This is a genomic window from Nonomuraea sp. IBHARD001, assembly GCF_056106265.1.
Map to the genome: position 1 here is coordinate 7676070 of NZ_JBWBBW010000002.1, position 57671 is coordinate 7733740.

Genomic DNA, 57671 nt, shown 5'->3' on the forward strand with positions numbered 1-57671 from the left:
AACCCCATCCTGAACGACGCCTACGCCGAGCAGGCCGTACAGCGGATCGACTACGACTTCGCCAGGACCGGTATGAAGGCGGCGAGCGCGGTGTCGGTGGCGCTGCGGGCCAGGCACCTGGACGTGTGGGCCGCCGCCTACCTGGGCGAGCACCCCGACGTCACCGTGCTGCACCTGGGCTGCGGCCTGGACAGCCGCGTCTTCAGGCTCGCGCCGGGCCCCGGCGTGCGGTGGTACGACGTCGACTATCCCGATGTCGTCGAGCTGCGCGGACGCCTGTACCCGCCGGTGAGCGGGCACTACGAGATGATCGGCTCGTCGGTCACCGACGACGGCTGGCTGGAGCGCGTGCCCGCCGACCTGCCGGTGCTCGTCGTGGCCGAGGGCCTGACGATGTACCTGCACGAGGACGAGGGCAGGCGGCTGATCCGGAGGATCGTCGAGCGCTTCCCCTCGGGGCAGTTCGTCTTCGACGCCTTCGGCAAGGGCGGCATCCGGCTGCAGAAGGGCAACAAGCCGGTCCGGATGGCGGGCGCCACCCTGCACTGGGCCGTCGGCGGCGGGCGCGACCTGGAGTCGATCAGCCCGAGGCTGCGCTGCCTCGACGAGGTCAGCGCCTTCGCCGTGCCCGGCGGGCACCGGCTGCCACCCGGCTACCGGCTGGCCGTCGCCCTGCTCTCACTCGTGCCCGCGGCGCGGCGGCTGGCCGCCTTCTACCGGCTGCGGTTCTAGAAGCCGCGGTTCCAGAAGCCGCGGTTCCAGAAGCTGCGGTTGCGGAGGCCGCGGTTCTAGTCGCGGCCGGCCGGGGCGCCGCCGTTGTCGCGCCGGTCCAGCGCGGTCTGCAGGGCCTGGGCGGCCTCCTGCTCGTCGTCCTCGACGGTGTTCCACGAATACATCTCATACATGGCGTGACTCATCTCGCTTACACGGGCGTGCAGGTATGGAAACCCGGATTCCGGTCACGAACCCGGATCGGGCCTGCCCGACCTGGTCCGGATCACGGACGTCAGGCGGAAGAGGGACTGACCGGCCGACACCACGCCACACACCGCGGCGAGTGGTCGACCTGCCCTAACAGGCCCCGCCGCGGCAGGTAAGGAGTACGAGAACCTGGCGCATCACCTGCCAGAATACCTCGCCGTCTCGCCAATCGCTCCGCACATCCCACATCCTGAGACGAACGCAAAAGGGCGCAGCCATCGGCCACGCCCTTCCCCGTCGCCAGGACCTCAGTCGGTCAGGTCCACCGAGCGCCCGCTGTCGGCGCCGATCTCGGCCACGATCTGGTCGACGACATCGGCCGGGATCGAGGTGTCGACGGTCAGCGCGATGAGCGCCTTGCCGCCCTTGACGTCACGGGCCACCTGCATCGAGGCGATGTTGATGCCCTGCTCGCCGAGGATGCGGCCGACGATGCCGACCACGCCGGGCCTGTCGCTGTAGGCGAAGAAGGACAGGTGGTCGGTCGGCTCGATCTCCATCTCGTAGCCGTTGACCTCGACGATCTTCGTCACCTGGCGGGAGCCGGACAGCGTGCCCGACACCGAGACCGTGCGGCCGTCGGCCAGCACGCCGCGCACGGTGACGACATTGCGCCAGTCGGGGCTCTCGGAGCTGGTGACCAGCTCGACCGTCACGCCGCGGTCCTTGGCCAGCAGCGGCGCGTTGACATAGGTGACGGCGTCCTCGACGACATCGGTGAAGACGCCCTTGAGCGCCGCGAGCTCCAGCACGCGCACGTCGAGCTCGGCGATCTCGCCGCGTACCTCGATGTCGAGCTTGGTCGCGGTCTCGCCCGCCAGCGCGGTGAAGACACGGCCCAGCTTCTCCGCCAGCGGCAGACCGGGCTTGACGGCCTCGGCCACCGAGCCGCCCTGCACGTTGACGGCGTCGGGCACGAACTCGCCCGCAAGGGCCAGCTTCACACTGCGCGCGACCTGGGTGCCCGCCTTCTCCTGCGCCTCGTGCGTGGAGGCGCCGAGATGCGGGGTGACGACGACCTGGTCGAGCTCGAACAGCGGGCTGTCGGTGACGGGCTCCTTGGAGAACACGTCGAGACCGGCGCCCGCCACACGGCCCTCCTTGATGGCGGAGTAGAGCGCGTTCTCGTCGACGATGCCGCCACGGGCCACATTGATGATCCGGACCGACGGCTTGACCTCGTGCAGCTCCTTGTCGCCGAGCAGACCGATGGTCTCCTTGGACTTGGGCAGGTGCACGGTGATGAAGTCGGCGCTCTTGACGACCTCTTCGAGGCTGACCAGCTTGACGCCCATCTGCGCGGCGCGCGCCGGCTGCAGGTAGGGGTCGTAGGCGATGAGCTCGACGCCGAAGGGCTGCAGGCGCTGGGCGACGAGCTGGCCGATCTTGCCGAGGCCGAGGATGCCGACGACCTTCTCGTCGAGCTCGACGCCGGTGTACTTCGAGCGCTTCCACTCGCCCTGCTTGAGCGCGGCGTGACCCTGGGCCACGTTGCGGGCGCTGGCCAGGATGAGCGCGAGCGTGTGCTCGGCGGCGCTGGTGATGTTGGAGGTGGGCGCGTTGACGACCATCACACCGGCCTTGGTGGCCGCCTCGACGTCGACGTTGTCCAGGCCGACTCCGGCCCGGGCGACGACACGCAGCTTGGGCGCGGCGGCGATGGCCTCCGCGTCTACCTGCGTGGCGCTGCGCACGATGAGCGCGTCCACATCGGCGAGCGCGGGCAGAAGCTGGGAGCGGTCGGCGCCGTCGGTGTGACGGACTTCGAAGTCCGCGCCGAGAACGGCCAGACCGGCCTCGGACAGCTCCTCTGCGACCAGGACGACGGGCTTGTTCACAGGTGGATCCTTAGGGGCATGCGGGCGGGCTCGCGGGGACGCCAGCGGCCCCACGGGGATCGGTCCGAGTCTATCCGCGCTTGTGAACGTGTTCACGAGGACCCCGGCATCCGAGACGTTTCTCATACGCCCAGGGCCTGTTCGACGTGCTCGGCGGGCGGGTGTGACGCCTGTGGCGGGTGGGCGCTCATACCCACCGAGGCAGAACTCATCCACACTGCACCCATCTTTGTCTTGATCGGGAGATTTATTCGCTATTAGCCTGATAAGCCGTGGGCCACTACCTATCGTTCGTCATATGAGCATCGGGAACCCCGCTCTCGCCGACGTGCTCGTCCAGCACGGCTCCCCGCACCGCCTGCTGGCAGCGCTCGCCGATGGGGGAATCCTGGTCGCCGTGCGACCCGACCGCTCGGTCGTGCTCGGCACGACGCAAGCCGGTGATCGCGTCCTGCTCGGCTACACCGGACCGCAGACCTATGCGCGGCACCGGGGCAGCCACTCGTTGTCGGTGTGCGACGCCGACACCATCCTCGACATCCAGCGCGTGACCGGTGTGCGAGAGATCGTCATCGACGCGGCCGGACCGGCGGCGGCAGCCGTACCCATCGAGGATCTGCAGAGGTTCCTGCTCTCGACGCGGACGGGGCCCACGCCGGTCCTGTCGGGCGCCGGGCCGACGGCGTACGCGACGGGTGCGATGGCCACGGTCTCGCGGCCCGGCACCGTGGTGCGCGGCGCGCCCGCCGCCCTGCCCGCGCCCGCCGTCGAGGCGCCGCCCTCGCACGCGTGGATCCCGGCGCCGAGGCCGCATCTGTCGGGGCCCATGCAGCAGGTCGATCCCGGGTACCGGCGGTGCGGTCATCCGATTCTTCCGGCGTTGCGGCAGGCGATCGCGCAGCTCCTCGTGGACTTCCCGCTGGTGCATCACGTGTGGATCTCCGAGGCGCGGACCGCTTCGGGCGCGCCCGGGATCATGCTGCACGTCAAGGTGCACATGTCGGCCGCCGAGGACGTCGTACGCGACCTGCATCGAGGGGTACGCGCCCGGCTGCCGCAACTGGCGGCCAGCGAGGCCCCGATCCTGATGGCCAGGGTCGCCGACGCCCGCAGCGAGCGCCGGATGATCGAACTCGGCGCCCACGTGGTGTGCGCCGACGTCACCGACTGACGCGGGACGGCCTTGGCGGACAGCTCCGCCAAGGCCCGCTCTCACGTGCCCGCCCTCCAGGCCGGTGCCGCGCCGGACCGCGTGAACAGGCCCGCGACGAGCGCCGCGAGCAGCGGCAGCCCGGCGACGAGCGCGAGCAGCAAGGGCCACGGCAGCGACCAGGGCACCTCGGGCCAGGAGACGGACCTCGCCCCCTGTCTCGTCAGCCCCCATGTGGACCCGGTGACGACCCCCGCGAGCGCACCGGCGAGCCCGCCAAGTCCGGCGATGAAGGCGGCCTGCCCGGCGACGATCCTCCTGCCGAGACCGGGCGCGGCGCCGACCGCCGCCATCGCGGCCAGGTCCGGCCGCAGGTCGGCGGCGGCGAGCCCGGTGGCCGCGAGCGTTCCGCCGAGCACGAGCACGAGCGCGGCCACCGCCAGCAGCCACAGGAACACGGCGGTGTTGTCGTCGTAGTCGCGGGCGACGTACACGTCGGCGCTGGGATGCACCACACGCAGGGCGGGCACCAGGCGCCTCTCCTGCTCCCTGCTGAGCACGCGCACTCCGCCGTCGACGTACAGCCTGCGGGTGTCGACCACGAGTCCGGCCGCCCTGATCGGGCCCGCGGGCAGCACGGCGACGGCGTTCCGGGACTGCGCGGGGGCCGCGGTGACGGCGGGCAGCCGGATCTCCCGCCGCGGGTGCGGGGTCATCTTGTAGGGGGTGGTGACGAGGGTGATGTACCCGTTCTGGACCAGACCTGGCTGCAGCACGACCGCCTTGCCCTCGGCCAGCGCCTTGGCCGCCCGGGGGTCGGACCTGCCCTGGACGAGGCGCAGCAGCCGCTCTCCGCCCACCGGAAGGTCGTCGGACAGGACCCCGAAGTAGCCTCGTTCGAGGTCGAACCCCAGGCCGAGTGTGTTTCCCGCCCGGTCGCGCGGCTGACCACCCTCCACGGTCGCGACGCCGGGCAGCTCCCGTGCCAGCATCGCGCGCAGCCGTGCCCACTGCTGCTCGTCGAGGCCGCGACCGCTGATCACCGAGGTGCCGATCGGCAGGCTCGTCCTGTGGCTCGCGGCCAGGCCCGTGTACTCGATGTTGAACGTGACCGCGAGCGTGACGACGGCGGCGGCCGAGGTCATCACCGCCGAGACCGCCAGCGCCGTACGCCCTCTGTGCCTGACGGCGTCCCGCACGGCCAGGCGCAGCGCCGGAGGCAACCTCCACGCGGGCCTGCCCGCCGCCTCGACCAGCCTGGGAGCGAGAGCGGCCAGCCCGATCTGCAGCAGCACCAGCGCGGCGAGCACCAGCGGCGCCGCCCCCGACCGCAACGCCGGCGCGCACATCAGCACCCCCGCGACGACCAGCAGCACCCCCACCGGCCCCGCCGCCCTCCCCACCGGCCCGCGCCGCGCCTCACGCCCGGGCGCCAGCGCGTCCAGAACCGGCTGCCCCGAAGCCTGTACGGCGGGCAGCACCGCGGCGAGCAGCCCGCTGAACACGCCGAGCGCGGCGACCCCGAGCACCGCGCCCCACGGCACCGCGAGCGGCCCGACCGTGTCGCTCAGCGACGACCCGACCGACTGCAGGGCGAGAACGGGGACGAGCAGTCCCACGGCCAGGCCGAGCACGGACGCGAGAACGCCGAGCACCAGCCCTTCGGCCAGCACGATCGTGCGCAGGTGCCACGGCGAGCCGCCCTGCACGGCGACGAGGGCCAGCTCGGCCCGCCTGCGCCGCAGCCCCACCGCGAAGGCAGGCCCGGCCATCAGCACCACCTGCAGCACGGCGATCACCGTGCCCAGCCAGACGAGAGCGGCCTCCTGCGACATGCCGTCCTCGTGCGACGGCACGGCCGGCGAAGGGTCGAGTACCACGGCCCTGGACAGCACGCTCAGACCGGCCGAGTTGAGCCGCCGCACGTCCTGCTGGGTGACGGGCGTCGCGGTGGCGGCGAGCCAGCCGGGCCTGAACACCTCGCTCCGGGCGGTCAGCACGGCCCCCGGCAGTGCGACGACCTCGGGCACGCGACGCCGGTAGTCGTGGGTGACCAGGCCGACCACGGCGTACGGCCTGGCCGCCCCCACGACCGTGAGGACGTCGCCCACGGCCAGCCCGGTGCGGCCCGCGACGACGACCTCGCCGGTCGAGGCGGGCAGGCGGCCCGCGTCCAGGCGGTAGGTGCCCCGGGTGAGCGGGTCGCGCAGGTCCTGCCCGTATGCGTTCCACCGGGCGTGACCCGAGGCCGTGCGCACGGCGATGTGCCCCTCGTCCGCCGGGATGAGCCTCGTGCCCGGCCCGAGCAGTGCCCGGATCTCCTGCGGGTCCACCCGTGCGGCCGGTCGGGCGTCGCCGCCCGACTCGGCAGGGTAGATCTTGGCCGAGGCCGTGCCCAGATCGCCGGTGAGCTGCTCCTGCGGCGTCGTGTCGATGCTGAAGGCCAGCGTCAGCATCGCGGCGAACACCGCCACGGGCAGCCCGATCATCGTCACGATGAGCGCACTGCGTCCTTTGGAGCGCAGGCTGTGCCGCGCGGCGATCCGCATCGCCGCGCGCAGGGCGCTCATGTCAGGCTCGCGGCCGGCGCGGAGGTCGAGTCGGCGATCAGGCCGTCGCGCAGGAACACCACGCGATCGGCCCACCCCGCGTACCTGGGCTCGTGGGTGACCAGCAGGACGACGGCGCCCTCGTCGCACCTGGCGCGTAACAGGCGCAGGATCTCGTCCCCGGTGGCCGAGTCGAGCGCCCCGGTGGGCTCGTCGGCCAGGATCAGGCGGCGCTCGCCGACCAGCGACCTGGCGATGGCCACCCGCTGGCGCTGCCCGCCCGACAGCTCGTCGGGGAAGCGCGCGGCGGCGTCGGCGAGGCCGACCTCGGCGAGCACCTTGACGGCCTCGGCCCTGGCCTGCCCGGCCCGCACGCCGTCGAGCTCGCGCGGCAGCATGACGTTCTCGACGGCGGTCAGCGAGGGGATCAGGTTGAGGTCCTGGAAGACGTAGCCGACGTGCCGCCTGCGCAGCGCGGCCAGGTCCTTCACACCCGCGAGGTCCACGCCCTCGACCTCCACCCGGCCCGACGTGGGCCGGTCCAGCCCGCCCGCGAGGTTGAGCAGGGTGGACTTGCCCGAGCCCGACGGGCCCATGACCGCCACCAGCTCGCCCGCCCCCGCTTCGAGGCTGACCCCCTTGAGCGCGCGCACCTCGGCCGCGCCTTCCCCGTGGACCCTGGCCACGTCAGTCAACCTCACCACGGTCATGGGTTCATCTCCTTGAGTACGGCTTCGCAGTGGTCCAGCCAGCGCTGCTCGGCCTCGGCCTGGAAGATCATGGAATCGAGCACGAGCCGCTGGGCGAGGCCGGTGCCGCTCGCGCGTTTGGCCCTCGTCAGCTCTTGCAGGGTGCGCATGGTGGCGGTCCGCTGCGCCTGGACGACGCCGGGCACGTCGACGTCGAGGGCCTCGACGGCCATCGCCAGCTTGATGACGAGTTCGTCCCGGGGCCGGTCGGACTGGGCGACGGGGGTGCCGAACCATCGCGCCAGCTCCTCCCGCCCGGCCCCGGTGATCGTGTAGGCGACCCTGCCCTGCTCGTCGGCCGTACCCGCGGCCACGAGTGCGTCGCGCTCCATGCGCGAGAGCGTCGTGTAGACCTGGCCGATGTTGAGCGGCCAGGTCGCCCCTGTGGACGCCTCGAACGCGGTGCGCAACTGATAGCCATAGCGTGGTCCGCGGCTCAGCAGGGCGAGCAGACCGTGGCGGATCGACATAGATACTGAGTATGCATACTCAGTATGCCCACGGCAAGCGCGACATCCCTCCCGAGTCGTTCCTGTGGACAGCGGGTCAGGTTCGGACCGATACTCGGGAACATGAGCTCGACGCATCCCCCCTTTCGCGCGTCCGACGGGGACCGCGATCGCGCGATCGACGAGCTCCGCGACCGCGTCGTCGAGGGGCGGATGTCGCACGACACCTTTCTCGGCCGCGTCGACCAGGCCCTGCGTGCCCGCAACCGCGAGGAGCTCGACGAACTCGTCGCCGACCTGCCGCCCCGGCGCACCCTTCGCCACCGGCTGACCGAGGCCGTGTCCTCGGTCTCCGACCTGACCACCCGGCTGCAGTCGGCCTGGCGCAAGCCGCGGCTGCCCCGCCTGGCCCTGCCCAACGACAGCAGGCTGCGTTATGTCGTCGGCAGGGGCTCGGCCTGCGACCTCGTCCTGTCCGACCTGACGGTCTCGCGGGTGCATGCCGAGCTGCGCCGCGAGGACGACGGCGGCTGGATGCTCGTCGACCTGGGCTCGCTCAACGGCACACGGCTCAACGGCTGGCGACTGGTCGGCCCGGCGAAGGTGCGCTCGGGCGACGAGATCTCCTTCGGCGACTGCGGCTTCCTCGTCAGCTCGCCGCAGCCGCCCGCCCTGGCCTGACCGCTCCCCGCCCTCAGCCGACCACCTCCCTGGTCAGCCGGTAGCGCAACGTCAGCACGACCGCCACCAGGGCGAACAGCGCCGGCATCAGCGTGCCGCCCAGCAGCATGGCCTGGATCGCGCCTTCGCTCTGCTCCACCCTGGTGCTCGCGTCCGACTCGACGAAGCCGGCTCCGCCCAGGATCCAGCTGAGGACCAGGGCGCCGAAAGCGAACACGATCGTCTCGGCGGCCGTCCACAGGCCCGTGAACACCCCGGCCCTGCGCTTGCCCGTCGAGGCCGCGTCGTGCGCGATGACATCGGCCATCATCGAGAACTGCAGCAGCTGGATCCCCGCGTACCCGATGCCGACCACGAGCAGGCACAGGTGCGCCCAGAGCGAGCCGAGCTGCACGGTGAAGGCCATGCCGACCGCGCCCGTCCCGAACAGCGCCGAGGCCAGCACCATCGCCCCGCGCTTGTCCAGCCGCCCGGCCAGCCACACCCACAGCGGCATCGTCGCCAGGATCGGCCCGACCAGGCAGGCGAACAGCGTGGTCGTCGCGGCCGGATCACCGATCGTGTAGGTCGCGAAGTACGGCGCTCCGGCGAGCATCGTGCCGGCGGCGAACATCTGCGCGCAGCTCAGGCCGAGCAGGACCAGGAAGTGGGGGTTGGTCCTGGCCACGGCGAGCTGCGCCCTGATCGAGGGCTCGGCCTCGGTCCTGCCGACCACGGGCGCGCGTGCGGTGCCGAAGAAGGTGCCCAGCATCGACAGCAGCAGCACCAGCGCGACGGCCACCCCCATCACCCGGTAGCCGTCGAGACGGCCGAGCGCCGGGCTGTTGGCGATCAGCGGGGCGACCGCGCCGGAGAGCAGGATGGCGCAGCCCAGGAAGATCATGCGCCACTGCAGCAACGAGGAGCGCTCGTGGTAGTCCTCGGTCATCTCCGGCGGCATCGCCTTATAGGGCACCTCGAAGAAGGCATAGGCGGTGGCGGTCAGGAAGAAGCAGAACCCGACGTACACGGCGGCGGGCACCCCGGTGAGCGGCGGTCCGGCGAACGTCGCGGCGAACGTCACCGGCAGCGTCAGCGCGCCCAGCAACAGCCACGGCCTGCGCGCCCCCCAGCGCGAGAGCGTGCGGTCGGAGCGCATCCCGACATACGGATTGATGAACAGGTCCCAGACCTTGGGCAGGAACACCACGAGCCCCGCCAGCCACGCGGGTACGGCCAGCACATTGGTCATGTAGAAGAGCAGCAGAAGGCCGGGGACGGTGTTGAAGGTGCCGGTGCAGAAGGAGCCGATCCCGTACCCGATGCGGACTCCGCGCGGCACGGTGGCGACGACGGAGGGGGACGCCGGTGTGACCATGGCCACAGTACAGCCGACCAACCGCCCGGTCGGTAGCCCCAAAGGACGACAAATCCCGATAAAGCATGCGCTTGCTCCTCCCGGCCCAAGCCACAAACGGCCAAAGATACGAAGATTTGCGGATTACAGGGAGCATGCAGCGATCTGATGATCATCGTCAGCATCCGGAACGCATCTTGGAGATGTCATGCGGCGCACCACCGCCTCCCTCGTCACGGGCGCACTCCTGGCGGCCCTCGCATGGGCCTCGAACCCGACCACGCCCGCCAACGCCGCCGACCCCGCGGCGGGCGTGGCCGATCTGACCAAGGACCTCGACCAGATCCTCGACGACCCCCGCCTCGACATCGCCAGGTCGGGCGTCGTCGTCAGGAGCGCGGCCACCGGCGAGCAGCTCTACGGCGCCGACGGGGCCAAGCTGTTCGTCCCCGCCTCCAACGCCAAGCTCTTCACCTCCACCGCCGCCGTCGAGACGCTCGGCCTCGACTACCGCTTCAGCACCACCGTGCTCGGCGCAGGCAAGAAGGCGGGCTCGGCCTACGCGGGCGACCTGGTGCTGCGCGGCACCGGCGACCCGACCCTGCTCGCCGCCGACTTCGACAGACTGGCCGCCGACGTCGCGACCAAGGGCGTCAAGGTCGTCACCGGCAGGCTGATCGCCGACGACACCTGGTTCGACGCGGTGCGGCTCGGCAACGACTGGGCGTGGGACGACGAGCCGTACTACTACTCGGCGCCGATCTCCGCCCTGACCGCCTCGCCCGACACCGACTACGACGCGGGCACGGTGATCGTCACCGTGACTCCCGGCGCCGCGCCCGGCAAGGCGCCCAAGGTCACGACGACTCCCGAGACCGACGTGCTGACGATCGTGAACAGGGCCACGACCGGCGCCGGGACCGACGTGCTCGTCGAACGGCAGCACGCCACCGACACGGTGCTCATCACCGGCACCGTGTCGGAGGAGTACAGCGAGTGGGTCACGGTGAGCGATCCGACGGCCTACGCCGCCTCGCTGCTGCGCAAGGCGCTCGCCAAGCGCGGCGTCAAGATCCTCGGGCCGACCACGCGCGGCGCGACGCCCTCCGGCGCGCAGGAGCTCGCGGTCAGGCGATCGATGCCGCTGAGCGAGCTGCTCATCCCGTTCATGAAGCTCAGCAACAACATGCATGCCGAGATCCTCACCAAGGCCATGGGCCGCAAGGTCGCGGGCGCGGGCACGTGGGCGGCCGGGCTCAAGGTCGTCGACGACTTCGCCAGGGCCAACGGCGTCAGGACGCTGAACATGCGCGACGGCTCCGGCCTGTCCCGGCGCGACGGCGTCACGGCCGGCGACACCACCCTGCTGCTGGGCGCCGTGCGCACCAAGCCGTGGTACCCGGCCTGGTACGCCTCGCTGCCGGTTGCCGGCCATCCGGACCGGCTGGTCGGCGGCACCCTGCGCAGCCGGATGACCGGCACGCCTGCGGCCGGCAATCTGCGGGCCAAGACCGGCTCGCTGACCGGGGTGAGCGCCATGTCCGGCTATGTCACCAGTGCCGATGGCGAGCCGCTGGTGTTCTCCATCCTGCTCAACTCCTATCTGTCCGGAGCGCCCAGGGATCTGGAGAACGCGATCGGCGTGCGGCTGGCGAGGTTCTCCCGGAGCACGCCCGTCGACGTCGCCCCGGTCGCGCCGCTGCGGTCGGCCGAGCCCGGCCGGGCAGGGGAGCTGGAGTGCTCCTGGCTGAAGCCGGTCTCCTGCTGACCCGGGGTCGCCGCCCCCTGACATCCGGGACGACAAACTGACAACCAACTCCACAAATGAGCGCCGCTTCCACTTGGGAGCGGCGCTCTTTTTTCGCGGGCACAGATCGGGAAGACGCGCAGGTAGGACGCCAGGTTTACCGGGAAATGTTACGAATGAGACACATGGTGCTCCAGATTTAGTCAGATTTTTCGTGACACGCCCGTTCTGCGCCCACCAGAATGCGGCTTCGAAACAGTGTCTAACCCCCATCGGAGGACATCGTGCGCAGACAGCTCCAGGCACTCGCCTGCCTCGGAAGTCTGGCGGCATTGAGCGCTCCGGTCTCCATCGCCCACGCGGAGACCTCCCTCTCCCGGCCCGTGCTCGCACAGGCCACCTCCGCACAGGCGGCATACGACACGTGCAAGGTCGTCGCCGCCAAGCCGTACCTCGACGCGAAGGGCATGATCCGCGGCGCGGGCACGCGGGCGGGCTGCGACGAGCAGGCCACGCTCAGGATCAGGATCCGCCACGCCAGGCCCGGACCGGACCGCACGCTCAAGAGCGCGGCGACCAGGCTGGTCAACGGCAATATCGCCGCCCGCGTCAAGTGCACCAACGTGCCGCGCGTCTACTACGTGCTCGCACTCGACTACGAGGGCAACTGGCAGACCTCCAGGACCGCCCGCCTGTCGTGCAAGTCGACGCCCACCCCGACACCGACCACCCCGACCCCGGCGCCCACCCCGAGCCCCACCGCGACCGGCACGCCCACCACGCCGCCCTCACCCGGCACGCCCGGCGCCCCGGGCTCGGCGATCGAGAACGAGGTCGTCAGGCTGACCAACGAGGCACGCCAGGGCAACGGCTGCCGCCCGCTCACCCACGACCCCAAGCTCCAGGTCGCCGCGCGGGGCCACTCGGCCGACATGGCCGCCAAGAGCTACTTCGACCACACCTCGAAGGACGGCCGCTCCCCCGGTGACCGCATCCGCACCGCCGGATTCGCCCCGATCAGCGCCTGGGGCGAGAACATCGCGATGGGCCAGCGCACCGCCGCCTCCGTCGTCCAGGGCTGGCTGAACAGCCCCGGCCACAAGGCCAACATCATGAACTGCGCCTTCACCCACATCGGCGTCGGCCAGGACCCCAAGGGCCCGCACTGGACCCAGGTCTTCGGCCGCCACTGACGCCCGCCCCTCAGACCCTCGATCCCGCCGTACCGGCGCGCCCCCCAGCGCCGGTACGGCGAAGAGCGGATCCTGTACGGCGGGCAGCCCGCGCCACGCGCTTCACCGGCACCCGGCACCGCCCTGCTCCACCGCATGACGGCGACCGGAGATGCCCGGCCGGAGCGGCGCGCCGGACTGGCCATGGCCGCACACCCACGGCGGCCGTCCCCGGCGCCGGCCGTACAGGATCGCAAGGCAGTGCCCGGCATGACAGAACCGCCGCCTGGGGAGGTCCCCAGGCGGCGGGCGGGTACAGCGTGGACGATCAGCCCTTGAGCCAGCTCATCATCGGGCGGAGCTTGGCGCCGGTCTTCTCGATCGGGTGCTCGGCGAGCTCCTCGCGGTAGGTGTTGAACTCCTTCTGGCCGCCGTCGAACTCCTCGACGAGCTGACGGGCGAAGGTGCCGTCCTGGATCTCGCCCAGGATGCGCTGCATCTCCTTCTTGGTCTCGGAGTTGACCACGCGCGGGCCGCGGGTGTAGCCGCCGTACTCGGCGGTGTCGGAGACCGACCAGTACATCTTGGAGATGCCGCCCTCGTACATGAGGTCGACGATGAGCTTCATCTCGTGCAGGCACTCGAAGTAGGCGACCTCGGGCTGGTAGCCGGCCTCGATGAGCGTCTCGAAGCCGGTCTTGATCAGCTCGGAGACGCCGCCGCACAGCACGGCCTGCTCGCCGAACAGGTCGGTCTCGGTCTCCTCGGTGAAGGTGGTCTTCAGCGCTCCGGCGCGGGTGCCGCCGATGCCCTTGGCGTAGGACAGGGCCAGCTCCAGGGCCTTGCCCGAGGCGTCCTTCTCCACCGCGACCAGACACGGCACACCGCGTCCGGCCTCGAACTGGCGGCGGACCAGGTGGCCGGGGCCCTTCGGGGCGACCATGGCGACGTCGACGCCCTCGGGCGCCTCGATGAGGCCGTAGCGGATGTTGAGGCCGTGGCCGAAGAAGAGGGCGTCGCCCTCCTGGAGGTTCGGCTGGATGTCGGCCGTGTACAGGTGGCGCTGCACGTGGTCGGGCGCGAGGATCATGATGAGGTCGGCCTCGGCGGCGGCCTCGGCGGGCGTGACGACGCGCAGGCCGTCCGCCTCGGCCTTCTCGCGGCTCTTGCTGCCTTCGGGCAGGCCGACGCGCACGTCGACACCGGAGTCACGCAGGGAGAGAGCGTGGGCGTGGCCCTGGCTGCCGTACCCGATGACGGCCACGACACGGCCCTGGATGATCGACAGGTCGGCCTGGTCGTCGTAGAAGATCTCAGTCACTTGCATGCCTTTCGGGGATTGATGTTAAGCGGTCCGGTCCAGGGCCCGGAGCGAGCGATCGGTGATGGAACGGGCGCCGCGGCCGATGGCCACCATGCCCGACTGGACGAGCTCCTTGATGCCGAAGGGCTCCAGCACCTTGACGAAAGCCTCCAGTTTGTCCGGCGTGCCGGTGACCTCGATGGTCACGGCGTCGGACGCGACGTCGACGCAGCGGGCACGGAAGAGCTGGACCAGCTCCAGCACGTGCGAGCGGCTTTCGGCGTCGGCCTTGACCTTGATCAGCATGAGCTCGCGCTGCACGGATTGCGTGGTGTCGAGCTCGACTATCTTCAGGACGTTGACCAGCTTGTTGAGCTGCTTCGTCACCTGTTCGAGCGGGAGCTCCTCGACGCTCACCACAATGGTCATGCGGGAGATGTCGGAGTGCTCGGTGGGGCCGACCGCGAGCGAGTCGATGTTGAACCCGCGGCGGGAGAACAACGCGGAGACACGGGCCAGGACGCCGGGCTTGTTCTCGACGAGAACCGAGAGTGTGTGCCTGCTCACAGCTGCTCCTCGCTGTCCCAGTTCGGCGCCATGTCCCTGGCGTACTTGATGTCGTCGTTGCTGGTGCCGGCGGCGACCATCGGCCAGACCATCGCGTCCTGGTGGACGACGAAGTCGATCACGACGGGCACGTCGTTGATCTCCATGGCCTTCTTGATCGTGGCGTCGACGTCCTCGGCACGCTCGCAGCGCAGGCCGACACAACCATAGGCTTCGGCGAGCTTCACGAAGTCGGGAATCCGCCGGGTGGTCTGCAGGTTCGTGTTGGAGTAGCGCTGGTCGTAGAAGAGGGTCTGCCACTGCCTGACCATGCCGAGGTTACCGTTGTTGATGACCGCGATCTTGATCGGCACGCCCTCGATGGCGCAGGTGGCGAGCTCCTGGTTGGTCATCTGGAAGCAACCGTCGCCGTCGATGGCCCAGACGGTGGCGTCGGGCCGTCCCATCTTCGCGCCCATCGCGGCCGGAACGGCGAAGCCCATCGTGCCGAGGCCGCCGGAGTTGATGAACGTCCCCGGCTTCTCGTAGTCGACGAACTGCGCGGCCCACATCTGGTGCTGGCCGACTCCCGCCACGTAGTAGGCGTCGGGCCCGGCGATGGCGCTGATGCGCTGCATGACGTACTGCGGCGCCAGCGTGCCGTCGTCGAACTCGTCGTAGCCCAGCGGGTAGGTCTGCTTGACGCCGTCGAGCAGGGCCGTCCACTCGCTGTAGTCGGCCTTGCCGTCGACGGCGTTGAGCAGTTCGACCAGCACCTCGCGGCAGTCCCCGACGATCGGGACGTCGGCGTGACGGTTCTTGGAGATCTCGGCCGGGTCGATGTCGGCATGCACGACCTTGGCGTGCGGCGCGAACGACGACAGCTGGCCGGTGACCCGGTCGTCGAAGCGCACGCCCAGGCCGATCAGCAGGTCGGCCTTCTGCAGGGCGCCGACGGCCGACACACTGCCGTGCATGCCGGGCATGCCCATGTGCAGGGGGTGGCTGTCGGGGAAGGTGCCCCTGGCCATCAGCGTGGTGACGACCGGGATGCCGGTCAGGTCGGCCAGGCGCAGCAGTTCGGCCGAGGCGTTGGCCTTGTGCACACCGCCGCCGACATACAGCACGGGCCGCTTGGCCTCGGCGATCAGCTTGGCGGCCTCGCGGATCTGCTTGGAGTGCGGCCTGGTCACCGGGCGGTAGCCGGGCAGCTGCATGACGGGCGGCCAGGAGAAGGTGGTCTCGGCCTGCAGCGCGTCCTTGGAGATGTCGACCAGCACGGGACCGGGCCTGCCGGTGGAGGCGATGTGGAAGGCCTCCATGATCGTGCGCGGGATCTCCGCGGGGTCGGTCACCAGGAAGTTGTGCTTGGTGATCGGCATGGTGATGCCGGAGATGTCGGCTTCCTGGAAGGCGTCGGTGCCGATCGCACCGCTGGGGACCTGGCCGGTGATCGCGACGATCGGCACGGAGTCCATGTAGGCGTCGGCGATCGGCGTCACCAGGTTCGTCGCGCCGGGTCCACTGGTGGCCATGCAGACGCCGACCCTGCCGGTGGCCTGGGCGTATCCCTCAGCCGCGTGTCCGGCGCCCTGCTCGTGCCTGACGAGCACGTGGCGGACCTTGACCGAGTCGTAGAGAGGGTCATAGGCGGGAAGGATGGCGCCGCCAGGGATCCCGAATACGGTGTCGACTCCGACATGCTCCAGTGCCTTGACGAGGGACTGCGCACCTGTCATCCGTTCGGTCATCTCTTCGTTCCTCGGCTCGTTCCTTGAGTGGCTGAGCAGTTGCTGACATAAAAAAGGCCCCTCTCCCGCCTGAGGGGCGGGACCGGGGCGGCGCGCAGGTCGAAGTGCTTCGCTATCGGCCCGCGCGCCGGCGAAGTACTACGAGAATTTCACTGCGAAGCATGTTCACACCTTAGCTGCTCGTAGGGCCGAAGTGTCAACCTGGTGGAATCACGGTCTCACCATACGAGATGTGTCGTTCAGGAGACGGAAGGCGGCGAGCCTGTCGCTCAGGAGACGGACGGCATGGAGAAGCTCGTCCGCATGAGCGAGTCGACCCCTCTGGCCGCCATCGGCCTGGCCACCAGGTAGCCCTGGCCACGGGTGCAGCCCATCTCCCGCAGGAGTTCGAGCTGCTCGGGACGCTCGATCCCCTCGGCGACGACGATGAGCCCGAGGTCGTGGCCGAGCCTGACGATCGTGCGCGTGAGCAGCGTCAGCGTCTCGTCACGGCCGAGCCCGGAGACGAACGAGGGATCGATCTTGATCATGTCGACCGGGAGCTGCCTGAGGAAGGCGAGCGAGGCGTAGCCCGTGCCGAAGTCGTCGATGGCCAGGCGCACGCCCAGGGCCCGCAGCTCCGAGAGCCGCCCGATCGTCTCCTCGGCATCCTCGACCAGCATCTCCTCGATGACCTCAAGGGTCAGCGCCGAGGCCGGCAGCCCGCTCTCCTCCAGCGCGGACGAGACGGTCTCGACGAAACGCGGTGCGGTGATCTGCCTGGCCGACAGGTTCAGCGACAGGCCGATGTCCCAGGACGACGCCCGCCAGGCGGCCACCTCCCGGCACGCCTCGCGCAGGATCCACTCGCTGAGCGGCACGATCAGGCCGGTGTCCTCGGCCGCGCCCAGGAACTGCTCGGGCGGCACGAAGGTGGAACCCCGCCACCAGCGCACCAGCGCCTCAACCGCGGTCACCCGTGAGGTGGCCAGGTCGACGACCGGCTGGTACTCCACGGCGAACTGCCCCTCCATCAGCGCCCGCTGCAGATCGGCCGCCAGCTCCAGCCTGCGTACGGCGTCGGCGTGCATGTGCGCCTCGAACGCCTCGACCCTGCGCCCGCCGAGCTCCTTGGCCCTGGCCATGGCGACGTCGGCGTTGCGGATCAGGTCGCCCGACGGCATGCCGTCCTCGGAGAAGGCCACGCCCACGCTCGCGGTGAGCGCGATGTCGCGGTCGGCCACCCGGAAGGGCTCCTGCGAGACCGCCCTGACCAGCCGTTCGGCCAGGTCGACGACGCTCTGCGCCTCGGTGCCCGTCTCGACGAGCACGGCGAACTCGTCGCCGCCCCAGCGGGCCAGCGTGTCGTCGCTGCGTACGGCCGAGCGCAGGCGTCGTGCCGCCTGGCCGAGCAGGTAGTCGCCGCTGGCGTGTCCGACCGAGTCGTTGACACCGGTGAACCCGTCGAGGTCAAGGAAGATCACAGCAGTGCGACCTCCGGCCCTGCCCGCCACGACCTCCCGGGTGCGCTCCTCGAAGTAGGCCCGGTTGGGCAGGCCGGTCACGCCGTCGTGGAAGGTCAGGTGCGCGACCTGGTTGCGCAGGGCGACCTCGTCGCTGACGTCACGGGTGGTGACGAGCAGGAGGTCCTCGCCGTGGACGTGCCTGGTGGCGACCGACTCGGTCGGACGCCAGGTGCCGTCGGCCGCCCGGACCCGGCACGCGATCATGCAGGCGCCCGGCTCGGGATGCTCGGCCTCGATCGACATCGCCGACAGCGCCGCCTGCAGTCCGGGCACGTCCTCGGGGTGGATGTAGTCGAAGATCGAGCCGCCGACCACGTCGTCGGGGCGGTAGCCGTAGGTGACCTCGACGCCGGAGCCGATCTCGTGCACGACGCCCTCGGTGTCGAGCATGAGCACGACGTCGCCGGTGCTCTCGGCGAGCTCGCGCAACTGCCTGTCGCCGAGCGCGACCAGGTGACGCATGCGGGCATGGCTGGTCAGCAGGACGAACAGGCGCACGGCCAGCACCAGGATCACCGAGGCGGCGACCACCACCACACCGCTGACGGTGGCGACCTGCCCGGCCCCGACCAGGTGCACGGCCAGCACACAGGTGGCGGCGACGACCAGCACGAGCGGCAGCACCGAGATCAGCGTCGAGGCGACGGGACCGGTCGGCGGCCTGGACTCCTCGTCGGCCGCGTCCAGCACCCGGGAGGTGCGCCCGCTCCACGGCACGGCGGCCAGCAGCAGGAACGCGACGGGCGCGAGCATCAGGCCGGAGGCGGCGGGGTCGCCGTCGCCCAGCCTGGACAGGGCGAGCGCCATCTCACCGGCCGTGGTGGCCGCGAGCACGCCGAGCCCGGCCAGGCCGATCGGCCAGGCGGACGAGCGCGTGGTGACGACGGTGGCGCCGACCAGGCAGGTGAGCAGCAGGCAGATCATGGGGGCGAGCAGCGTCAGCGTGAACGTCGTCGACTGCCCGACCTCGCCGTGCAGGTGCCTGAGCACGACCACCCAGCTGATCAGGAAGAGCGAGGCCGCACTGAGATAGGCGTCGGTGAGCTGACGCAGCAGCGCGCGTGGACTGAGCGAGGCGCCCGCGAGCGTCGCACAGCCGAACGCCAGCAGCCCGGCGCCCACCAGCACGAGCAGGTCGGCGAAGCTCACCACGAAGGCGGCGGAGGCGGCGACGGGCCGAAGCCCCAGGCCGACCAGCCACACGATGGAGCCCGACGCCAGCCAGCGCGTCGCCGCCCGGTGGGTGGGCGACTCCATCCGCCGCCCGGCCAGCAGCAGCGAGAACGCCGCGAGCAGCGCGGTCAGCACCCCGGCCACCGTGCCGGTGAGCACGGCGGGAGCCCCTGCGACCAGAGCAGCCGCGAGCCCGGCCACACCGACGCCTGCGGCGGCGGCCAGCGGTGCCCGTGGATCACGCCAGCGGATCAATGTCGTTGCCCATTCAATGTCGACCTACGTCGGCTGTGACGGCCACAGCTCACATCGTCAGTGTGTGCGCTCCCGAAGGCGCGCGTGTTGACAACACAGGAGATCGTCACCGATCTGATAACCACACAGACCACATGTCCTGCGATCGCCCTGACGCGGAGCGGTAGCGCGAAGGGCCCCGGTCACGACACCGTCGGTACTCGATTACGGTACGCACCGAAGGTCACGACGTAGCCACGTTCCGGATTCAGTAAGCCTGGAAACGTGCCGATCCATTCACCACGACACTCGCATTTCGCCAGATTCCCGGCCAGATGCCGTCCTGTGATTCGGCCCTCGAAGACGATCAGTACGAGTGGGCGATGACATTCTTGAGCGGCTCGCCCGCCAGATGCCTGAGCACCTGCGAACGCACCAGGCGTCTGGCCCTGCGCTCGGACGCGGGCGTGCTTCCCGCCACATGCGGGGTGATGAGCACACCGGGCGCGCTCCACAGCGGATGACCGGGCGGCAGCGGCTCCGGGTCGGTGACGTCGAGCGCGGCCAGCAGCCTCCCCGAACGCAACTCCGCGACCAGCGCGCCGGTGTCGACGACCACGCCGCGCGCCGCGTTGACCAGCACGGCACCGTCCTTCATCCGGGCCAGGAACGCAGCGTCGACCATGCCCCTCGTACTGGGCGTCGCCGGCACGAGCAGCACGACCACATCGGCCTTCGGGAGCAGCGCGGGCAGGTCGTCCTGGCCGTGCACCCCCTCCCTCGGCGTGCTCGCCACCCGGACGACGTCCACCTCGAAGCCGTCGAGCCTGCGTTCGAGCGCCGCGCCGATGGAGCCGTAGCCGACGATCAGCACGGTGGCGTCGGCCAGCACGCCGGTGTGCCGGTAGCTCCATCGCCCTTCGGCCTGGGCGGCCCCGAACGCCGGGAACTCGTGCAACACCGCGATCATCGCCCCGACCGCCCACTCGGCGGTGCCCGCGTCGTGCACCCCCTTGGCGTTGCACAGCACGACACCGTCGGGCAGATGCGGCAGGTACGGCTCGACCCCGGCGGTGACGGTCTGCAGCAGCTCCAGCTTGCCCATCCGGCCGAGCAACGGCTCCACACCCGGCGGCGTCATCAACGGCGGCACCCAGATCCTGGCCTCCTCGGCCCCGTCGGGCACCTCACCCCTGCCGTCGTACACGACACACTCGACATCGGGCAGGTCCTCCAGCACACCCGCCACACCCTCGGACGGCACCCAGATCTTCATGCCCCATACCTTAGATGCGGATCTTCCCCCCCGCCCCGCTACGGCTCCCGCCACCCCCAGCACCCCCGCAGGCACAGGGCCCCGTCCCTCCCCCACGCTCCCCCAGCAGAACTCCGCCTCCCACCCCAACGCCGCCCGCACCGCGCCCGGATGGGAACCTCCCGGCGTCGGGGGCAGTATGGAGCGTATGAGGAGAATCCCGGTGTGGTGTGTGGCGGTTGTGATGGTGGCGGGTGTGGGGTGTTCGGCGGCGCCGGCGGAGGAGGTCGGGCAGGGGGTCACCCCGGGCGCCGGGCCGCCCGCGACGTCCACGCCTGCGACGTCGCCGACGTCGCCGGGCCCGCCCAAGGTCGTGGCCAAGGGGCTGGCCGTACCGTGGGGGGTGGCCTTCCTGCCTTCGGGGGACGCGCTGGTGAGCGAGCGCGACTCGGCCAGGCTGGTGCGGGTGGGGGCGGACGGGACGACGCGGGAGGTGGGCGTCGTCGAGGGGGTGCGGCCGGGGGGCGAGGGCGGGCTGATGGGGGTCGCGGTCTCGCCGAAGCACGCGGACGACGGTTACGTCTTCGTCTACCTCACCGCCGACGCCGACAACAGGATCGTCAGGTACCGTCTCACCGACCAGGGCCTCACCGCGCCCACGGTGATCCTCGACGGCATCCCCAAGGCGGGCATCCACAACGGCGGCAGGATCGCCTTCGGTCCGGACGGCTTCCTCTACGCCAGCACCGGCGAGGTGGGCGACCGGCCGATGGCCCAGGACCGCGACTCGCTCGGCGGCAAGATCCTGCGCCTGACCCCGGACGGCGAGGCCGCGCCGGGCAACCCGTTCGGCACCCGTGTCTACTCCTACGGCCACCGCAACGTCCAGGGCCTGGCCTGGGACCCCGAAGGCCGGATGTTCGCATCGGAGTTCGGCGCCAACGCCTTCGACGAGCTCAACCAGATCAAGGCGGGCGGCAACTACGGCTGGCCCGAGGTCGAGGGCAAGGGCGGCGACCCCGCCTACATCGACCCGATCGCCACCTGGCCCACGTCGGAGGCCTCCCCCAGCGGCCTGGCCTACGCTGCGGGCTCGTTGTGGATGGCCGGACTACGCGGCCGGCGCCTCTGGCAGATCCCGCTGAGCGACGGCCGCGCCACCACCCCGAAGGCACACTACGACGGCACGTACGGCAGGCTGCGCGCGGTGGCGCTCGCACCCGACGGCTCACTCTGGTTCGGCACCAGCAACCACGACGGCCGCGGCTCGGCCCGCGAGGACGACGACAAGATCCTCAGCATCGTCCCGGGCTGAGCGCCTACTCGCAGACCAGCTTCAGCTGCGGCCGGTAGACCGTCGTCTTCTTCTCGCGCTTGATCTCCTTGCCGTCCTGCTTGAAGATGCGCGTCATGTCGACCGTGAAGCCGTTGCCGCCCGCCATGGCGTGACAGTCGGGCTCGCTCGACGTCTCGGTCTTGAACGGCGTGACGTTGTAGAACGGCGAGGCCAGATGGGTGATCTCGTATCGCTTGGTGCTCCACAGCGTGACGGTGATCGACGTGGCCGTGTAGGAGGTCTTCACCAGCACGCCGTACTCGGAGTCGTTGCGCCATCTGAGGTCGATGTTCGGCCAGAACAACGTCGCCTCACGGCCGGCGGGATAGCGCGAGATGTAGAACATGTGGGCGGTGTGCGCGATGTCCTCGAACCCGCCGAAGAAGGCGGCGTTGTACATCGTGGTGGCGAACTGCGAGACGCCGCCGCCCACGCCGTCCTCGATCTTGCCGCCGACGATCTGGCCCGCGGGCAGGAAGCCCTTGGCCGAGGTGCGCTCGCCGACCACCTCGTTGATGGAGAACGTCTCGCCGGGCTTGACGAGGTAGCCGTCGACCATGTCCGCGATCTTGTGGATGTTCGTCACCCTGGCCTCGCAGCAGTCGTGCCTGGTGGTGAAGGAGCCGACCTTCTCGACGATGCCGAGTTCGCGCACCTCGTTGTCGGTCACCCTCGGCTTGACGATGGCGAAGGAGACCTCGATGGTCCGCTCGCCCCCGGTGGCGACGACCTCGGCGACGTCGGCCGCCAGCCTCTTGTCGTCGACGCCTCTGCCCTTGCGGGCCGGGACGAGTTCGGGCTTGCCGCCGACGATGTCGTAGGTGGCGTCGCGCGGGGCCTGGGTGGCGTCGACGAGCGCGTCCTCGACCCCGGCGAGCGCCTCCTTGGCGTCGAACCTGGGTTCGAGGCCGCCCTTGCCGTCGGAGACGAAGGTGAGGTGCGCGGCCAGGGTGGCGACCGGGATCTGGGCCTGCCTGCCGCCCTTGGTGAGCGTGATCGGGCCCGACAGCGCCTGGGCGGCCATCTGCGCCGCCTTCTTCACACCCGCCTCGGTGGTCTTGGGCCGGTCGGTGCGCACCGGCAGCTTGACCGATGCCGTGCCGTCGGTGAAGGCGTTCCTGATGGCCTCGGCGGCGCCGTCCTGGTCCAGGACGAGGCCCTCCCTGGGCAGCACGGTCACGGGGGTCAGGCCCTTGTAGCCGACCCTGCCCTCGCGTGCCTGCCTGTCGACCTGCTCGGCCAGGCGTTCGACGGTCCTGGTCAGGGCCGCCTCGTCGACCGAGAGCTTCGGTTCGAGGTCCACCGTGCCGGTCAGCGCGCGCCAGACGTCGGCGGGGCCGGGGAAACCGCTGGGCGCCTGCTCGATCGTGGTCACCACGTCGAGTTCGACCCCGGCCTCCTCGGGCGAGATGGTCTGCTTGCGGCCGACGGCCTCGACCGTGATCGGCTCCTCGATCTTGGGAGCCAGTTCGTCGCGCAGCTTGTCGGCCGCCTGGGTGGCGGTCAGCCCGCCGATGTCCACGCCCGCGACCCTGGTGCCGGGCAGCACCGCGCCCGACATCATCACGGCGGGCACCACATAGGCCAGTACGGCGAGCACGGCCAGGACGACGAGCAGGACGAGGAACACGCGTCCCTTGCCTCGGCGCGGCGGCTCCGGCATCGTCATCGGCGGCCTGGGCGAAGGCTCGGGCAGGCCGAAGACGGGAGGCGGTGGCGGGGCCGGGACCTCGCGCTGGGCCTCGGTCATGGGCCACGGCTGGGGAGGGGGCGCGACCGGCGGGAGCGCGGTGCCCTGGCCGCCCTCCATCCCGCGTTCGGAGGGACGGGTCGCGCCGAAGATGTCAGGGGAGACGCCGGGCGGCAGACCCGGCGACTGGGGCCTCGCCACGGGATCGCCCATGGGAAGCGGCACCGAGGCGAACGGGTCGGTCGGCGGGTCGATCGACTTTCCGGCGTTGCGCACGCCCCCAACTCCTCCTGGTCAGCTTGAGGTAAACCCTAGGACACTCCGGTCATGATTTGTCACGGTAATGTGCACAAGTCGGCCACATACCCTGCAATAGCGCATGTCCTGTCGCGCAATTGCTCACCGAGCTACCCGCCGGTAGCCGCCGGACGAAAGCAGTCCCGAGCCGATTCCTCTTCACGCCTCCCGCGCCTCACCCCCGCACCCACCGATACCGATGCTCGGGCCGTCCGGCCGTGCCGTACCGGGGGCGCAGTTCCGCCCGGCCGATCGCGCAGAGGTACTCCAGGTATCTCCTGGCGCTCACCCGTGACAGCCCGGTCACCGCTGCGGCCTCGACGGCCGACAGGTCGCCCTCGCTGTCGCGCAGCGCCTGGGCGATCAGCGCGCACGTCGCGGCCGACAGGCCCTTGGGCAGGGGCGCCTGCCGACCGGGCTGCGCCTGGGGGCGGCCCGCGGCGGCTCCGCTGAACAGGCGGTCGATGTCGTCCTGCCTGGCCACGGGGCCGAGTGCGGTGAACTGGCGGCGCGTGTGCAGGTACTGCGCGAGCCGCTCGGTCAGGGCCGACTGGGTGAACGGCTTGATCAGGTAGTTCACCGCGCCGCCACGCATGGCCGCCCTGACCGTGGACACGTCGCGAGCCGCACTGATCATGATGACATCGACGCCGTCGAGCGCCTTGAGCACCTCGAGCCCGGACAGGTCGGGCAGGTAGATGTCCAGCAGCACCAGGTCGGGCGCCAGCTCCCCTGCCGCCTCGATGGCCGCGACGCCGGTGTGCGCGGTGCCGACGAGCTCGAAACCGGGAGTCCTGCTGACATAGCCCCCGTGGATCCTGGCCACCATGAAGTCGTCGTCGACGACCAGTACCTTGATCATGACGACACCTTCGCCGCCCGTGGCACCGGCAGCAGGGCGGTGAACACCGCGCCGCCCGAGTTGTGCACCCGGACCCAGCCGCCCCTGCGCAGGCACGCCTGCCTGGTCAGCGCCAGCCCGAGCCCTCTGGGCCCCGACAGCGCCGCCTTGGTGGTGAACCCCTCCCTGAAGACCTCCTCCACCAGATCGGGCGTGATGCCGGGCCCGGAGTCCCCGACCCTGACGTGCAGCCCCTCGGCATCGGCCCGCACCGACACCTCCACCCGGCCCGGCTGCCCGCCCAGGGCGTCCAGCGCGTTGGCCACCAGATTGCCCACGACCAGCACGGCGTCCTGAGGATCGCCGATCGACCCTTCGGGCACCTCGGTGTCGGCGGCCAGCACCAGCGAGGCCCCGCGTTCGGCCGCCTCCGCCGACTTGGCCAGCAACAGCGCGGCCAGCGTCGGATCGGCGACCCGCGCCCGGATGTCGGCCGTGTACGGCGAGTGCGTGGTGCTGGTGATGAAGCCGATCGCCGCCTCGTGCTCGCCGAGCTCCAGCAGGCCGATCACCGTGTGCATGCGGTTGGCGAACTCGTGCGCCTGCGCCCGCAACGCCTCGGTCGTACTGCTGGCATGGTCGAGCTCCTGTGCCAGCCGTACCAGCTCGGTGCGGTCGCGCAGGGTGACCACCCAGCCGGTGTGCCTGGCGCGGACCGAGACGGGGGTGCGGTTGAGCACGAGGACGCGGTCGCCGTGCAGCACGATCCTGTCGACGCCCGGGTCGGCGCCGCCGAGCACGTCGCGCATGCGGTCGGAGACCGGCATGTCGGCCAGCCGGTCGCCGACGTCGCCGAGCAGTTCGCGTGCCGCGTCGTTGACCAGGGTGACCCTGCCGTTGAGGTCGAGTGCGAGCACGCCCTCCTTGACGCCGTGCAGCACGCCTTCGCGCTGTTCGAGCAGGGCGCCGATCTCGCTGGGCTCCAGGCCGAACGTCTGGTCGCGTACCCTGCGGGCGATCAGCGCGGCGGCGCCGCCACCGGCGACCAGGACGGCGAGCACCGTCCACAGCAGCGGCGGCAGCGCGTCGCCGAGCTCCTCGGCGACCGTCTTCTCCAGCACGCCGACCGAGGTCAGGCCGATCACGTTGCCGTCGTCGTCGAAGATCGGCGCCTTGCCTCTGACCGTGGTGCCGATCGTGCCGGTCTCGGTGCCGACCCACGTCTCGCCGCTGGTCAGCACCTCCGAGCCGTCGGTCGACAGCCGCTTGCCGATCATCTGCGGGTTGGGATGGGCGTAGCGGATCTGGTGCCTGTTGGCGATCACGACATAGTCGGCGCCCGTCGCGTCCTGCACGCCGAGCGCGATCGGCTGCAGCAGCAGGGCCGGGTCCGCGGCGTCGAAGGCGTCGCGCACGCCGGGCAGGCCCGCGACCGACTGGGCGATGGCCAGCGCCCGCTGCTGGTGCAGCGCGTCCAGCAGGCCCCTCGCGTGTTTCGCCCACACCCCGGCCGTGCCCCCTGCGGCGACCAGCACGATCACCATCTGGAGTACGAAGAGCTGGGTACCGAGTCTCACCGATGCCATGCAACCAGCGTGAGGTCACAGCGGGGTTGCCCGCACTATGACCAATACGACCATTACGACGCCAATCACAAAAAGCATCGACTCCCGGTAGCAGGGGCTTCACGATCCATGCCACACGAATGTGAACCACCCCCCACCTGGAGCGACCCATGCGTCTCACGACCATCGCCGCACTGGCCGCCGCGGCCGCGCTCGCGCTCACCGCCTGCGGCGCCGACTCGGCGGGCACCACCGCGAGCGCGCTGCGCATCATGGCACCCGCCGCGCCCGGCGGCGGCTGGGACACCACCAGCAGAACCGCCGAGCAGGCGTTCAAGGCGGTCGCACCCGACCGCAAGGTGGAGGTGTTCAACGTGCCGGGCGCCGGAGGCACGATCGGCCTGGCCCAGCTCGCCGGCGAGAAGGGCAACGGCGGCCTGCTGATGACGATGGGCCTGGTCATGGTCGGCGCCATCGAGCAGAACAAGTCCAAGGTCACCCTGGCCGAGACGACACCCATCGCCAAGCTGACCGAGGAGTACGAGATCGTCGTCGTGCCCGCCGACTCCCCGTTCAAGACGCTGGCCGATCTGACGGCCGCATGGAAGGCCGACCCGGCGAAGGTCTCGGTCGCGGGCGGCTCGGCGGGCGGCACCGACCACATCCTGGCCGGGCTGATGGCCAAGGCGGCGGGCGTCGACCCCAAGCAGGTCAACTACATCGCGCACTCGGGCGGCGGCGAGGCGCTCAGCGCCCTGCTCGGCAACACGGTCTCGATCGGCGTCTCCGGCGTCGGCGAGTTCGCCGAGCACGTCAAGTCCGGCAAGCTGCGCGCGCTCGGCGTCTCCTCCCCCGCCAGGATCGCCAGTGTGGACGCCCCCACGCTCAAGGAGGGCGGCCTCGACGTCGAACTCGCCAACTGGCGCGGCATGGTCGCACCCGGCGGCCTGGACGAGGCGGCCAAGAAGGCGCTCACCGACGCCGTCGTCGCCATGCACGGCTCCCAGGCGTGGAAGGACGCCGTGGCCAAGAACGGCTGGATCGACTCCTTCCAGACCGGTCAGCAGTTCGCCGACTACCTCGCGGCCGAGCAGACCAGGGTCAAGGCGATCATCGCCGAGATGGGCCTGGTCTCCTGATGTCGTACTTCTACAGCTGGAGCTCTTTCCCTGATGTCCGTTCCTGATGCGACGGGCCCGGCGAGGGACGCGCGCCGCCGGTGGCGTCCCGAGCTGGGCCTGGCCCTTGTCGTGCTGGCGCTGGGCGTGTTCGTCGTCGTCGGCACGCTCGACGTCACCACCGCCGCCTCCACCCTGGGCCTCGGTCCCCGTTTCTTCCCCGTGCTGGTCGGCGGCTCGCTGATCGTCATCGGCCTGCTCTACGTCGTGGACGTGCTGCGCGGCGGCCACGGCGACCCCGAGGAGAGCGAGGACGTCGACCCCGACGCCCCCGCGGACTGGCGCAGCGTCGGCCTGGTCAGCGCCGTCTTCCTCGCCTTCACCGCCCTGCTCGGCACACTCGGCTGGATCATCGCCTCCGCGCTGCTGTTCTTCGGCCTGTCGGTGGCACTCGGCGCCGAACGCAAGGGCAGGGCCGCGCTGCTGGCCGTCGTGCTCGGCGTCGGCACCCATCTGGCCTTCGTCAAGGGGCTGGGCGTCACCCTGCCCGCCGGGCTGCTCGAAGGGGTGATCTGAGATGGAGTCGCTGAGCCTGCTCATGGACGGCTTCGCCGCCGCGCTCACCCCGGTCAACCTGCTGTACGCGCTCGTCGGCGTCACGCTCGGCACGCTGGTCGGCGTGCTGCCCGGTATCGGGCCCGCGATGACGGTGGCGCTGCTGCTGCCCATCACCTTCACCGTGCCACCGGCCAGCGCCTTCATCATGTTCGCCGGGATCTACTACGGCGGCATGTACGGCGGCTCCACCACCTCCATCCTGCTCAACACGCCCGGCGAGTCGTCGTCGATGATCACGGCGCTCGAAGGCAACAAGATGGCCAGGCGGGGCCGGGCGGCGCAGGCGCTGGCCACGGCCGCGATCGGCTCGTTCGTCGCCGGGACCATCGCCACCGCGCTGCTGGTCGTGGCGGCGCCGCTGGTGGTGGAGTTCGCGATCGGCTTCGGTCCCGCCGACTATTTCGCGCTGGCCGTGCTGGCGTTCACGGCGGTGTCGGCCGTGCTGTCGCGTTCGGTCGTCAGGGGGCTGGCCTCGCTCGGGCTCGGCCTGGTCATCGGGCTGATCGGCATCGACCAGCAGACCGGGCAGGCCAGGCTCACCCTCGGCATACCGCAACTGCTCGACGGCATCGACGTGGTGATCGTCGCGGTGGGGCTGTTCGCACTCGGGGAGGCGCTCTACGTCGCCTCGCGGCTGCGGCACGCGGCGCCCGAGATCGTGCCCGTCGGGCGTGCCTTCCTCGGCCGGGCCGACTGGTCGCGCTCGTGGCGGCCGTGGCTGCGCGGCACCGCTCTCGGCTTCCCCTTCGGCGCGCTGCCGGGCGGAGGCGCGGAGATCCCCACCTTCCTGTCGTACGCGGCCGAGAAGCGCCTGGCCAAGGGCATCGCCGCACAGGAGTACGGCAAGGGCGCCATCGAGGGCGTGGCCGGGCCCGAGGCGGCCAACAACGCCTCCGCTGCGGGCACACTCGTCCCCCTGCTCACCCTCGGCCTGCCCACCTCGGCGACCGCCGCCATCATGCTGGCCGCCTTCCAGCAGTACGGCCTGCAGCCGGGGCCGCAGCTGTTCGACCACAACCCGGCGCTGGTGTGGGGCATGATCGCCTCACTGTTCATCGGCAACACGATGCTGCTGGTGCTGAACCTGCCGCTGGCCCCCCTGTGGGCCCGTGTGCTGCGGGTGCCGAGGCCGTACCTGTACGCGGGGATCGTGCTGTTCGCCGCACTCGGCGTCTACGCGTTGAACGGCTCGGCCGTCGATCTGGTCGTGCTGTACGTGCTCGGGCTGCTCGGCTATGCCATGCGCAGGTTCGGGCTGCCGATCGCGCCCGCGGTGATCGGCATGATCCTCGGGCCGATGGCCGAGATCCAGCTGCGCAGGGCGCTGGCCATCGGCGCGGGCGACCCCATGACCCTGCTGGGCAGTACGACGGCCGTGGTGCTGCTCGTGCTGGCCGTACTCGCGTTGCTGGTTCCGGCGGCCAGGCGGCTGTGGGCACGGCGAGGACGCGAAGTGGTGACGGGTGGGTCACAGCCCGAATAGACGGGACGGGAGAGGGGCATGACCTCTCCTGGTTCTTGGGGGGAAAGCCTCGTCGGCCTGTCCGAACCGGCGAGGTTTTCCTCACTTCCGCCGCCGCATGGCCACCGCCAGCCCCAGATACGGCGCCGCCACGACCGCGAACAGCACCCACGGCGCCAGCCACAGCGAGCCGAACCCGTATCCGGCGAAGACGACCAGCGCCATCACCTCGACGCCGAACCCGGCCATCGAGGTGACAGTGGCCCTCGACCGGTCCTCGAGCCGCTCCTGCAGCCGTGCGTCGGCCACCACGATGGCCCACCTGACGACGCCGAACGCCACCGCGACCAGGACGAGCCCGGCGGGGTGCCGGACGGCGGCCCCCACGGCCAGGCACACCGCGGCGACCACCAGCCAGGGCGCGGCGAACCTGGCGCCCCGTCCGGCGAACCAGCCGCCCGTCGTCATGCCGAGCGTCACCACGAACACCCACAGCGGCACCTGCGCGGGCCCGATGCCGATCGAGGCGACGAGCAGCGCGGTGTACTCCTCAAGGGCGTCGACGCCGCTGATCACCGCGACCAGGACGAGCAGCCTGCCGACACCCGGCGTGCTTCTGACCTCGCCGAAACCGGCCCGCAGCACGGTGAGGTAGCCCTCGCGTTCGTCGGAGGCGCCGCGCCCGCCCGGCAGGGTCAGCCCGACAGCGGCGGCCAGCAGCGGCGCGGCGACGCTCGCGAGACCGACGGCCTGGTAGCCGCCCCAGGCGAGCACGGGTGCGGCGAGCGCGGTCGCGACCAGCACGGCGGTGCCGCCGAGCGCCTCCGACCTGCCGATCAGCCGGGCGTAGGAGCCTTCGGCGCCGTGCCTGGCCAGCTCTTCGTACACCAGGGCCTGCAACGCGCCCGAACGCAGCGCGCCCCCCGCGCCCCACAGCACGAAACCGATCGCGAAGGCGGCGTAGGAAGGGTGCAGCGTCCACAGGGCGAACGCGGCCGACGTCAGCACCGGGGCCGCCACGACGAGCGCGCGACGCGAGAAGGCGTCGGCCAGCGCGCCGGAGGGCACCTCCAGCACGAACGAGGTCACCGACCAGATCGCGAACAGGGAGGAGATCTCCGCGCCCGAAAGACCGTGCCCGGCGAACAGCACCGCGTACACGGGATACAGCAGAACGAGGTCGTCGAGGAAGGAGTAGGCGTAAAGCCGTCTCGCCAGGCTCGACTCAGGGGAGGATCAATGTCGCCAGGTCATGGTTCGACTCTAACCGGCATGGCAACTCGTTTTCCGCCGCGGCCCCGCCCCGGTCGTCGTCCGGGGCGGGGTGCGGCGTCCTGACCTACTCGGAGACGCCGAGCTTGTCGAGGATGAGCTCGCGGGCGCGACCGGCGTCGGCCTTGCCCCTGCTCGCCTTCATCACACCGCCCACGAGTGCGCCCACCGCGGCGATCTTGCCGGAGCGGACCTTGTCGGCGGCGTCGGCATTGTCGGCGAGGACCTTGTCGATGATCGCCGAGAGCTCGCCCTCGTCGTTGACGATCTGCAGGCCGCGCGCGGCGACGACCTCGTCGGGCGAGCCCTCACCGGCGAGCACGCCTTCGAGCACCTGCCTGGCCAGCTTGTCGTTGAGCGAGCCCGATGCCACCAGCACGGTCACCCTGGCGATCTGGCCGGGGGTGATGGCCAGCGACGAGAGGGCGACGCCCGCCTCGTTGGCCCGGCGGGCCAGCTCGCCCATCCACCACTTGCGCGCGTCGGCCGCCGGGGCTCCGGCCGCCACCGTGGCCTCGACCAGCTCGATGGCGTCGGCGTTGTGCATCGACTCCATGTCGAGGTCGGACACACCCCACTCCTGCTGCAGCCGCTTGCGCCTGAGCCTGGGCAGCTCGGGCAGCGCGGCCTTCAGCTCGGCCACCCACGCCGGGTCGGGCGCGATCGGCACCAGGTCGGGCTCGGGGAAGTAGCGGTAGTCCTGGGCCTCCTCCTTGGACCTGCCGGACGTGGTGACGCCGGTGTCCTCGTGGAAGTGCCTGGTCTCCTGCATGATCCTGCCGCCGTCGGCCAGGATCGCCGCCTGCCGCTCGATCTCGCTGCGGACCGAACGCTCGACGCTGCGCAGCGAGTTGACGTTCTTGGTCTCGGTGCGGGTGCCCCACTCGGTGGCGCCGCGCGGCATGAGCGAGACGTTGACGTCGCAGCGCATCGAGCCCTCCTCCATGCGCACGTCCGAGACGCCGAGCGCGCGCATGACCTCGCGCAGCTCGGTGGCGTAGGCGCGGGCGACCTCGGGGGCCATCCTGTCGGTGCCGGGGATCGGCTTGGTGACGATCTCCACCAGCGGGATGCCGGCCCGGTTGTAGTCGACGATGGAGTAGTCGGCGCCCTGGATGCGGCCGGTGGCGCCGCCCACGTGCGTGGACTTGCCGGTGTCCTCCTCCAGGTGCACGCGCTCGATCTCGATCCGCACGGTCCTGCCGTCGACCTCGACGTCGAGGTAGCCGTCGAAGCACAGCGGCTCGTCGTACTGGGAGATCTGATAGTTCTTCGGCATGTCCGGATAGAAGTAGTTCTTCCGGGCGAAGCGGCACCACTCGGCGATCGAGCAGTTCAGCGCGAGGCCGATGCGGATCGTCGACTCGATCGCCTGGGCGTTGGCCGTCGGCAGCGAGCCGGGGAAGGCCAGGCAGACCGGGCAGACCTGGGTGTTGGGCGCGGCGCCGAACGCGGTGGCGCAGCCGCAGAACATCTTGGACGCGGTGCCGAGCTCGACGTGGGTCTCCAGGCCGAGCACGGGCTCGAAGCGCGTCAGCGCCTCGTCATAGGGCATCACAGTCACAGCTGCGGAGCCTCCTTCAGCAGCGGGCCGCCCCAGCGGCTCTCCAGGGCCTTCTCCACCGCGGCGCCGACCCGGTAGCAGCGGTCGTCGCCGAGCACCGGGGCCATGATCTGCAGGCCGACCGGCAGGCCGTCCTCGTCGGCCAGGCCGCACGGCACCGAGATGGCCGCGTTGCCCGCGAGGTTGGACGGGATCGTGCACAGGTCGGCGAGGTACATCGCCATCGGGTCGTCGGCGCGCTCGCCGATCGGGAAGGCCGTCGTCGGCGTGGTCGGCGAGACCAGCACGTCGACCTGGTGGAAGGCGGCCTCGAAGTCGCGTGCGATGAGCGTGCGGACCTTCTGCGCCTGGCCGTAGTAGGCGTCGTAGTAGCCGCTCGACAGCGCGTAGGTGCCGAGCATGATGCGCCGCTTGACCTCGGGGCCGAATCCGGCCGCCCTGGTCAGCGCCATGACCTCCTCGGCACTGCGGGTGCCGTCGTCGCCGACGCGCAGGCCGTAGCGCATGGCGTCGAAGCGGGCCAGGTTGGAGGAGCACTCCGACGGCGCGATCAGGTAGTACGCGGGCAGGGCCGTGGTGAAGGACGGGCAGGAGACCTCGACGACCTTGGCGCCGAGCGACTCCAGCAGCTCGACCGTCTCCTGGAAGCGGGCCAGCACGCCGGGCTGGTAGCCGTCGCCGCCGAACTCCTTGACCACGCCGATCCGCAGACCGGCCACATCGCCCTGGCGCGCGGCCTCGACCACGCTCGGGACGGGGGCGTCGATGGAGGTGGAGTCCATCGGGTCGTGCCCGGAGAAGGCCTCGTGCAGCAGCGCGGCGTCGAGCACGTTGCGGGCGAAGGGGCCGGGCGTGTCGAGCGAGGAGGCGAAGGCGACCAGGCCGTAGCGCGAGGAGCCGCCGTAGGTGGGCTTCATACCCACGATGCCGGTGACGGCGGCGGGCTGGCGGATCGAGCCGCCGGTGTCGGTGCCGGTCGACAGCGGCGCCTCGTAGGCGGCGACCGCGGCCGAGGAGCCGCCGGACGAACCGCCGGGGATCCTGGTCAGGTCCCACGGGTTGTGCGTGGTGCCGTAGGCGGAGTTCTCGGTCGAGGAGCCCATGGCGAACTCGTCGAGGTTGGTCTTGCCCAGGATGACCAGACCGGCCTGGCGCAGCCGCGCGGTGACGGTCGCGTCGTAGGGCGGGCGCCAGCCTTCGAGGATCTTGGACGCGGCCGTGGTCGGCATGTCCTTGGTGACGAAGATGTCCTTGTGCGCGATCGGCACTCCGGCCAGCGGGCCGAGCTCCTCGCCCGAGGCCCTGCGCGCGTCGACGGCGCGGGCCTGGCCGAGTGTGGTCTCGGCGTCGATGTGCAGGAAGGCGTTGACCTTCGGCTCGACGGCGGCGATGCGGTCGAGGTGGGCCTGGGCGACCTCGACGGCCGAGGTCTCGCCCGAGGCGATCAGCGCGCCGAGCTCGGCCGCGCTCTTGTGGATCAGGCTCATGCCTCCTCCCCCAGGATGCGCGGCACCCGGAAGCGGTCGTCCTCGACGGCGGGCGCGCCGGAGAGGGCCTGCTCGGGTGTCAGGGACTGTCGCACCTCGTCGGCACGGAAGACATTGGTCAGCGGGAGCGCGTGCGACGATGGCGGGACGTCCTCGGCGGCGACCTCCGCCACTCGCGCGACCGACTCGATGATGGCATCGAGCTGGGTGGCGTAGTGGTCGAGCTCGTCCTGGGAGAGCGCCAGCCTGGACAACCGGGCCAGGTGCGCGACCTCGTCGCGGGTTATGGCGGACATGAGTCGTTGAACCCGTTTCGTGGATTTCGTGGATGGAGTCTGACGCTCTCATCCTAGGGCTGCCGACGCGGCCAAGCCGACTCGTTAACATGCCCGCAACCGGGCAACGACCATGTCAGAGCGCCCCCGTCCCCCGGAGCGGCGCACGGCCGCACGGTCAGGGGGTCGCCGTGACCTCCTGCACGTGGCCGAAGCGGTAGGCGGCGCCCGTCTCCGGGTCGGTCTCGGGCGACCAGCGCTCGCGCAGCCAGGCGGTGGCCTCGGCGGCGGGCAGCGCGGCGCCGAAGTGCCAGCCCTGACCCATCTCGCACCCCATCTCGGCCAGCCGCCGCGCCACCGCCTCCGACTCCACGCCCTCGGCGACCGAGCGCAGCCCGAGCGAGCGCACCAGGTCGACGATCGAGCGCACGATGCGGTCGTCGTCCTCGGACTCGGCGATGCGCCGTACGAACGACTGGTCGATCTTCACCTCCGACACCGTGAGGCGCTGCAGGCGGATGAGCGAGGAGTACCCCGTGCCGAAGTCGTCGAGCGCCAGCGGCACGCCCAGCCTGTCCAGCGCCTTGATGGTCTCGGCCGTGTAGGCCTGGTCGCTCATCAGGATGCGCTCGGTGACCTCCAGCTGGATCGCCGAAGGCGGCAGCCGGAAACGCGAGAGCCCGGCCTCCAACTGGTCGGGAAGCGCCGAGTCGAGCAGGTCGCGCGCCGAGACGTTGACCGATATCTGTACGGCGAGCCCGGCGTGCCACCAGCGTGCCGCCTGCTCCAGCGCCGCCTCGATGACGTGCTGGGTGAGCTGACGCATGAGGTAGGACTGCTCGGCCAGCGGGATGAAGTCGGCGGGCGAGATCGGCCCGCGCTCGGGATGCGTCCAGCGCAGCAGCGCCTCCATCCCGTGCACGACGCCGCTGTCGAGGGCGACCTTGGGCTGGTAGTGCAGGCGGAGTTCGTCGTTGTCGACGGCCCTGCGCAGGTCGCCGAGCAGGTTGAGGCGCTCGGGCGAGTTGCGGTCCTTGTCCTGCTGGTAGATCTCGACGCCGGTGCGGCCCTCCTTGGCCAGGTACATGGCCACGTCGGCGCGCTGCAGCAACATCTCGAAGTCGGGCGCGTGGTCGGGGTAGATGGCGATCCCGACCGATGCGTCCATGTCGAACGTCATGCCCTCCAGCCGTACGGGCTCGGTGAGGGCGACGCGGAGCCTGGCGGCCACCTCGCGGGCGGCGTGCGCGTCCCTGATGGAGGGCAGCAGCACCGCGAACTCGTCGCCGCCGAGCCGCGCCACGACGTCGCCCGGCCGTACGGAGTGGGTCAGGCGGTGGGCGACCATCTGCAGCAGGCGGTCGCCGACCGGGTGGCCCATCGTGTCGTTGACCTCCTTGAAGCGGTCGAGGTCGAGCAGGAACAGGCCGACGCGTTCGTCCTGCCTGGCCTCGGCCAGCGCCTCCTCGGTGCTGACGATGAGCAGCTTGCGGTTGGGCAGGCCGGTCAGCTCGTCGTGCAGCGCCTGGTGGTCGCGTCGCATGGACAGGCTCGCGGTGAAGTACACGGCGGCGAGCGGGGCGACGAACAGCGGGACCAGGCCGGGCGACTCGTCCATGACGACGACCACGAGCGGGGCCAGGCCGATCAGACCGGTGTAGACGAGGCTCTGCGGTCCGAGCGTGGCCTTGAGCACGCGGCTGATCGAGCGGCGCTCGTGCAGGGCGACGGCGCCCGAGACGAAGACGGCACGCGAGACGAAGTACGCGACTCCGGCCAGTGTGATGGCCAGGACGTCGGTGCCGGCCGGCATCCACGGCGTCGAGGGCGTCGGCACGATGCCGAACAGCCCGAGCGTCACGGCCGCCGCGGTGAAGGCGAGCGTCGCCTGGGCGACGTTGAACGTCACACGGTGCCAGGCTCTTCGGATGACGAGCCCGTTGACCAGGATCGCCGCCGCCTGCAGCAGCACGGCGACCGAGAGGCCGAAATGCAGCAGCACGGCGAAGGAGAACATGGTGGAGGGATAGGTGCCGCCGACGGTCGTCGAGGACGAGACCATCACCGGCCGCAGCTCGCCGAGCACGACGAGAACGGCCAGCACCCACAGCAGCGGGGTACGGGCAAGCTGCACGAACTCGGCCGGGTCGAGCCTGAGCTGTGCCACGACGAGCGCGGTCAGGCCGACTGCCGAGACGCCCGCGAGAAAGGCCCACAACGGCGAGCCGACGCGCGGTCCGGTGTCACGTGTGTCATTCGGGTCAGTCATCGGTAACGGAACCCCCATGAGGTCACTATGGGAGGGTACGACCTTTAGTCCACTTCGCGAAACCGGCCGCGTACGTTCCGTCACGTCGCGTTTTCAGCAAAAGTCGCCCTTGCCGGAATCTACGGCCAACAATACCTGCCCAAGGGATCATGCGCGTGGTGTCCCCGATGCCGGAGAGGCACAGGGGACGGGCCACGGAAGGGCGCCGGTCAGGCGCCGAGCAGGCGGACGAACTCCTCGAAGGAGATGCGGCCGTCGCCGTCGGAATCGGCGTCACGGCCGAGCGAGCCGATCGCCTCGGCCGGAAGATCGGGGAAGTGCCTGCGGAACTCGGCCTCGGAGATGAAGCCGTCGCCGCTGGCGTCGATCGCGTCGAACGACGCCCTGAGCTCGGCCAGCCGCACGGGGGTGGGGTCTGCTGACATGCCTGCCTTTCCACTGCTGCTCGCGACCCGGCGGCCCTCGGTCACTCCTCGGGCTTGACCGCCGCCCCGGCCGCCGCCTCCGGGCCTTCGTCCAGCAGGATCCTGAACCCGGCCTCATCGAGGATCGGCACACCGAGGCTGACCGCCTTGTCGTACTTCGACCCGGCATTGTCCCCTACGACGACGAATGCCGTCTTCTTCGACACCGACGAGGCCACCTTGCCGCCCAGTCCCGCGATGGCCTCGGCCGCCGAGTCTCGGGTGAAGCCCTCCAGGGTGCCCGTGACGACGAAGGTCAGGCCCTCCAGCGTCTGCGGCCCCTTCTCGGGCGCGGGCTCGTCCTCCATGCGCACGCCCGCCTGACGCCAGCGCTCGACGATCTCGCGGTGCCAGTCGACGGCGAACCACTCGCGGATCGTGGTGGCCAGCTTCGGCCCGACGCCGTCGACCGCCGCGATCTCCTCCTCGGACGCGGCCGCGATGGCGTCCATCGAGCGGAAGGCCGAGGCGAGCTTCTTGGCCGTCGGCGGGCCGACATGGCGGATCGACAAGGCCACCAGCACCCGCCAGAGCTCCTTGTCCTTGGCCCGCGCGAGCTCGGCGACGAGCGTCCTGGCGCTCTCGCTCGGCTCTCCGTTGAGGTTGGAGAACAGCGAGACCTCCTTCGGCTCGCCGGTCTTCGGGTCGATCTTGGGCTGGCCGGTGTCCTGGTCGCGTACCAGGGACCTGATCGGCTGCAGCTGCTCGATCGTGAGGTCGAACAGCCCGGCCTCGGTGCGCAGCACCGGCTCCTGCGGGGCCAGCGGCTGCACCAGCGCGGTCGCGCCCACATAGCCGAGTCCCCTGATGTCGAAGGCGTTGCGCCCCGCGGCGAAGAACAGGCGCTCGCGCAGCTGCGCCGGGCAGCCGTAGGCGTTGGGGCAGCGCAGGTCGGCGTCGCCCTCCTGCTCGTAGGCGAGCTCGGTGCCGCAGGCCGGGCAGTGCGTCGGCATGACGAAGGCGTGCTCGGTGCCGTCGCGCAGCGCCATCACCGGGGCCATGATCTCGGGGATGACGTCACCGGCCTTGCGCAGCACGACCGTGTCGCCGATCAGCACGCCCTTGCTCACCACGACCGCCGCGTTGTGCAGCGTGGCGCGTTCGACCGTCGAGCCCGCCACTTGGACGGGTTCGAGCACGGCGAAGGGCGTCACCCTGCCGGTGCGGCCCACGCCGACGGTGATGTCGAGCAGCTTGGTGTTGACCTCCTGCGGCGGGTACTTGAAGGCGATCGCCCAGCGCGGCGCCCTGGCCGTCGAGCCGAGCTCGCGCTGCATCCTGATCCGGTCGACCTTGACCACGACGCCGTCGATCTCGTAGGCCGGGTCGTGCCTGTGCGTGGCGTAATGGGCGATGTAGTCGTTGATGCCCTGCAGATCGGGCACCACCCGGTACAGGTCGCTGACCGGCAGGCCCCACTCCTTGAGCCGGTCGTAGACCTCCGACTGGGTCAGCGGCTCCTGGCCGCCCTCCCACAGGCCGACGCCGTGCACGATCAGGCGCAGCGGCCTGCGTGCGGTCACCGACGGGTCCTTCTGGCGCAGCGAGCCCGAGGCCGAGTTGCGCGGGTTGGCGTAGACCTTCTCGCCCGCCGCCAGGAGCTCCTCGTTGAGCTGGTTGAAGCTCTCGATCGGGAAGTACACCTCGCCGCGTATCTCGACCCGGTCGGGCACGCCGTCGCCCCTCAGCCGGTGCGGCACGCCCTTGATCGTGCGGACGTTGGGCGTCACGTCGTCGCCGGTCGTGCCGTCGCCCCTGGTCGCGGCCCTGACCAGCTCGCCCTTCTCGTAGATCAGCGCGAGCGCGAGACCGTCGATCTTGAGCTCGCAGAGGTAGGGCCCCGCCTCGCCCTCGGCCAGCCGTTCGACCCGGGTCATCCACACGGTCATGCCCTCGTCGTCGAAGGCGTTGTCCAGGCTCTCCATCCGCCGCAGGTGCTCCACCTTGGCGAACTCGCCGCCGACGCTCGTGCCCACCTGCTGGGTCGGCGAGTCGGGCGTGCGCAGCGAGGGGTGCGCCTCCTCCAGCGCCTCCAGCTCGTGGAACCACGTGTCGAACTCGGCGTCGCTGACCTTCGGCTGGTCGCGCTCGTAATAGTCGACCCTGGCGACCCGCACGAGCTCGGCGAGCTCGGCGTGCCGTTCGAGCGCGGTCACGGGCACACCCTCGACCTCCGCAGCCATCGGGCATCTCCCCTCGTCACACCGGTGAACCGTAGGAGAACGCTACCGTTCGCCGCCGGGGCGCGACGCGGGCCTGAGACTGTCATTACCTTGGCTCACGGCCAGATGCGCTCGAACCCCGAACAGCGCACCACACGGGTGCTGCTCTGCCCTCGGCACACCTTCAGCGCGACCGACGTCGCCTGCTGGAAGGTGAAGGTGAACGTACGGCTGCCGCCGCCGCAGTAGCCGAACCACGGCTTGTCCGTCGCGAGCCTGGCGCCCTTGACCCTGAACCTGGCGTAGGTGCACACGTCGGGTGAGGACCGGTCGGTGAGCTTGACCTTGACGGTGACCGAGGTGGCGCGTGCCGACACCGTGCCTCTTCCGGTGCCGCGCCCGTCGACGCTGTCGACGAGGAAGGGGTCGGGAGGCGCTCCCACCTGGCCCGTGAGCAGGGCCGCCGCCAGAACGATGCCGATCATGCGTGTCTCCGATCATGAGGTGAGCATGGATGGTCAGGGCGAGCAGGGCCCGCCGTGCCGGGGGCCCAGGATCGTGCAGGCGGCCCCGACCGGGTCGGCGGCCAGGCCGTACTGCCTGCCGATGTCCCACACGGCCGCGCCGCCCTCCGCGTGGCCGGTCAGCACCGTGCGCCCGTCCGGCCCGAACACCCCCACGCCGCTGACCTGCCTGAGCACCGCCAGCGGGTACGGCAGGGCCGGGCGGGTCACCAGCCAGACCTTGGCGACGCCGTCGGCGCCCAGCGACAGCGCCATCCGGCCTTCCGGGCTGAAGGCGAACGACTGCACGGTGTCGGCGTGCGCGTCGAGCACGGCATGCGCGGTGAGCGTGGCGGCGTCGGACAGGACCACACGCCTGTCCTCGCCGCCGCTGGCCAGCAGCCGCCCGTCGGGCGAGAAGGCCAGGGCGCTCACGCCTTCGGTGTGGACCCGCCTGGCCGTCCGGTCATTCCCCTTCGGTGCGCGCAGGTCGTAGCGGGTGAGCGTGCCGGTGGCGTCGCCCACGGCCGCGACCGAGCCGTCCGGGCTGACGGCGAGCGCCAGCGCGTCCTTCGGCGCGACGCCGCGCCAGGTCACCGCCCTGGTGACCGGGTCCCACGCCTTGAGCTCGCCGTCGTCGTCCACGGTCAGCAGCACCCGCGCCTTCGCCGCCGAGGCCAGCAGGCGCACCGGGCCCGCCAGGACGACGGGCGGCCCGGCCCGGGGCCAGAGGGTCAGCGGCGCGTTCGTGACGGCGTCGGCACCGCTGTAGGCGACCTGATCGACCAGCCCTCGCGTGCCTGCGAGGGGGATCGCGGCCCGGCTCGGGGGGCGCCAGGTGAGGGCGCCGGTGTCGCGGGTGCCGAGGACTGCGGTGGCGCCGTCGGGGGCGTAGGCGGCCGAGCGCAGCGCGCCCGGGTCGCCGGGGAGGCGGGCGAGCAGGGGTGGGGCCGAGCGGTCGGCCAGGTCCCACAGGTGGACGGCGCCGGTGCCGTCGCCGCTGACGAGCAGGTCGTCCTGGGGGCGTGCGGCGAGGGTCGCCACCCAGGCCCGATGCCCGCCCACCACGCCGATCCGCCTGGGCACCAGCCGGTCGCCGAGGTCCCACAGCACGATGAGACGGTCGCGTCCCGCCGTGGCCAGGGTACGGCCGTCGCGGCCGAACGCCACCGCCCTGACCTCCTCCTCGTGGCCGCTCAGCGTGTAGAGGCGGCTGCGCGAGGCGACGTCCCACACGTCGACGCCCTCGCCCCTGCCCGAGACGATCGCGGTGCCGCCGTCGGGGCTCAGCGCCACACCGCGCGTCCTGCCGCCTCGCCCGTCACGGCTCGGCAGTGCGCCAAGGCGCCGGGGCGAGGCCGGGTCGCGCACACTCCACACGGCCGCCTCCCGGTCGCCGCCGCCGGTCAGCAGGACGCGGCCGTCGGCGCTCCAGGCGGCCGAGTACACGTCGGGCAGTTCGGCCAGGCGTCTCGGCTCGGCCGGGGCCGACAGGTCCCACAGCCTGGCCCTCCCGGCGTCGGCGACCAGGACGATCCGCCCGCCGGGCCTGAACACGAGCACGCCCGCGTCGGGCAGGGCGCCGATCGGCGTGGGCCTGCGCCTGTCCGCCAGGTCCCACACCGCGCTCGCCGTGCCCGAGGTGAGCATCAGCCGCCCGTCCGGGCTGAAGGCGACATGTCGTACCTCTCCCGGCAGGGTCGCCAGCCGTACCGGTGTCCGTGCGTCCTTCGCGTCGAACAGCGACACCGCGCCGGAGTCGGCGACGACCGCCACCGTGGCGTGCGTCCCGGTGCTCACGGCCACCTCGCGTACCGGCCCGCCGAATCCGCCTGAGCCCGGCCGCTCCTCCAGCCTGGTGAGGTAGTGGCCGGTCGCCAGCGTCGCCGTCAGGTGGGCCCGCGCCTCGACGGCCGCGCCGGGGTCGGCGCCCGCGGCCTCGGTCGCCGCGAGGCTGAGGGCGACGGCGGCGGGCGGATCGCTCTCGCGCAGGGTGTCGGCCTGGAACATCAGGCTGCGCGCGGTGACCAGACGTCCGCGTTCCTCGGCCAGGCCCCGCTGCCGTACGGCGATGACGGCGGCGGCCGACACGGCCACCAGCAGGACGGCGAGCAGCGCGGTCACGCCCGCCCGCAGCCTGGCCCGGCGTCGCGCGGAGGCGGCGGCCCGCCTCTCCTCGGCCTCGGAGGCGGCCACGAACTCCCTGGTCAGCTCGGAGGTGGCCCGATCGCGGGCGAGCTCGAGCCTGGCCCCGCGATACAGCACGGCGCTCTCCCGCCCTTCGGCACGCCAGATGCGGGCCGCGTCGGCCAGCCGCTGTTCGACCAGCAGGCCCGCCCGGTCGGCGTCGATCCAGGCGCGCAGCACCGGCCAGGCGTGCAGCAGGGCCTCGTGGGTGATGGCGACCGTGCCCGCGTCAAGGGTGACCAGCCTGGCCTCGTCCGCCGCGAACGCCTCCAGCACGGCGCACGCGCCCAGCGGATCGGGCATCTCGGCCAGCAGGGTGTCCAGCTCCACCCTTCGCCTGACGTCCTCCGTGCCCTCCCCCACGCGTACGAGCCCGCGCAGCAGGTCGCGAGCCGTGCGCCGGTCGGCCTCGGTGGGCAGGGCGGCGAGCACGGCGTCGGCGGTGGCGGCGAGCGCGCCCTGGATGCCGCCGGTGCGCAGGTAGGCGGCGACGGTCAGCCGGTCGCCCTCCGGCCCCTGCTCGCGGTCGCGCCAGGTCGCCAGCAGGGCGTGCGAGAGCAGCGGCAGCTTGCCCGCGCCGGTGCCCAGGTCGGCCAGCAGCAGTTCGACCAGTCCGGGCTCCAGCACCAGTCCGGCCGCCGCCGCCGGTCGCTCGATCGCCTGGCGGAGCTCGGCCCGCGTCATCGGACCGGCCAGCACCTGCCCGCGTTCCATCGCCGTGCGCAGGGCCGGATGCCCGGCCAGCCGCCCGAGGAAGTCGGCCCGCACGCAGAGCACGACCGGCCCGGGATGCTCACACACCCGCGTGACGTAGTCGCCTTCGGCGTCATGCCCGGCGAACACCTCCTCGAACTGGTCGACGACCAGGACCTGCGCCCCTTCGGGCAGCGGCTCCCCCGGTGTCGTCACCGCCACGCTCGCGGGCGCCCCGAGCCCGCCCCGCCGTACGGCGGGCACCAGCCCGGCCCGCACCAGCGACGACTTGCCCGCGCCCGAGGCCCCGGTGAGGATCAGCGGCGCCGGGTCGGCGGCACGGGCGGCCAGGCGCGTGAGCAGCGTGCGGACCAGGCGTTCACGTCCGAAGAACAGGGCGGCGTCGGCGTCGGAGAAGGCGGCGAGCCCGAGGTACGGGCAGCCTTCGACCGGCGCGGACGGCACCTGCCGTACCCCTTGGGCCGAGGCGGCGTGCGCCGGGTTGGCGGCCAGGACGAGTTCGCCCACCCGGCCGGTGGCGCGGGCACGCGGACGGGGGAAGCCGGAGGCGGGCAGGGTACGGCTGAGCGAGGTGTGCACGTCCCGCAGGCGCAGCAGCGGCGGCGCCTCGGGGTCGCCCTCGCGCAGCAGTGCGATGAGCGCCCCGCTGAACGCGGTGTGCCTGATGCCTTCGGGTGCGAACGACGGCTCCCCGCGTCCCGCCGAGGTGAGCACGTAGCCGCCGGTGATCTCGGCGAGCGCGGCGACGTCGTCGGCGGGACCGGCCATGCCGTCGATGGCCCTGCCGGAGAAGCAGCAGTCCAGGACGACGGCGACCGGGCCGTGGGTACGTTCGAGCAGGTATCTGCGGACGAGGTCGTAGGGCAGTGCGGTGTGTTCGAGGCTGAGCCTGCCCGTCCTGGTGCCCGACGTGGCCAGGTGCAGTGCCCCGTGCGCGCTGACCAGGCCGTGGCCCACGTAGCAGACGAGCAGCGGCCCCTTCGGCGCGTCAACGGCACGGGCGATCGCCGCTCCGAGCTCGCCGGGTGTGGTCAGGTCGAGTCCGACCTCGACCCGGCCGAACCCGCACACCTCCAGCAGCACCTCACGCAGGTCGGCGAGGGTCGGCGCGACCGAGGCGATGTCGCCGAGGTCGGAGCCCTGACCGTGCGTGCCGGTGCCGAGCAGCAGCGCGGTCGCCCCCGCGAAGTCACCGGCCATCACACATGGAGTTCACCACCGATGGAGCGAGGCCTTCATGAGTAGGGACTACTCAGAGCGGTGTCAGCCGCCCTGTGACCACACGCCCTCCCACGCCGAGCACCTGCCGGTGACCCTGGTCGTGGTGCCCTTGCAGACCTTGCCCTCGATGAACAGCATGTAGCCGCTCGGGAAGGCGAAGGATTTCGGCTGGGTCGTGGAGCAGTTTCGGAAGCTCTTGTGCACCTTCTTGCCGTCGTCCTTGACGTAGCGGAACTTCAGCCAGGCGCATCCCTTCGTGCCGGGGACGTTCCACAGCTTCCCGCTGACGACGAAGCCGGGCCGGTCGAGTGTGACCTTGCCTTTCGCCTTCGCGCCCTTGCCTTCGGACTGGATCGGGCCCCACGACCAGACCTCGGGATTAGCGGTGGCCGCGACCGCGGGCGTGGCGAAGGCCAGCAGGGCGGCGATGGCCGCGGTCGCGCCGAGCGTGCGATGAATCATGGGCCGAAACTAGAGCACGCGGGTTGCACTCCGCTTGCTATTGCATGCATAAATCGCTATTCGGCAGATTCGTCCCGCAACACCTGGGCCGCCTGGCGGCACGCGGCGAGCGCGGCCTTGGCGTAGGCGGGAGAGGCGCCCGCCAGCCCGCACGCGGGCGTCAGCACGACCTGCGAGCTCAGCGCGGACGGGGCGAACCCCAGCCTGCGCCACAACTCCAGCGCGGGCCCGGCCAGCTTCCCCTTGTCGGGCAGGCGCTGGTCCACGCCTGGCACCACACCGAGGAAGAACGCGGTCCCGCCCTCGATCAGCTCGCCGATCGCGTCCTCGTCCTTGCGCCGCAGCAGCGAGGCGTCGAGCGAGATGCCCTTGACCCCGGCCTTGCCCAGCACGTCGAACGGCAGCACCGGCGCACAGCAGTGCACGACCGTCCAGCCCAGTGCGGTGAAGCGGCGCAGCCCCTCCGCCACCGGCCACGGCTCGACCGCGCGCAGCCGCCCGAACCCCGACGCCGTCGGCACCGTGCCCTTCAGCACGCCGGGCAGGCCGGGCTCGTCGAGCTGCAGCACGATCTCGCTCACGGCGGGCAGCCGCCTGCGTACCTCGGCCACGTGCCCGGCGACGCCTTCGGCCAGCGACTCCACGAGATCGCGGACCGCGCCCCGGTCGGCGAGGATCTTGTCGCCGTGTCGCAGCTCGATCGCGCCCGCGAGCGTCCACGGCCCGCACACCTGCAGCTTCAGCGGCCCGGTGTAGCCGTCGCCGACCTCTTCGAGCGCATCGAGGTCGCGGGCCAGGTGGTCGCGGGCACGCCGATGGTCGCGGCCCGGCCGATCGGCCAGTCGCCAGCCGGACGGCTGCACCTCGGCGACCAGGTCGACCAGCAGCGAGGCCGTCCTGCCCACCATGTCGGCCCCCACGCCGCGCGCGGGCAGCTCGGGCAGGTAGGGCAGGGCGGGCACCTCGCCGAACACCGTCCTGGCCGTCTCCAGATGGTCCTCACCAGGATGCGATCCGATGCCGGTCGCACTCGCCTCTGCCCACGGGTAGTCATGCACGCCATCAGCCTAGAGTGAGCGGCATGAAGCTCACGAAATACGGTCACGCCTGCGTCCGGCTGGAGAAGGACGGCAGGGTCCTGGTCATCGATCCGGGCGTCTTCAGCGAGAAGGAGGCGCTCGACGGCGCCGACGTGGTGCTGATCACCCACGAGCACTTCGACCACGTGGACGCCGAACGCCTCAAGCAGCTCGGCTCCGGCGTCGAGGTCTACACCTGCGCGGGCGTCCTGCCCCTCCTGGCCGAGACGGCCGCCACCGTGCACGAGGTACGGCACGGCGACGCGTTCGACGCCGCCGGGTTCGGGGTGAAGGTCTTCGGCGAGCGCCATGCCGTCAACCTGCCCGACGTGCCGCCGGTCGACAATGTGGGCTACCTGGTGGAGGACGAGGTGTTCTACCCCGGCGACGCCTTCACCGTGCCCGGCGTCGAGGTCGGCACGCTGCTGGTGCCGACGGGCGCGCCGTGGCTCAAGATGGCCGAGTCGCTGCTCTACATCCGTGAGGTACGCCCGCAGCGCGCCTTCTCCACGCATGACGGGCTCTACAACGAGGTCGGCCTCGGTCTGGTGGACAACTGGTTCGCCTACGAGTCCGAGCGGCACGAGGGCATGGAGATCCGCAGACTCGCGCCCGCCGAGTCCGTGACCCTCAAGAGCTGACCGGGCTCGCGAGGGTCAGGCGGACGAGGTGATGGTCGCCGAGCCGACCACCGTGTCGCCCGAGTAGAGCACGGCGGCCTGGCCGGCGGCCACACCGGTGGCCGGGCCGTCGAGTGTCAGGCGCAGGCCGTGCGGGCCCTCCTCGACCAGGCAGCCGTAGACCTCGCCGTGCGCCCTCAGCTGCACGGTGAGCGGCCCCTCGATCGTGGCGGGGCCGTTCCACACGGCCGGGCCGCAGACGATCTCGGTGACCTCCAGGGCCGAGCGCGGCCCCACGGTGACGGTGTTGGAGACCGGCTCGATGGACAGCACGTAGCGCGGCCTGCCGTCGGCGGCCGGTCTGTCGATGTGCAGGCCCTTGCGCTGGCCGATGGTGAAGCCGTAGGCGCCCTGGTGGTTGCCGACGACGTCGCCGGTGAGCGCGTCGACGATCGGGCCCTGGGCCGCGCCGAGCCGCTCGGCCAGGAAGCCCCTGGTGTCGCCGTCGGCGATGAAGCAGATGTCGTGGCTGTCGGGCTTGTCGGCCACGGTCAGGCCGCGCCTGGCCGCCTCCTCGCGCACCTGCGCCTTGGTGGAGTCGCCCAGCGGGAAGATCGCATGGCCGAGCTGCTCGCGGGTGAGCACGCCGAGCACGTAGGACTGGTCCTTGGCGTGGTCGGGGCTGCGGCCGAGCAGACCGCCCGAGAGCCTGGCGTGGTGGCCGGTGGCGACGGCGTCGAAGCCGAGTGCCAGCGCCCGGTCCAGGACCGCCTCGAACTTGATCTTCTCGTTGCAGCGCAGGCATGGGTTGGGCGTGCGCCCGGCGGCATACTCGGCGACGAAGTCCTCGACCACGTCACGCTGGAAGCGCTCGGCCATGTCCCAGATGTAGAAGGGGATGCCGATGACGTCGGCGGCCCTGCGCGCGTCGCGCGAGTCCTCGACGGTGCAGCAGCCGCGCGCGCCGGTGCGGTGCGACTGCGGATTGGCGGACAGCGCGAGGTGCACGCCGGTGACGTCGTGGCCGGCCTCGGCGATCCTGGCGGCGGCCACGGCCGAGTCGACGCCGCCTGACATGGCGGCGAGCACGCGCAGCTTCGGGGTAGCACTCATGACCCTTCGAGACTACCGTCCGCCGGGAGGTCGGCGGTCTGGGAGAATGACGGGCTATGCGACGACGCGGCGACGGCGACACGGTCACGCCCTTCTGGGTGTGGTGGGCGGACAACAGGCAGGCCATCGACGCCATGGTGGCGCAGGGCGAGGGCGAGCGCCTGGCCGGGACGCTGTCGGAGGCGGTGGACGCCGTGCATCCCGACCTGGTGTGGGAGATCGCCCCCGGGCGGGTGGCGGCGCAGGCGCTGGTGGTCACCGCGGCGGGCGATCCCGAGCTGCGCTCGGCCGCACACCGCTGGGCCGCAGCGGCGCCGCCCGCCGACGAGCAGTGGGAGTTCCATCCCTCCCGTCAGGCCAATCCCGCCGCGAGCGAGCTCACGCTGAAGGTGGGCGGGCTCGCGTTCGCCTTCGACAAGCTCCAGCTCGGCCTGCGGGTGCCGCGCGACTCGCCGCGCATCGACGTGGCCGCCTTCCATCCGATCTTCGCCGACCTCGGCGACGAGGTCAGGATGGAGGCCACGCTGCTGGCCCTCGACTGGCTGGTCGGCGAGGACGACGTGGCCCGGTGGGTGGGTGAGATCACGGCCGCGACGTTCGAGCCGATCGACTCCGTGCCCGCCGTGCACCTGCCCGCCGTGGTGGCCGACCTGGCGTCGGGATACGCCGAGGAGCAGTGGGCGCTGCTCGAAGGGCAGAGCGAGACCGGGGCCAAGCTGATCGCCACCGCGCGCTTCCCGCTCAGGCCGGTCGACCATCCGCTGTTCGACCAGCACATCGCGATCACGCTGCCCTACCCCGGCGCCGACGAGGCCGGGCTGCCGTCGGAGGAGGCGCTGACCGCGCTGCGCGAGGTCGAGGAGCGGCTCGCCGAGGGGCTGGGGACGAGCGCCTTGCTGGCCGCGCACCTGAGCGCCGACGGGCGACGTGTCCTCCACCTCTACGCCGATCCGGCCACGGATGCGGCGAAGCTCGCGGGCGGGCTGGTCGAGGGCTGGGCGCACGGGGAGGCGCAGGTCGAGGTGACGGCGGATCCGGGCTGGGTCGCGGTCTCGCCGTTCCTCAGCTGACACCTCACTCAGCTGACACCTCCTCAGCTGACACCTCCTCAGCTGACATCGAGTTGACATTGGGCCTTGCAGGGATTTGCGGCATACGTGAAGATCGCCACCGTTGGTGAGATTCCCCGCTTCTGCATAGGAAATGAGCCGCATGTCAACTGATACCCCTTTATGGCTGCGCGGACGTGACGCCGTGGTGGCCGCGACCGACCCCGCCGACTGGCGGGAGGGCGCGCCCGACTACCACCTGTCGCACACCGTGCTGCCCCAGGAACGCACCCACACCTTCGACCCGACCTCGCTCGAAGCCATCGTCGAGAGCATCGTCCAGGTCTTCGAGATGGAGGTCTCGCACAAGCGCGACCCCGCGACCTGGGTCTCGATGGTCACCGAGCACTTCCGCACCCGGATCAACGGCGGCGCGTGGGCCACGCCCGCCGACATCGTCGAGCGCGGCAGCTACAACATCCTCATCGGCGACAGCGCCTTCTACGACCAGTACGCCGAGACGTTCGACTCCTCGCACCACGTCTTCCACACCGCCTTCCCCGGCGGCTTCTTCTGGGAGGTGCTGGAGGTTCTCTCGCCGCCGCCCGTCGTCACGTTCAAGTGGCGGCACTGGGGCAGCTTCGACGGCCCGTACAAGGGCTTCGCCCCCACCTCCGAGCGCATCGAGATGTACGGCGTGAGCGTCGCCAAGGTCAGCGACGACCTCAAGCTGGTCGAGGTCGAGCACTTCTACGACCCGAACTCACTGGTCGGCAAGATGACCGGCGGCTGCCCGGTCACCGGGCAGAGCTGACCTCCTCGCGGGCGCCCGCCCGGCTCAGCTGATCCCGGCCCGGCGCGCCCGCTCCACGACCTGCGGCAGCACCTCGACCAGCCGGTCGACATCCTCCTGCGTCGAGGTGTGGCCGAGGGTGAAACGCAGCGAGCCCCTGGCCCGCACCGCGTCCGCCCCCATCGCCAGCAGCACGTGCGAGGGCTGGGCCACGCCCGCCGAGCACGCCGATCCCGTCGAGCACTCCACGCCCTTGGCGTCGAGCAGCATGAGCAGCGCGTCGCCTTCGCAGCCGGGGAAGGAGAAGTGCGCGTTGCCCGGCAGCCTGCCCTCGACGTCGCCGTTGAGCACCACGTCCGGCACCGCCAGCCGTACGCGCTCGATCAGTTCGTCGCGCAGCGCGGTCAGGTGGGCGGCGTGCTCGTGCTGCCTGGCCACCGCGATCGACACCGCGGCGGCGAGCCCGGCCACGGCGGGGGCGTCGAGTGTGCCCGAGCGCACGTCGCGCTCCTGGCCGCCGCCGTGCAGCACGGGGACGGGCGTGAGGCCTCTGGCCAGCAGCAGCGCGCCGACGCCCATCGGGCCGCCGACCTTGTGGCCCGACACGGTGAGCGCGCCCGCGCCCGAGTGCGCGAACGACACGGGGAGCTGTCCGATCGCCTGCACGGCGTCGGTGTGGAACGGCACGCCGTGCTCGGCGGCGATGGCGGCCAGCACGCGCACCGGCTGCACGGTGCCGACCTCGTTGTTGGCCCACATGACGCTGACCAGGGCGACGCTCGCGGGGTCGCGCTCGATCGCGGCGCGCAGCGTGTCGGGGTGCACCCGGCCGACCTCGTCGACGGCCAGCTGCTCCACCTCGGCGCCCTGGTGGTCGGCCAGCCAGTGGGCGGGGTCGAGCGCGGCGTGGTGCTCGATGGCGCTGATCAGGATGCGCCTGCGGCCCGATGACCAGTACAGCCCCTTGACGGCGAGGTTGTCGGCCTCGGTGCCGCCCGAGGTGAACACGACCTCGCTGGGGCGTGCGCCGAGCGCGTCGGCGATGCTCTCGCGTGACTCCTCGACCACTCTGCGCGTCTGACGACCGGACGCGTGCAACGAGGAGGCGTTGCCGACCCGGCCGAGCAAGGCCACCATCGCCTCTCTCGCTTCGGGGAGCATCGGCGTGGTCGCCGCGTGATCAAGGTAGGCCGGCGGTCTGTTCACCGGATCAGAGTATCCCGTTTGCTACTGTACCGTCTGGACGGTATAGTCATCGGTATGAGACGGGAAGAGCTTCTTGATGCTGCTGAGCAGGTGCTCGGCGAGCAGGGCTCCTCCGCACTCACCCTCTCCGCCGTGGCCGAGCAGGCGGGCGTGAGCAAGGGTGGTCTTCTCTACCACTTCAGCACCAAGGAAGCCCTGATCAAGGGCATGGTCGAGCGCCTCATCGGAGAGTTCGACGAATTGGTCGCCGCCCAGGAGGGCCAGACCTACACCCGGCGCTACGTGGCCGCCACGTTCGCCGCCGTGCGCAGCGGCAGGCTGCGACGATGGGCCGTGGTCACCGGCGCCTCGGGCAACCTCTACCTGCTCGCGCCCCTGCGCGAGGCGATGTGCCGATGGCACCGCGAAGGCCTGGAGGACGAGCCCGACCCCGGGGCCGCCCAGATCGTCAGGCTGGCCTGTGAGGGCCTGTGGGACGTCGTGAGCCACGACCCCGACCTTTATGACGAAGGGCACTACGCGGCGCTCAAAACGCGCCTGCTGTCGCTGCTGCCCTGACGATCGCGCCTGACAGTCCCCGTGCCGCCTTGGCGGTCGCCCCCTCTTCCGGCTCCGGCCGGAAAGGGGCGACCGGCTTTTGTGTGCCCAAGTGACGAATCACTAAACACCCCGAGAAGGAGTTGAATCATGAGCCGCGACCTGAGGACTGCCCGCAAGGGCGTGATCTTCACGTTCATCCTGGCAGGCCTGATGGTCGGCACCATGACCGTGCGCATCCCCGCCCTCACCGACAAGCTGGGCCTCACCGAGTCCGCCGTCGGCCTGACCCTGCTGGTGTGGGGTCTGGGCGCACTGGTGACCATGCAGTCGATGCGCGGCGTGATGCAGCGCACCGGCAGCCGCTCGGTCCTGCGCGTGGCCGGTCCCGCCACCGCCGTCTCCCTCGCCCTTGTCGGCCTCGCGCCGAACCTGCCGCTGCTGCTGGCGGCCGTGGCGGTGTTCGGCATGGCGTTCGGCGCCGTCGACATCGCGATGAACGCCCAGGGCTCGACGGTCGAGCAGGCCTACCGGCGACCGCTGATGAACGGCATGCACGCCGGGTGGTGCGTGGGCGCGATCTCGGCCGGACTCGCCGGGACCGCGGGCATCGCCTTCGGACTGTCGTTCACCGCGAACCTCGCCCTGGTGGCGCTGGTCTCGCTGCCCGTCATGCTCTACCTCGGCAGCACCTACCTGCCCGAGCCGAAGGCCGCCGCCTCCTCGCCCGCCGGCGCCGCCGCCAAGCGCAGGATGCCGCCGGTCGTCTACCTGCTCGGCGCCATCATGTTCTTCGCGTTCATGGTCGAGGGCACGGTCGCGGACTGGAACGGTCTTTTCATGCGGGACACGCTCGGCGCGCCCGAGGCGCTGGCCGCGCTCGGCTACCCGCTGTTCGAGCTCGGCATGCTGACCGCGCGGATGAGCGGCGACAGGCTGCGCGCCCGGTTCGGCGTCAAGGGCATGCTCACCGTCGCCGGGCTGGCCACGGCCGCGACGTTCTCGATCGTGATCACGGCTTCGTCGCCGCTGGTGGCGCTCGTGGCCATGGTGTTCGTGGGCGTCGCCGTCGCCACCATCGTGCCGGTGACGCTCTCGCTGACCGGCACCGCGACCGACACGCCCGGTCCGGCCATCGCGCAGGCCGGTGCGATGGGCTATGCGGGCCTGCTGCTCGGGCCCGTGGTCATCGGGTTCCTGTCGGACTCGGCCGGGCTGAGGATCGCGCTCGGCATCGCCGTACTGCTCGGGGTGCTCATCGCGGTGGCCTCGCGGTTCCTGCCGCGTCCGGTGGCGCTGGGGCTGCGGCACTCGGCCGAGGCGCCCGAGCGTGAGCGGGTGCCGATCGCGGCCTGACCCGTTCGCGGGACGACGGACGGCGCCGCCCCCCTTGACCGGGGAGCGGCGCCGTCCGTGTGCGGTGCTACTTGCGCTTGCCGATCTCGTCGGTCAACTGGGGCACGACCTGGTGCAGGTCGCCCACGACGCCGAAGTCGGCGAGCTCGAAGATCGGCGCCTCCGGGTCCTTGTTGATCGCGATGATCGTCTTGGCCGTCTGCATACCGGCTCGGTGCTGGATCGCACCGGAGATGCCCGCCGCGATGTACAGCTGCGGCGAGACGGTCTTGCCGGTCTGGCCGACCTGGAACTGGTGCGGGTACCACCCGGCGTCGGTCGCGGCGCGCGATGCGCCGACGGCCGCGCCCAGGGTGTCGGCCAGGCCCTCGATGACCGAGAAGTTCTCGGCCGAGCCCACACCACGCCCGCCCGAGACCACGATCGCGGCCTCGGTCAGCTCGGGACGAGCGCCCTTCTCCTGCTTGACGCGCTCGACGACCTTGGCGGCACGCGCGGAGTCGGTCAGCGCGAGCGACACCTCCTCCTCGGCTCCGGCGCCCGCGGCGGCCACGGGGGCCGTCGAGTTGGGCCGGACGGCGATGATCGGCGTGCCCTTGGTCACCCGGGAGTGCACGTTGACGCCGCCGCCGAAGATGGACTGGTCGGCGATGAGGCCTTCGCCCACGCCGACGGCGTCGGTGATGACGCCCGAGTCCGTCTTGACCGCGAGGCGACCGGCGATCTCCTTGCCCTCGGCGGTCGCGGCGACGAGCACCGCGGCGGGCGAGGCGGAGCCGACGAGCTGGGCGAGCAGCTCGGCCTTCGGCGCCACGACGTAGTCGACGATCTCCTGAGAACCGGCGACGTAGACCTTCTCGGCGCCGAACTCGGCCAGCTTGGCCTTGGCGTCGGCGGAGAAGCCGGGACCCGCCCATACGGCGGCGGGCGAGCCGAGCGAGCGGGCCAGGGTCAGCAGTTCGAGCGTGACCTTCTTGACCTCGCCGTCGACGTGCTCAACGAGAACGAGAATCTCCGACATATCAGCAATATCCCCCGTTCTCAGATGAACTTCTTGGACGCCAGGTAGTCGGCGGCCTTGCTGCCGCCGTCGCCCTCGTCCTTGACGATGGTGCCGGCCGCGCGCGGCGGGGCCGCGGCGAAGTCGACGACCTCGGACCAGGCGGCGCCCAGGCCGACCTGCGAGCCGTCGATCTCCGCGTCGCCGATGGCGAGCGTCTCGACCGGCTTCTTCTTGGCCGCCATGATGCCCTTGAACGACGGGTAGCGCGGCTCGTTGATCTTCTCGACGACGGACACGACGGCCGGGAGCTGCGCCTCGACCTTGTCGTAGCCGTAGTCGGTGATCCGCTGCACGGTGATGGCCGAGCCGTTCACGTCGACCTTGTTGGCCAGGGTGAGCTGCGGCGCGCCGAGGCGCTCGGCCAGCATCGCGGCCAGCACGCCGGTGCGCGCGTCGGTGGACTCCGAGCCGAGGATGACCAGGTCGAACCCGATCTTCTTCAGCGTCTGGGCCATCGCGTAGGAGGTCGACAGGGCGTCGGACCCGTGCAGGGCCTCGTCGCTCAGGTGGACCGCCTTGTCGGCGCCCATGGCGAGCGCCTTGCGGATGGTCTCGGTCGCTCGGCCCGGACCCATGCTGAGGACGGTCACCTCGCCGCCGTGAGCCTCCTTGAGCTTGAGCGCCTCCTCGACCGCGTACTCGTCAAGCTCGTTGACGACACCGTCTGCGGCGTCGCGGTCGAGCGTCTTGTCATCGGACCGGAGCTTGCGCTCGGTCGCCGTGTCGGGGACCTGCTTCACGCAGACAACGATGTTCATGGCCGGTGGCCGACCTCCCGTAGTTCGCGTACGCCGCGCCCGGCGCCGGATGCTCGGTCGTGCTCGAAGGGGTACGAGTCACGTGCTGCCAAGATTGCCAGGTGCCCTGGGGCGTCCTCACAGTGGGTGGGCCGGGCCGGTGAGTCCGGCCTTCGCCTCCCGGACCATATGTTACCCATCGGTAGCTTGGTGGCAAACCTCCAGGTCATCGACCACTCCGGAAGAGCGGTCGCCCTCCACCCTACCGAACTTTGTTCCGGTCAGCCGGTCAGCACGACGATGACGCCCACCACCAAGGCCGTGCACGCGAACAGTGCCAGGGCGAACGGGCTCAGCGTCGCGCTCAGCAGCACCACCAGCCCCGCCGCGCCCACCCCGGTCAGCGCGTCGAGCACCAGCCTGCCGCGTTGCAGCCCGTCCTTGGCGAACATCGCGAACCCGGCGTCGCTCAGCAGCGCGATCCCGTAGCCGACCATCAGCAGCAGCGACACCTCGGGCAACGGCTCGCGTGCCGCCGCGGCCAGCAGCGAGACCATCAGCCCCGAGCCGACGATCCAGCGCCTTCGCACCTTCTCCCGGTGCCTGGCCCTCGCCTGCTCGACCGAGACCCGCGCCTCACGCCTGCCCGGCTGCCACTCGCGGGTGACCAGACCGTGCAGATCGGCCGCCGCCTCCTCGCGCGACAACGCCGGAGGGTACTGCGCCGCCTGGCTGTGCCGGGAGGCGGCCACCGGATCGGCGGGCGCGTCCGCCTTCACCGCGGCGGGCGCGCTGTGCCTGCCCCGCACCCGCGTCTCGGCGCCGAGCTTGGCGCAGATCTGCGCCGCCGTCGGCCTGGCCGCCGGGTCGCCCCGCATGCAGTCCGACAGCAGCGGGCTCAGCCACTCGGGCACCCCTTCGAGATCGGGCTGGTGATGCACCACCCGATAGGCGATCGCACTCAACGGCCCGCTCCCGTACGGCTGGCGGCCGGTCGCACAGTAGGCGAGCGTCGCGCCGAACGAGAACACATCGGCCTCGGCCCCCACCGGCCGCCCTTCGAGCACCTCGGGAGCCAGATAGCCGGGCGTGCCGATCACCGCGCCTGACGCGGTCACCGAGGCCGAGTCCAGCGCGTGCGCGATGCCGAAGTCGATCACGACGGGCGAGCCGTCGGCCAGCATGACGTTGGCCGGTTTCAGGTCGCGGTGCACCACGCCCGCCGCGTGCACGGCCAGCAGCGCCTCGGCGAGCCCACGGGCCAGACGCAGCAGCGGCTCCCCGGTGATCGGCACGGGGACGGCGCTGAGCGGGCGGCCCTGGACATATCTCGTCACCAGGTAGGGCCTGACCCCACCGGGCGAGTCCGAGGGCTCCAGGCACGCGTCGAGGACCTCGGCGACGTGCGGGCCCTGCACCAGGCGCATGGTGTCGACCTCGCGGGCCAGTCTGGTCAGCGCCGCCTCGTCGGCGGCCACGTGCGGGTGCAGCACCTTGACCGCCACCGTGCGGCCTTCGGGATCGAGGGCGAGGTGCACCTCGCCAAATCCGCCGGAGCCCAGCGGCGAGAGCAACCGGTAGGGGCCCAAACGCTCGCCATCAGGCGCTGCCATTCCTCCCCCTCCGGCGTCCGTTCCTCTCCATCCTTCCCGGAGCCGCCCCTCCGGACACCTATTTCCAGGGAGCCAGGAACCCCAGGCCCAGGCTGCCCATGAGGTCGCCGAACAGGTCGCTGATCAGGCCCATGGCACTGGCCTGGGTGTCGCGGCTGAACTTGTCCACCACCTTGGACGGCGCCTGCCACGGGTCCCAGACCGGGCTCGCCCCCATCGCGAACAGCACCGCGAACAGCGCCGCCGTGCCGAGCGCCAGGGCGATCACCAGGGCCGCGCCCGGACTGCGGATCACCGCGGTCAGCGTGCGGCTCACCGCCTTGCGCGGCGCCCCTCCGCCCGGCAGCACGAACAGCCCGGCGGCGAACGCACCGGCCGCGTAGGCCGCGGCGCCGTCGGTCGAAAGGCCGCCACCCCAGTGCAGCGCGCCCCACACACAGAACCCGAACAGGACCGCCAGCGGCACCTGCACCAGGGTGACCAGAGTCGCCTTGATCAACGCCCACGGCGTGCCGATCACGGCGAGCAGCGGGTCGGCCGCACTGCTCCCCCTGGCCTGCCGCCGGGTGACGAGATCGCCGAACAGGTACTCGCCCACCCGCAGCACCAGCGCGGCGACGACCGCGAAGGCGCCCACCATGACCGGCATCGTGCACGCGAGCGCCACCAGGATGACCAGCAGCAGTCCGCTGATCAGCGTGTGCCCCGACCGATAGGGCGCTCGCTGCTCGGCCGGAGGGGTGTACGGCCTGGCCTGCGCGGCCGGAGGCGCATAAGGCCTCGGCTGGACGGCCGGAGGCGGCCCCGGTCTGGCCTGCCCCATGGGCTGCGGTGCCGGATAGCCGGCCACCCGCTGGTCGGCGTAGGGCGCGGGAGCCCTGGCAGGCACGTAGGGCGGCGGATTGGCGGGCACGTACGGCGGCGGCTTGGCGGCCTGACCCGCCCGGTCGCGCTTGCGCTCGCCCGGCTCCGCCTTCGGCCTGCGCGGCGGCTTGCTGTAGGCCACCGGCGGCAGCAGGTCGGAGAAGCTGTCGTCGTTGGCCAGCGCACGCGCCCGTGCCTGTTGTCCCTGCGTCTGGGCGTCGCCGGGCTGGTCGCCGAGCGACAGCGTGCGCGAGGGGTCCTGCTCGCCGGGCAGCACGCGGGTGCCGTCGACCGGGCGTTCGGACGGCAGCACCCTGGTCCCGTTGGCCGGGGGCAGCACCGAGGTGCCGCCGGGCGGCGTCTCGTGGAAGGCCGTCACGGTGGGGTCCAGCGCGCGGGCCATGCCCAGCAGCTGCCGTGCGCTCGGCCTGGCGGCGGGCTCGGTGTCGAGCGCACGGCGCAACCAGCCGCGCAACCAGCCGGGCGCCCGGTCGAGCTGCGCCCTGCCCTCCATGATGTTGAAGCAGACCACCTCGAACGACCCCGTGCCGAACGGCGGGACGCCCGTGGCGGCGAAGAACACCGTCGAGGCCAGCGCGTGCACGTCGGCCGCCTGAGTGATCTCGGTGTCCCTGATGATCTCGGGCGCGAGATAGCCGGGCGTGCCGACGAACATGCCGGTCTGGGTCAGCCGGGTGGCGTTGACGAGATGGGCGATGCCGAAGTCGATGACCAGCGGATCGCCGTTGACCAGCATGACGTTGGACGGCTTGAAGTCCCTGTGGATCACGTCCGCCGCGTGGATGGCGACCAGCGCGGCGCACAACCCCTGCGCGAGCTTGATCAGCTCACGGTCGGTCAGCGCCCCCTCGGCCAGCACCCGCTCCTCCAGCGTGCGCCCCGGAGCGTACCTGGTCACGATGTACGGCTGCCCGCCGACCAGCTCGGCGTCGAGCACCTCGGCCACGTGCGGGCTGCGCACGCGGCGCATGGTCTCGACCTCGCGGGTCAGCCGGTCGCGCGCCTTGAGGTCGGCGGCGACGTGTGGATGCAGCACCTTGATCGCGAGCTCGCGGCCCTCCCCGTCGAGCCCCAGATGGACGACTCCCATGCCGCCCTCGCCGATCTTCCTGAGCAGTCGGTAGGGTCCGAGCCGCTCAGGCGCCCGTGTCTCACCGGTCGTCATCGCCTCGCTCCCATCGCCATGTGCCGCCCCCCAAGCGTCATTCGTTCTTCCTCAGATCCTGCAGCCTGTCGGTCACCGGCGCGACGTCGACCGGGCTCCACACCGCCTGCCTCCCGTTGTCGGCGACCGTGCCCGCCGCCAGCACCGCACCCAGTACGGCCAGCGCGGCGAACACGCACGCCACCAGCGCCGCCACCGCCTTCGACGGCACGAGCGAGGCCAGTGACCTGCGCATCTGCCGTCCCGGCCCCTCGACGCCCGGCCCCGCGCACATCGTCCAGAGCGCCACCGCGCCACCCCAGGCCAGCGCGTTGGCCTCGGGCATGTCCGCCACGAGCACGGTCAGCAACAACGTCACGGGCAGGCCGAGAATCAGCGCGTAGGGCACGAGGGCCAGCGTGATGCCGAGCGACTTGGCCAGCGCGCCTGGCAGGGCGAGCACCCTGAACACGTCGGCCGCCGCCGCGCCCGCGGGCCTGCGCTGGTTGAGGCTCGGCTGGGCGATGTCGGCAGCGCGCAGCAGCAGCGC

General features: G+C 71.3%; 45 protein-coding genes (2 of these 45 cut by a window edge). 14 read left to right on the forward strand and 31 right to left on the reverse strand.

Annotation, left to right across the window (positions count from 1 at the left end; genetic code table 11):
- Positions 1-732 carry the 3' portion of a class I SAM-dependent methyltransferase gene (locus tag ACTWNK_RS36540; RefSeq protein WP_474309478.1) on the forward strand. It extends 87 nt beyond the left edge of the window, so the window shows 732 of its 819 coding nt (coding positions 88-819); the start codon falls outside the window, past its left edge; the stop codon is at positions 730-732.
- 497 nt (positions 733-1229) lie between these two features.
- Here ACTWNK_RS36540 and serA read toward each other — a convergent pair whose 3' ends face one another.
- On the reverse strand, positions 1230-2819 hold the full coding sequence (serA, locus tag ACTWNK_RS36545) for a phosphoglycerate dehydrogenase (RefSeq protein ID WP_474309479.1): 1590 nt from the start codon (positions 2817-2819) through the stop codon (positions 1230-1232).
- 298 nt (positions 2820-3117) lie between these two features.
- On the opposite strand from serA, the gene ACTWNK_RS36550 reads away from it, so the two are divergent.
- Positions 3118-3990, forward strand: a complete 873-nt coding sequence (locus ACTWNK_RS36550; protein WP_474309480.1) for a hypothetical protein — start codon at positions 3118-3120, stop codon at positions 3988-3990.
- A gap of 41 nt (positions 3991-4031) precedes the next feature.
- Here ACTWNK_RS36550 and ACTWNK_RS36555 read toward each other — a convergent pair whose 3' ends face one another.
- Genes ACTWNK_RS36555 through ACTWNK_RS36565 form a run of 3 tightly spaced genes read right to left on the reverse strand, consistent with a single transcriptional unit; the run spans position 4032 to position 7737 of the window.
- Positions 4032-6539 (reverse strand): FtsX-like permease family protein, encoded by a 2508-nt coding sequence (locus tag ACTWNK_RS36555; RefSeq protein WP_474309481.1) that lies wholly within the window; start codon positions 6537-6539, stop codon positions 4032-4034.
- The gene (locus tag ACTWNK_RS36560) at positions 6536-7228 is read right to left on the reverse strand and encodes an ABC transporter ATP-binding protein (protein ID WP_474309482.1); all 693 of its coding nucleotides are present in this window, start codon (positions 7226-7228) and stop codon (positions 6536-6538) included. Before ACTWNK_RS36560 ends, ACTWNK_RS36555 begins: the two co-directional genes overlap by 4 nt.
- Complete coding sequence (locus ACTWNK_RS36565; RefSeq protein ID WP_474309483.1) at positions 7225-7737, reverse strand: PadR family transcriptional regulator; 513 nt, start codon at positions 7735-7737, stop codon at positions 7225-7227. Before ACTWNK_RS36565 ends, ACTWNK_RS36560 begins: the two co-directional genes overlap by 4 nt.
- A 102-nt stretch (positions 7738-7839) precedes the next feature.
- On the opposite strand from ACTWNK_RS36565, the gene ACTWNK_RS36570 reads away from it, so the two are divergent.
- Entirely contained in the window at positions 7840-8397 is a 558-nt protein-coding gene (locus ACTWNK_RS36570; protein WP_474309484.1) for an FHA domain-containing protein, read from the forward strand.
- 13 nt (positions 8398-8410) lie between these two features.
- Here the strand turns inward: ACTWNK_RS36570 and ACTWNK_RS36575 are convergent, their stop codons facing one another.
- Positions 8411-9754 (reverse strand): MFS transporter, encoded by a 1344-nt coding sequence (locus ACTWNK_RS36575; protein WP_474309485.1) that lies wholly within the window; start codon positions 9752-9754, stop codon positions 8411-8413.
- A gap of 187 nt (positions 9755-9941) precedes the next feature.
- On the opposite strand from ACTWNK_RS36575, the gene dacB reads away from it, so the two are divergent.
- Together dacB and ACTWNK_RS36585 are read left to right on the forward strand one after the other, a co-directional pair.
- Complete coding sequence (gene dacB / locus ACTWNK_RS36580) at positions 9942-11501, forward strand: D-alanyl-D-alanine carboxypeptidase/D-alanyl-D-alanine endopeptidase (protein WP_474309486.1); 1560 nt, start codon at positions 9942-9944, stop codon at positions 11499-11501.
- A 263-nt stretch (positions 11502-11764) separates the two neighbouring features.
- Entirely contained in the window at positions 11765-12673 is a 909-nt protein-coding gene (locus tag ACTWNK_RS36585) for a CAP domain-containing protein (protein ID WP_474309487.1), read from the forward strand.
- Between the two features lie 307 nt (positions 12674-12980).
- Here the strand turns inward: ACTWNK_RS36585 and ilvC are convergent, their stop codons facing one another.
- The 5 genes from ilvC to ACTWNK_RS36610 form a co-directional block, all read right to left on the reverse strand.
- Positions 12981-13964 (reverse strand): ketol-acid reductoisomerase, encoded by a 984-nt coding sequence (gene ilvC, locus ACTWNK_RS36590; RefSeq protein WP_474311096.1) that lies wholly within the window; start codon positions 13962-13964, stop codon positions 12981-12983.
- A 33-nt stretch (positions 13965-13997) separates the two neighbouring features.
- Positions 13998-14522, reverse strand: a complete 525-nt coding sequence (ilvN, locus tag ACTWNK_RS36595; RefSeq protein ID WP_474309488.1) for an acetolactate synthase small subunit — start codon at positions 14520-14522, stop codon at positions 13998-14000.
- Positions 14519-16291 (reverse strand): acetolactate synthase large subunit, encoded by a 1773-nt coding sequence (locus ACTWNK_RS36600; RefSeq protein ID WP_474311097.1) that lies wholly within the window; start codon positions 16289-16291, stop codon positions 14519-14521. Before ACTWNK_RS36600 ends, ilvN begins: the two co-directional genes overlap by 4 nt.
- Positions 16292-16521: 230 nt before the next feature.
- On the reverse strand, positions 16522-19185 hold the full coding sequence (locus ACTWNK_RS36605; RefSeq protein ID WP_474309489.1) for a putative bifunctional diguanylate cyclase/phosphodiesterase: 2664 nt from the start codon (positions 19183-19185) through the stop codon (positions 16522-16524).
- A 346-nt stretch (positions 19186-19531) separates the two neighbouring features.
- A complete protein-coding gene (locus tag ACTWNK_RS36610) occupies positions 19532-20440 on the reverse strand; it encodes a 2-hydroxyacid dehydrogenase (RefSeq protein ID WP_474309490.1) in 909 nt (302 codons plus the stop codon).
- 187 nt (positions 20441-20627) lie between these two features.
- Between ACTWNK_RS36610 and ACTWNK_RS36615 the strand changes: the two genes are divergently transcribed.
- Positions 20628-21734: a PQQ-dependent sugar dehydrogenase gene (locus ACTWNK_RS36615; protein ID WP_474309491.1), complete on the forward strand. Its 1107-nt coding sequence runs from the start codon at positions 20628-20630 to the stop codon at positions 21732-21734.
- 4 nt (positions 21735-21738) lie between these two features.
- On the opposite strand, the gene ACTWNK_RS36620 is transcribed toward ACTWNK_RS36615, so the two are convergent.
- The 3 genes from ACTWNK_RS36620 to ACTWNK_RS36630 all read right to left on the reverse strand — a co-directional run bounded on the left by ACTWNK_RS36620 (position 21739) and on the right by ACTWNK_RS36630 (position 26169).
- The gene (locus ACTWNK_RS36620; RefSeq protein WP_474309492.1) at positions 21739-23721 is read right to left on the reverse strand and encodes a VanW family protein; all 1983 of its coding nucleotides are present in this window, start codon (positions 23719-23721) and stop codon (positions 21739-21741) included.
- A gap of 196 nt (positions 23722-23917) precedes the next feature.
- Positions 23918-24604: a response regulator gene (locus tag ACTWNK_RS36625; protein WP_474309493.1), complete on the reverse strand. Its 687-nt coding sequence runs from the start codon at positions 24602-24604 to the stop codon at positions 23918-23920.
- A complete protein-coding gene (locus ACTWNK_RS36630; protein WP_474309494.1) occupies positions 24601-26169 on the reverse strand; it encodes an ATP-binding protein in 1569 nt (522 codons plus the stop codon). The genes ACTWNK_RS36625 and ACTWNK_RS36630 overlap by 4 nt, the downstream gene beginning before the upstream one ends.
- A 149-nt stretch (positions 26170-26318) precedes the next feature.
- On the opposite strand from ACTWNK_RS36630, the gene ACTWNK_RS36635 reads away from it, so the two are divergent.
- The 3 genes from ACTWNK_RS36635 to ACTWNK_RS36645 are packed head-to-tail and all read left to right on the forward strand — an operon-like array spanning position 26319 to position 29367.
- The gene (locus ACTWNK_RS36635; protein ID WP_474309495.1) at positions 26319-27287 is read left to right on the forward strand and encodes a tripartite tricarboxylate transporter substrate binding protein; all 969 of its coding nucleotides are present in this window, start codon (positions 26319-26321) and stop codon (positions 27285-27287) included.
- A gap of 33 nt (positions 27288-27320) precedes the next feature.
- Positions 27321-27842, forward strand: coding sequence for a tripartite tricarboxylate transporter TctB family protein (locus ACTWNK_RS36640; protein ID WP_474309496.1), 522 nt, complete (start codon positions 27321-27323; stop codon positions 27840-27842).
- A gap of 1 nt (position 27843) precedes the next feature.
- Positions 27844-29367 (forward strand): tripartite tricarboxylate transporter permease, encoded by a 1524-nt coding sequence (locus ACTWNK_RS36645; protein WP_474309497.1) that lies wholly within the window; start codon positions 27844-27846, stop codon positions 29365-29367.
- An 81-nt stretch (positions 29368-29448) separates the two neighbouring features.
- Here the strand turns inward: ACTWNK_RS36645 and ACTWNK_RS36650 are convergent, their stop codons facing one another.
- The 11 genes from ACTWNK_RS36650 to ACTWNK_RS36700 form a co-directional block, all read right to left on the reverse strand.
- On the reverse strand, positions 29449-30507 hold the full coding sequence (locus ACTWNK_RS36650) for an MFS transporter (protein ID WP_474309498.1): 1059 nt from the start codon (positions 30505-30507) through the stop codon (positions 29449-29451).
- Between the two features lie 178 nt (positions 30508-30685).
- A complete protein-coding gene (gatB, locus tag ACTWNK_RS36655; RefSeq protein WP_474311098.1) occupies positions 30686-32173 on the reverse strand; it encodes an Asp-tRNA(Asn)/Glu-tRNA(Gln) amidotransferase subunit GatB in 1488 nt (495 codons plus the stop codon).
- A gap of 5 nt (positions 32174-32178) precedes the next feature.
- On the reverse strand, positions 32179-33669 hold the full coding sequence (gene gatA / locus ACTWNK_RS36660) for an Asp-tRNA(Asn)/Glu-tRNA(Gln) amidotransferase subunit GatA (protein ID WP_474309499.1): 1491 nt from the start codon (positions 33667-33669) through the stop codon (positions 32179-32181).
- Positions 33666-33965, reverse strand: a complete 300-nt coding sequence (gene gatC, locus ACTWNK_RS36665) for an Asp-tRNA(Asn)/Glu-tRNA(Gln) amidotransferase subunit GatC (protein WP_474309500.1) — start codon at positions 33963-33965, stop codon at positions 33666-33668. The genes gatA and gatC overlap by 4 nt, the downstream gene beginning before the upstream one ends.
- Before the next feature lie 157 nt (positions 33966-34122).
- Positions 34123-36213 carry a putative bifunctional diguanylate cyclase/phosphodiesterase gene (locus ACTWNK_RS36670; protein ID WP_474309501.1) on the reverse strand — a complete coding sequence of 697 codons (2091 nt, stop codon included), beginning with the start codon at positions 36211-36213 and terminating at the stop codon, positions 34123-34125.
- A 209-nt stretch (positions 36214-36422) separates the two neighbouring features.
- Positions 36423-36638, reverse strand: a complete 216-nt coding sequence (locus tag ACTWNK_RS36675; RefSeq protein WP_474309502.1) for an EF-hand domain-containing protein — start codon at positions 36636-36638, stop codon at positions 36423-36425.
- Positions 36639-36679: 41 nt separating this feature from the next.
- Positions 36680-38860: an NAD-dependent DNA ligase LigA gene (gene ligA / locus ACTWNK_RS36680; RefSeq protein WP_474309503.1), complete on the reverse strand. Its 2181-nt coding sequence runs from the start codon at positions 38858-38860 to the stop codon at positions 36680-36682.
- Positions 38861-38955: 95 nt separating this feature from the next.
- Complete coding sequence (locus ACTWNK_RS36685; RefSeq protein ID WP_474309504.1) at positions 38956-39324, reverse strand: hypothetical protein; 369 nt, start codon at positions 39322-39324, stop codon at positions 38956-38958.
- Positions 39325-39357: 33 nt separating this feature from the next.
- The gene (locus tag ACTWNK_RS36690; protein WP_474311100.1) at positions 39358-43443 is read right to left on the reverse strand and encodes a caspase, EACC1-associated type; all 4086 of its coding nucleotides are present in this window, start codon (positions 43441-43443) and stop codon (positions 39358-39360) included.
- A gap of 63 nt (positions 43444-43506) precedes the next feature.
- Positions 43507-43926, reverse strand: a complete 420-nt coding sequence (locus ACTWNK_RS36695) for a hypothetical protein (protein WP_474309505.1) — start codon at positions 43924-43926, stop codon at positions 43507-43509.
- Between the two features lie 56 nt (positions 43927-43982).
- Positions 43983-44984, reverse strand: a complete 1002-nt coding sequence (locus ACTWNK_RS36700) for a methionine synthase (RefSeq protein WP_474309506.1) — start codon at positions 44982-44984, stop codon at positions 43983-43985.
- A gap of 23 nt (positions 44985-45007) precedes the next feature.
- On the opposite strand from ACTWNK_RS36700, the gene ACTWNK_RS36705 reads away from it, so the two are divergent.
- Positions 45008-45646, forward strand: a complete 639-nt coding sequence (locus ACTWNK_RS36705) for an MBL fold metallo-hydrolase (RefSeq protein WP_474309507.1) — start codon at positions 45008-45010, stop codon at positions 45644-45646.
- 15 nt (positions 45647-45661) lie between these two features.
- Here ACTWNK_RS36705 and mnmA read toward each other — a convergent pair whose 3' ends face one another.
- On the reverse strand, positions 45662-46738 hold the full coding sequence (gene mnmA / locus ACTWNK_RS36710) for a tRNA 2-thiouridine(34) synthase MnmA (protein WP_474309508.1): 1077 nt from the start codon (positions 46736-46738) through the stop codon (positions 45662-45664).
- Between the two features lie 56 nt (positions 46739-46794).
- Between mnmA and ACTWNK_RS36715 the strand changes: the two genes are divergently transcribed.
- Both ACTWNK_RS36715 and ACTWNK_RS36720 read left to right on the forward strand, forming a co-directional pair.
- Entirely contained in the window at positions 46795-47808 is a 1014-nt protein-coding gene (locus ACTWNK_RS36715; RefSeq protein WP_474309509.1) for a DUF695 domain-containing protein, read from the forward strand.
- A 142-nt stretch (positions 47809-47950) separates the two neighbouring features.
- On the forward strand, positions 47951-48601 hold the full coding sequence (locus ACTWNK_RS36720; RefSeq protein ID WP_474309510.1) for a hypothetical protein: 651 nt from the start codon (positions 47951-47953) through the stop codon (positions 48599-48601).
- 24 nt (positions 48602-48625) lie between these two features.
- Here ACTWNK_RS36720 and ACTWNK_RS36725 read toward each other — a convergent pair whose 3' ends face one another.
- The gene (locus ACTWNK_RS36725) at positions 48626-49786 is read right to left on the reverse strand and encodes a cysteine desulfurase family protein (protein WP_474309511.1); all 1161 of its coding nucleotides are present in this window, start codon (positions 49784-49786) and stop codon (positions 48626-48628) included.
- Between the two features lie 54 nt (positions 49787-49840).
- On the opposite strand from ACTWNK_RS36725, the gene ACTWNK_RS36730 reads away from it, so the two are divergent.
- Positions 49841-50344, forward strand: coding sequence for a TetR/AcrR family transcriptional regulator (locus tag ACTWNK_RS36730; protein ID WP_474309512.1), 504 nt, complete (start codon positions 49841-49843; stop codon positions 50342-50344).
- Between the two features lie 129 nt (positions 50345-50473).
- Positions 50474-51679, forward strand: a complete 1206-nt coding sequence (locus ACTWNK_RS36735) for an MFS transporter (protein ID WP_474309513.1) — start codon at positions 50474-50476, stop codon at positions 51677-51679.
- A gap of 67 nt (positions 51680-51746) precedes the next feature.
- On the opposite strand, the gene ACTWNK_RS36740 is transcribed toward ACTWNK_RS36735, so the two are convergent.
- The 5 genes from ACTWNK_RS36740 to ACTWNK_RS36760 all read right to left on the reverse strand — a co-directional run.
- Positions 51747-52700 carry an electron transfer flavoprotein subunit alpha/FixB family protein gene (locus ACTWNK_RS36740; RefSeq protein WP_474309514.1) on the reverse strand — a complete coding sequence of 318 codons (954 nt, stop codon included), beginning with the start codon at positions 52698-52700 and terminating at the stop codon, positions 51747-51749.
- Positions 52701-52720: 20 nt separating this feature from the next.
- The gene (locus tag ACTWNK_RS36745) at positions 52721-53500 is read right to left on the reverse strand and encodes an electron transfer flavoprotein subunit beta/FixA family protein (protein ID WP_474309515.1); all 780 of its coding nucleotides are present in this window, start codon (positions 53498-53500) and stop codon (positions 52721-52723) included.
- Between the two features lie 260 nt (positions 53501-53760).
- A complete protein-coding gene (locus tag ACTWNK_RS36750; RefSeq protein ID WP_474309516.1) occupies positions 53761-55092 on the reverse strand; it encodes a serine/threonine-protein kinase in 1332 nt (443 codons plus the stop codon).
- A 58-nt stretch (positions 55093-55150) separates the two neighbouring features.
- The gene (locus ACTWNK_RS36755; RefSeq protein WP_474309517.1) at positions 55151-57142 is read right to left on the reverse strand and encodes a serine/threonine-protein kinase; all 1992 of its coding nucleotides are present in this window, start codon (positions 57140-57142) and stop codon (positions 55151-55153) included.
- A 37-nt stretch (positions 57143-57179) separates the two neighbouring features.
- Positions 57180-57671: the 3' end of a serine/threonine-protein kinase gene (locus tag ACTWNK_RS36760; RefSeq protein WP_474309518.1), read on the reverse strand. It continues 1935 nt past the right edge of the window; only the last 492 of its 2427 coding nucleotides appear in the window; the start codon falls outside the window, past its right edge — the gene reads right to left on this strand; the stop codon is at positions 57180-57182.

Bases quoted from the DNA above. Each gene is read 5' to 3' on its own strand.
- ACTWNK_RS36550 (WP_474309480.1), top strand. From the start codon at position 3,118: ATGAGCATCGGGAACCCCGCTCTCGCCGACGTGCTCGTCCAGCACGGC.
- ACTWNK_RS36555 (WP_474309481.1), bottom strand. From the start codon at position 6,539: ATGAGCGCCCTGCGCGCGGCGATGCGGATCGCCGCGCGGCACAGCCTG.
- ACTWNK_RS36560 (WP_474309482.1), bottom strand. From the start codon at position 7,228: ATGACCGTGGTGAGGTTGACTGACGTGGCCAGGGTCCACGGGGAAGGC.
- ACTWNK_RS36565 (WP_474309483.1), bottom strand. From the start codon at position 7,737: ATGTCGATCCGCCACGGTCTGCTCGCCCTGCTGAGCCGCGGACCACGC.
- ACTWNK_RS36570 (WP_474309484.1), top strand. From the start codon at position 7,840: ATGAGCTCGACGCATCCCCCCTTTCGCGCGTCCGACGGGGACCGCGAT.
- ACTWNK_RS36575 (WP_474309485.1), bottom strand. From the start codon at position 9,754: ATGGTCACACCGGCGTCCCCCTCCGTCGTCGCCACCGTGCCGCGCGGA.
- dacB (WP_474309486.1), top strand. From the start codon at position 9,942: ATGCGGCGCACCACCGCCTCCCTCGTCACGGGCGCACTCCTGGCGGCC.
- ACTWNK_RS36610 (WP_474309490.1), bottom strand. From the start codon at position 20,440: ATGAAGATCTGGGTGCCGTCCGAGGGTGTGGCGGGTGTGCTGGAGGAC.
- ACTWNK_RS36615 (WP_474309491.1), top strand. From the start codon at position 20,628: ATGAGGAGAATCCCGGTGTGGTGTGTGGCGGTTGTGATGGTGGCGGGT.
- ACTWNK_RS36625 (WP_474309493.1), bottom strand. From the start codon at position 24,604: ATGATCAAGGTACTGGTCGTCGACGACGACTTCATGGTGGCCAGGATC.
- ACTWNK_RS36630 (WP_474309494.1), bottom strand. From the start codon at position 26,169: ATGGCATCGGTGAGACTCGGTACCCAGCTCTTCGTACTCCAGATGGTG.
- ACTWNK_RS36635 (WP_474309495.1), top strand. From the start codon at position 26,319: ATGCGTCTCACGACCATCGCCGCACTGGCCGCCGCGGCCGCGCTCGCG.
- ACTWNK_RS36640 (WP_474309496.1), top strand. From the start codon at position 27,321: ATGTCCGTTCCTGATGCGACGGGCCCGGCGAGGGACGCGCGCCGCCGG.
- ACTWNK_RS36645 (WP_474309497.1), top strand. From the start codon at position 27,844: ATGGAGTCGCTGAGCCTGCTCATGGACGGCTTCGCCGCCGCGCTCACC.
- gatB (WP_474311098.1), bottom strand. From the start codon at position 32,173: ATGCCCTATGACGAGGCGCTGACGCGCTTCGAGCCCGTGCTCGGCCTG.
- gatA (WP_474309499.1), bottom strand. From the start codon at position 33,669: ATGAGCCTGATCCACAAGAGCGCGGCCGAGCTCGGCGCGCTGATCGCC.
- gatC (WP_474309500.1), bottom strand. From the start codon at position 33,965: ATGTCCGCCATAACCCGCGACGAGGTCGCGCACCTGGCCCGGTTGTCC.
- ACTWNK_RS36670 (WP_474309501.1), bottom strand. From the start codon at position 36,213: ATGACTGACCCGAATGACACACGTGACACCGGACCGCGCGTCGGCTCG.
- ACTWNK_RS36675 (WP_474309502.1), bottom strand. From the start codon at position 36,638: ATGTCAGCAGACCCCACCCCCGTGCGGCTGGCCGAGCTCAGGGCGTCG.
- ligA (WP_474309503.1), bottom strand. From the start codon at position 38,860: ATGGCTGCGGAGGTCGAGGGTGTGCCCGTGACCGCGCTCGAACGGCAC.
- ACTWNK_RS36685 (WP_474309504.1), bottom strand. From the start codon at position 39,324: ATGATCGGCATCGTTCTGGCGGCGGCCCTGCTCACGGGCCAGGTGGGA.
- ACTWNK_RS36690 (WP_474311100.1), bottom strand. From the start codon at position 43,443: ATGGCCGGTGACTTCGCGGGGGCGACCGCGCTGCTGCTCGGCACCGGC.
- ACTWNK_RS36695 (WP_474309505.1), bottom strand. From the start codon at position 43,926: ATGATTCATCGCACGCTCGGCGCGACCGCGGCCATCGCCGCCCTGCTG.
- ACTWNK_RS36705 (WP_474309507.1), top strand. From the start codon at position 45,008: ATGAAGCTCACGAAATACGGTCACGCCTGCGTCCGGCTGGAGAAGGAC.
- mnmA (WP_474309508.1), bottom strand. From the start codon at position 46,738: ATGAGTGCTACCCCGAAGCTGCGCGTGCTCGCCGCCATGTCAGGCGGC.
- ACTWNK_RS36715 (WP_474309509.1), top strand. From the start codon at position 46,795: ATGCGACGACGCGGCGACGGCGACACGGTCACGCCCTTCTGGGTGTGG.
- ACTWNK_RS36720 (WP_474309510.1), top strand. From the start codon at position 47,951: ATGTCAACTGATACCCCTTTATGGCTGCGCGGACGTGACGCCGTGGTG.
- ACTWNK_RS36730 (WP_474309512.1), top strand. From the start codon at position 49,841: ATGAGACGGGAAGAGCTTCTTGATGCTGCTGAGCAGGTGCTCGGCGAG.
- ACTWNK_RS36735 (WP_474309513.1), top strand. From the start codon at position 50,474: ATGAGCCGCGACCTGAGGACTGCCCGCAAGGGCGTGATCTTCACGTTC.
- ACTWNK_RS36740 (WP_474309514.1), bottom strand. From the start codon at position 52,700: ATGTCGGAGATTCTCGTTCTCGTTGAGCACGTCGACGGCGAGGTCAAG.
- ACTWNK_RS36745 (WP_474309515.1), bottom strand. From the start codon at position 53,500: ATGAACATCGTTGTCTGCGTGAAGCAGGTCCCCGACACGGCGACCGAG.
- ACTWNK_RS36750 (WP_474309516.1), bottom strand. From the start codon at position 55,092: ATGGCAGCGCCTGATGGCGAGCGTTTGGGCCCCTACCGGTTGCTCTCG.
- ACTWNK_RS36755 (WP_474309517.1), bottom strand. From the start codon at position 57,142: ATGACGACCGGTGAGACACGGGCGCCTGAGCGGCTCGGACCCTACCGA.